Source organism: Anoxybacillus sp. ST70, assembly GCF_019553625.1.
GTDB lineage: Bacteria > Bacillota > Bacilli > Bacillales > Anoxybacillaceae > Anoxybacillus > Anoxybacillus gonensis.
The window spans coordinates 1-57671 of record NZ_JAHZOF010000004.1; the positions used below are offsets into that span (position 1 = coordinate 1).

Annotated in this window: 64 protein-coding genes and 1 pseudogene (1 of these 65 running past the window's edge); 20 read left to right on the plus strand and 45 right to left on the minus strand. The window is 39.7% G+C overall.

Annotation, left to right across the window (positions count from 1 at the left end; translation table 11 throughout):
• The 6 genes from K1I43_RS07005 to K1I43_RS07025 all read left to right on the plus strand — a co-directional run.
• On the plus strand, window positions 1-476 hold a 476-nt coding region (locus tag K1I43_RS07005; protein ID WP_220382627.1), incomplete at its 5' end, for an RNA-guided endonuclease TnpB family protein.
• Between the two features lie 104 nt (window positions 477-580).
• The gene (locus K1I43_RS15655) at window positions 581-799 is read left to right on the plus strand and encodes a hypothetical protein (RefSeq protein WP_238148451.1); all 219 of its coding nucleotides are present in this window, start codon (window positions 581-583) and stop codon (window positions 797-799) included.
• Complete coding sequence (locus tag K1I43_RS15660; RefSeq protein WP_238148408.1) at window positions 720-1043, plus strand: EamA family transporter; 324 nt, start codon at window positions 720-722, stop codon at window positions 1041-1043. The genes K1I43_RS15655 and K1I43_RS15660 overlap by 80 nt, the downstream gene beginning before the upstream one ends.
• A gap of 123 nt (window positions 1044-1166) precedes the next feature.
• Window positions 1167-2024, plus strand: a complete 858-nt coding sequence (locus tag K1I43_RS07015; protein ID WP_026011478.1) for an oxidoreductase — start codon at window positions 1167-1169, stop codon at window positions 2022-2024.
• 69 nt (window positions 2025-2093) lie between these two features.
• Entirely contained in the window at window positions 2094-2900 is an 807-nt protein-coding gene (locus tag K1I43_RS07020; protein WP_019416609.1) for an ABC transporter ATP-binding protein, read from the plus strand.
• 226 nt (window positions 2901-3126) lie between these two features.
• Complete coding sequence (locus K1I43_RS07025; protein WP_019416610.1) at window positions 3127-4002, plus strand: GNAT family N-acetyltransferase; 876 nt, start codon at window positions 3127-3129, stop codon at window positions 4000-4002.
• 46 nt (window positions 4003-4048) lie between these two features.
• Here K1I43_RS07025 and K1I43_RS07030 read toward each other — a convergent pair whose 3' ends face one another.
• Window positions 4049-4426, minus strand: a complete 378-nt coding sequence (locus K1I43_RS07030; RefSeq protein WP_019416611.1) for a VOC family protein — start codon at window positions 4424-4426, stop codon at window positions 4049-4051.
• Window positions 4427-4589: 163 nt separating this feature from the next.
• On the opposite strand from K1I43_RS07030, the pseudogene merR reads away from it, so the two are divergent.
• Window positions 4590-4998, plus strand: a pseudogene (gene merR, locus K1I43_RS07035) (Hg(II)-responsive transcriptional regulator).
• Window positions 4995-6611, plus strand: a complete 1617-nt coding sequence (merA, locus tag K1I43_RS07040) for a mercury(II) reductase (RefSeq protein WP_019416612.1) — start codon at window positions 4995-4997, stop codon at window positions 6609-6611. The pseudogene merR and the gene merA overlap by 4 nt, the downstream one beginning before the upstream one ends.
• 23 nt (window positions 6612-6634) lie before the next feature.
• On the opposite strand, the gene K1I43_RS07045 is transcribed toward merA, so the two are convergent.
• Entirely contained in the window at window positions 6635-8719 is a 2085-nt protein-coding gene (locus K1I43_RS07045) for a DNA topoisomerase III (protein ID WP_019416613.1), read from the minus strand.
• Between the two features lie 177 nt (window positions 8720-8896).
• Between K1I43_RS07045 and chrA the strand changes: the two genes are divergently transcribed.
• From chrA to K1I43_RS07060, 3 genes are all read left to right on the plus strand, one after another.
• Window positions 8897-10066 carry a chromate efflux transporter gene (chrA, locus tag K1I43_RS07050; RefSeq protein ID WP_019416614.1) on the plus strand — a complete coding sequence of 390 codons (1170 nt, stop codon included), beginning with the start codon at window positions 8897-8899 and terminating at the stop codon, window positions 10064-10066.
• A 13-nt stretch (window positions 10067-10079) separates the two neighbouring features.
• Window positions 10080-11252 (plus strand): DNA polymerase IV, encoded by a 1173-nt coding sequence (locus K1I43_RS07055; protein WP_019416615.1) that lies wholly within the window; start codon window positions 10080-10082, stop codon window positions 11250-11252.
• 84 nt (window positions 11253-11336) lie between these two features.
• Complete coding sequence (locus tag K1I43_RS07060; protein WP_019416616.1) at window positions 11337-11759, plus strand: ferritin-like domain-containing protein; 423 nt, start codon at window positions 11337-11339, stop codon at window positions 11757-11759.
• A 221-nt stretch (window positions 11760-11980) separates the two neighbouring features.
• On the opposite strand, the gene K1I43_RS07065 is transcribed toward K1I43_RS07060, so the two are convergent.
• The 8 genes from K1I43_RS07065 to K1I43_RS07100 form a co-directional block, all read right to left on the minus strand.
• Window positions 11981-12175, minus strand: a complete 195-nt coding sequence (locus tag K1I43_RS07065; RefSeq protein WP_019416617.1) for a hypothetical protein — start codon at window positions 12173-12175, stop codon at window positions 11981-11983.
• Between the two features lie 194 nt (window positions 12176-12369).
• Window positions 12370-13803: an alanine/glycine:cation symporter family protein gene (locus K1I43_RS07070; protein ID WP_009361231.1), complete on the minus strand. Its 1434-nt coding sequence runs from the start codon at window positions 13801-13803 to the stop codon at window positions 12370-12372.
• A 300-nt stretch (window positions 13804-14103) separates the two neighbouring features.
• Window positions 14104-16008: a vWA domain-containing protein gene (locus K1I43_RS07075; protein ID WP_026011445.1), complete on the minus strand. Its 1905-nt coding sequence runs from the start codon at window positions 16006-16008 to the stop codon at window positions 14104-14106.
• 10 nt (window positions 16009-16018) lie between these two features.
• Window positions 16019-16840: an AAA family ATPase gene (locus K1I43_RS07080; protein WP_238148449.1), complete on the minus strand. Its 822-nt coding sequence runs from the start codon at window positions 16838-16840 to the stop codon at window positions 16019-16021.
• 194 nt (window positions 16841-17034) lie between these two features.
• Window positions 17035-17298 (minus strand): metal-sensitive transcriptional regulator, encoded by a 264-nt coding sequence (locus K1I43_RS07085; RefSeq protein ID WP_003397198.1) that lies wholly within the window; start codon window positions 17296-17298, stop codon window positions 17035-17037.
• 64 nt (window positions 17299-17362) lie between these two features.
• Window positions 17363-17737 (minus strand): replication termination protein, encoded by a 375-nt coding sequence (locus K1I43_RS07090; RefSeq protein WP_026011447.1) that lies wholly within the window; start codon window positions 17735-17737, stop codon window positions 17363-17365.
• A 160-nt stretch (window positions 17738-17897) separates the two neighbouring features.
• Window positions 17898-18797, minus strand: a complete 900-nt coding sequence (purU, locus tag K1I43_RS07095) for a formyltetrahydrofolate deformylase (protein ID WP_100215837.1) — start codon at window positions 18795-18797, stop codon at window positions 17898-17900.
• A gap of 94 nt (window positions 18798-18891) precedes the next feature.
• The gene (locus K1I43_RS07100; protein WP_136260192.1) at window positions 18892-19716 is read right to left on the minus strand and encodes a formate/nitrite transporter family protein; all 825 of its coding nucleotides are present in this window, start codon (window positions 19714-19716) and stop codon (window positions 18892-18894) included.
• A 244-nt stretch (window positions 19717-19960) separates the two neighbouring features.
• Between K1I43_RS07100 and speE the strand changes: the two genes are divergently transcribed.
• The gene (gene speE / locus K1I43_RS07105) at window positions 19961-20809 is read left to right on the plus strand and encodes a polyamine aminopropyltransferase (RefSeq protein WP_009361226.1); all 849 of its coding nucleotides are present in this window, start codon (window positions 19961-19963) and stop codon (window positions 20807-20809) included.
• A gap of 97 nt (window positions 20810-20906) precedes the next feature.
• Window positions 20907-21056, plus strand: a complete 150-nt coding sequence (gene rpmG, locus K1I43_RS07110) for a 50S ribosomal protein L33 (RefSeq protein ID WP_019416512.1) — start codon at window positions 20907-20909, stop codon at window positions 21054-21056.
• A gap of 26 nt (window positions 21057-21082) precedes the next feature.
• Here the strand turns inward: rpmG and treR are convergent, their stop codons facing one another.
• The 7 genes from treR to K1I43_RS07145 form a co-directional block, all read right to left on the minus strand.
• Window positions 21083-21805 carry a trehalose operon repressor gene (gene treR, locus K1I43_RS07115; RefSeq protein WP_009361225.1) on the minus strand — a complete coding sequence of 241 codons (723 nt, stop codon included), beginning with the start codon at window positions 21803-21805 and terminating at the stop codon, window positions 21083-21085.
• 27 nt (window positions 21806-21832) lie between these two features.
• The gene (treC, locus tag K1I43_RS07120; RefSeq protein WP_019416513.1) at window positions 21833-23497 is read right to left on the minus strand and encodes an alpha,alpha-phosphotrehalase; all 1665 of its coding nucleotides are present in this window, start codon (window positions 23495-23497) and stop codon (window positions 21833-21835) included.
• A gap of 1 nt (window position 23498) precedes the next feature.
• Window positions 23499-24902, minus strand: a complete 1404-nt coding sequence (treP, locus tag K1I43_RS07125; RefSeq protein WP_019416514.1) for a PTS system trehalose-specific EIIBC component — start codon at window positions 24900-24902, stop codon at window positions 23499-23501.
• A gap of 161 nt (window positions 24903-25063) precedes the next feature.
• Window positions 25064-25453 carry a PilZ domain-containing protein gene (locus K1I43_RS07130; protein ID WP_050982314.1) on the minus strand — a complete coding sequence of 130 codons (390 nt, stop codon included), beginning with the start codon at window positions 25451-25453 and terminating at the stop codon, window positions 25064-25066.
• 65 nt (window positions 25454-25518) lie between these two features.
• On the minus strand, window positions 25519-27915 hold the full coding sequence (gene parC / locus K1I43_RS07135; RefSeq protein WP_136260191.1) for a DNA topoisomerase IV subunit A: 2397 nt from the start codon (window positions 27913-27915) through the stop codon (window positions 25519-25521).
• A 4-nt stretch (window positions 27916-27919) separates the two neighbouring features.
• Complete coding sequence (parE, locus tag K1I43_RS07140; protein WP_019416516.1) at window positions 27920-29893, minus strand: DNA topoisomerase IV subunit B; 1974 nt, start codon at window positions 29891-29893, stop codon at window positions 27920-27922.
• A gap of 122 nt (window positions 29894-30015) precedes the next feature.
• Window positions 30016-30420, minus strand: a complete 405-nt coding sequence (locus K1I43_RS07145; protein ID WP_019416517.1) for a CoA-binding protein — start codon at window positions 30418-30420, stop codon at window positions 30016-30018.
• Between the two features lie 135 nt (window positions 30421-30555).
• Between K1I43_RS07145 and plsY the strand changes: the two genes are divergently transcribed.
• A complete protein-coding gene (gene plsY / locus K1I43_RS07150) occupies window positions 30556-31137 on the plus strand; it encodes a glycerol-3-phosphate 1-O-acyltransferase PlsY (protein WP_019416518.1) in 582 nt (193 codons plus the stop codon).
• A 1-nt stretch (window position 31138) separates the two neighbouring features.
• Window positions 31139-32503 (plus strand): RsmF rRNA methyltransferase first C-terminal domain-containing protein, encoded by a 1365-nt coding sequence (locus K1I43_RS07155; RefSeq protein WP_019416519.1) that lies wholly within the window; start codon window positions 31139-31141, stop codon window positions 32501-32503.
• Between the two features lie 25 nt (window positions 32504-32528).
• Here K1I43_RS07155 and K1I43_RS07160 read toward each other — a convergent pair whose 3' ends face one another.
• From K1I43_RS07160 to K1I43_RS07260, 21 genes are all read right to left on the minus strand, one after another.
• Window positions 32529-33089, minus strand: a complete 561-nt coding sequence (locus K1I43_RS07160) for a YpmS family protein (RefSeq protein ID WP_019416520.1) — start codon at window positions 33087-33089, stop codon at window positions 32529-32531.
• Between the two features lie 3 nt (window positions 33090-33092).
• Entirely contained in the window at window positions 33093-33830 is a 738-nt protein-coding gene (locus tag K1I43_RS07165; RefSeq protein ID WP_009361215.1) for an SGNH/GDSL hydrolase family protein, read from the minus strand.
• Between the two features lie 65 nt (window positions 33831-33895).
• Complete coding sequence (locus tag K1I43_RS07170) at window positions 33896-34468, minus strand: SCO family protein (protein ID WP_019416521.1); 573 nt, start codon at window positions 34466-34468, stop codon at window positions 33896-33898.
• Between the two features lie 13 nt (window positions 34469-34481).
• Window positions 34482-35324, minus strand: a complete 843-nt coding sequence (locus K1I43_RS07175; RefSeq protein ID WP_009361213.1) for a DegV family protein — start codon at window positions 35322-35324, stop codon at window positions 34482-34484.
• Between the two features lie 140 nt (window positions 35325-35464).
• Window positions 35465-35716 carry a YpmP family protein gene (locus K1I43_RS07180; protein ID WP_009361212.1) on the minus strand — a complete coding sequence of 84 codons (252 nt, stop codon included), beginning with the start codon at window positions 35714-35716 and terminating at the stop codon, window positions 35465-35467.
• A 97-nt stretch (window positions 35717-35813) separates the two neighbouring features.
• On the minus strand, window positions 35814-37082 hold the full coding sequence (gene ilvA / locus K1I43_RS07185) for a threonine ammonia-lyase IlvA (protein ID WP_019416522.1): 1269 nt from the start codon (window positions 37080-37082) through the stop codon (window positions 35814-35816).
• A 123-nt stretch (window positions 37083-37205) separates the two neighbouring features.
• Window positions 37206-37697 carry a dihydrofolate reductase gene (locus tag K1I43_RS07190; RefSeq protein ID WP_019416523.1) on the minus strand — a complete coding sequence of 164 codons (492 nt, stop codon included), beginning with the start codon at window positions 37695-37697 and terminating at the stop codon, window positions 37206-37208.
• 14 nt (window positions 37698-37711) lie between these two features.
• The gene (gene thyA / locus K1I43_RS07195) at window positions 37712-38506 is read right to left on the minus strand and encodes a thymidylate synthase (RefSeq protein ID WP_019416524.1); all 795 of its coding nucleotides are present in this window, start codon (window positions 38504-38506) and stop codon (window positions 37712-37714) included.
• A gap of 90 nt (window positions 38507-38596) precedes the next feature.
• Entirely contained in the window at window positions 38597-39589 is a 993-nt protein-coding gene (hypE, locus tag K1I43_RS07200; protein WP_009361208.1) for a hydrogenase expression/formation protein HypE, read from the minus strand.
• 3 nt (window positions 39590-39592) lie between these two features.
• Entirely contained in the window at window positions 39593-40702 is a 1110-nt protein-coding gene (gene hypD, locus K1I43_RS07205) for a hydrogenase formation protein HypD (RefSeq protein WP_019416525.1), read from the minus strand.
• Entirely contained in the window at window positions 40683-40910 is a 228-nt protein-coding gene (locus tag K1I43_RS07210; protein WP_009361206.1) for a HypC/HybG/HupF family hydrogenase formation chaperone, read from the minus strand. The genes hypD and K1I43_RS07210 overlap by 20 nt, the downstream gene beginning before the upstream one ends.
• Complete coding sequence (gene hypF, locus K1I43_RS07215) at window positions 40901-43180, minus strand: carbamoyltransferase HypF (protein WP_019416526.1); 2280 nt, start codon at window positions 43178-43180, stop codon at window positions 40901-40903. Before hypF ends, K1I43_RS07210 begins: the two co-directional genes overlap by 10 nt.
• Window positions 43153-43824, minus strand: coding sequence for a hydrogenase nickel incorporation protein HypB (gene hypB, locus K1I43_RS07220; protein ID WP_009361204.1), 672 nt, complete (start codon window positions 43822-43824; stop codon window positions 43153-43155). Before hypB ends, hypF begins: the two co-directional genes overlap by 28 nt.
• Window positions 43802-44179 (minus strand): hydrogenase maturation nickel metallochaperone HypA/HybF, encoded by a 378-nt coding sequence (locus tag K1I43_RS07225; RefSeq protein WP_009361203.1) that lies wholly within the window; start codon window positions 44177-44179, stop codon window positions 43802-43804. Before K1I43_RS07225 ends, hypB begins: the two co-directional genes overlap by 23 nt.
• Window positions 44172-44591, minus strand: coding sequence for a hypothetical protein (locus K1I43_RS07230; protein ID WP_019416527.1), 420 nt, complete (start codon window positions 44589-44591; stop codon window positions 44172-44174). The genes K1I43_RS07225 and K1I43_RS07230 overlap by 8 nt, the downstream gene beginning before the upstream one ends.
• Entirely contained in the window at window positions 44588-45064 is a 477-nt protein-coding gene (locus tag K1I43_RS07235; protein ID WP_019416528.1) for a HyaD/HybD family hydrogenase maturation endopeptidase, read from the minus strand. The genes K1I43_RS07230 and K1I43_RS07235 overlap by 4 nt, the downstream gene beginning before the upstream one ends.
• On the minus strand, window positions 45054-45830 hold the full coding sequence (cybH, locus tag K1I43_RS07240) for a Ni/Fe-hydrogenase, b-type cytochrome subunit (protein ID WP_019416529.1): 777 nt from the start codon (window positions 45828-45830) through the stop codon (window positions 45054-45056). Before cybH ends, K1I43_RS07235 begins: the two co-directional genes overlap by 11 nt.
• An 11-nt stretch (window positions 45831-45841) precedes the next feature.
• Window positions 45842-47563: a nickel-dependent hydrogenase large subunit gene (locus K1I43_RS07245; protein ID WP_019416530.1), complete on the minus strand. Its 1722-nt coding sequence runs from the start codon at window positions 47561-47563 to the stop codon at window positions 45842-45844.
• Between the two features lie 11 nt (window positions 47564-47574).
• The gene (locus K1I43_RS07250) at window positions 47575-48636 is read right to left on the minus strand and encodes a hydrogenase small subunit (RefSeq protein ID WP_009361198.1); all 1062 of its coding nucleotides are present in this window, start codon (window positions 48634-48636) and stop codon (window positions 47575-47577) included.
• A 161-nt stretch (window positions 48637-48797) separates the two neighbouring features.
• The gene (gene tatC / locus K1I43_RS07255) at window positions 48798-49517 is read right to left on the minus strand and encodes a twin-arginine translocase subunit TatC (protein ID WP_192813507.1); all 720 of its coding nucleotides are present in this window, start codon (window positions 49515-49517) and stop codon (window positions 48798-48800) included.
• Window positions 49518-49605: 88 nt separating this feature from the next.
• Window positions 49606-49800: a twin-arginine translocase TatA/TatE family subunit gene (locus K1I43_RS07260; protein WP_009361196.1), complete on the minus strand. Its 195-nt coding sequence runs from the start codon at window positions 49798-49800 to the stop codon at window positions 49606-49608.
• A 91-nt stretch (window positions 49801-49891) separates the two neighbouring features.
• On the opposite strand from K1I43_RS07260, the gene K1I43_RS07265 reads away from it, so the two are divergent.
• Window positions 49892-50257 carry a GIY-YIG nuclease family protein gene (locus tag K1I43_RS07265; protein WP_009361195.1) on the plus strand — a complete coding sequence of 122 codons (366 nt, stop codon included), beginning with the start codon at window positions 49892-49894 and terminating at the stop codon, window positions 50255-50257.
• Here K1I43_RS07265 and K1I43_RS07270 read toward each other — a convergent pair.
• The 4 genes from K1I43_RS07270 to K1I43_RS07285 all read right to left on the minus strand — a co-directional run bounded on the left by K1I43_RS07270 (window position 50245) and on the right by K1I43_RS07285 (window position 53125).
• Window positions 50245-51510 carry a dicarboxylate/amino acid:cation symporter gene (locus tag K1I43_RS07270; protein ID WP_220382628.1) on the minus strand — a complete coding sequence of 422 codons (1266 nt, stop codon included), beginning with the start codon at window positions 51508-51510 and terminating at the stop codon, window positions 50245-50247. The genes K1I43_RS07265 and K1I43_RS07270 overlap by 13 nt on opposite strands.
• A gap of 197 nt (window positions 51511-51707) precedes the next feature.
• On the minus strand, window positions 51708-51839 hold the full coding sequence (locus K1I43_RS07275) for a YuzL family protein (protein ID WP_081957740.1): 132 nt from the start codon (window positions 51837-51839) through the stop codon (window positions 51708-51710).
• Window positions 51840-51873: 34 nt separating this feature from the next.
• Window positions 51874-52650 (minus strand): class I SAM-dependent methyltransferase, encoded by a 777-nt coding sequence (locus K1I43_RS07280; protein WP_019416533.1) that lies wholly within the window; start codon window positions 52648-52650, stop codon window positions 51874-51876.
• Between the two features lie 40 nt (window positions 52651-52690).
• The gene (locus K1I43_RS07285) at window positions 52691-53125 is read right to left on the minus strand and encodes a BrxA/BrxB family bacilliredoxin (RefSeq protein ID WP_026011451.1); all 435 of its coding nucleotides are present in this window, start codon (window positions 53123-53125) and stop codon (window positions 52691-52693) included.
• Window positions 53126-53269: 144 nt separating this feature from the next.
• Here K1I43_RS07285 and metA point away from each other — a divergent pair, with 144 nt between their 5' ends.
• The 3 genes from metA to K1I43_RS07300 all read left to right on the plus strand — a co-directional run bounded on the left by metA (window position 53270) and on the right by K1I43_RS07300 (window position 56330).
• Complete coding sequence (gene metA, locus K1I43_RS07290; protein WP_026011452.1) at window positions 53270-54178, plus strand: homoserine O-acetyltransferase MetA; 909 nt, start codon at window positions 53270-53272, stop codon at window positions 54176-54178.
• 93 nt (window positions 54179-54271) lie between these two features.
• Window positions 54272-55777 (plus strand): MDR family MFS transporter, encoded by a 1506-nt coding sequence (locus tag K1I43_RS07295; RefSeq protein ID WP_026011453.1) that lies wholly within the window; start codon window positions 54272-54274, stop codon window positions 55775-55777.
• A 1-nt stretch (window position 55778) separates the two neighbouring features.
• A complete protein-coding gene (locus K1I43_RS07300) occupies window positions 55779-56330 on the plus strand; it encodes a PadR family transcriptional regulator (RefSeq protein ID WP_009361188.1) in 552 nt (183 codons plus the stop codon).
• A 5-nt stretch (window positions 56331-56335) separates the two neighbouring features.
• Here K1I43_RS07300 and K1I43_RS07305 read toward each other — a convergent pair whose 3' ends face one another.
• Entirely contained in the window at window positions 56336-57010 is a 675-nt protein-coding gene (locus K1I43_RS07305; RefSeq protein ID WP_009361187.1) for a class I SAM-dependent methyltransferase, read from the minus strand.
• Between the two features lie 64 nt (window positions 57011-57074).
• Between K1I43_RS07305 and K1I43_RS15665 the strand changes: the two genes are divergently transcribed.
• Window positions 57075-57206 (plus strand): hypothetical protein, encoded by a 132-nt coding sequence (locus K1I43_RS15665; RefSeq protein WP_019416538.1) that lies wholly within the window; start codon window positions 57075-57077, stop codon window positions 57204-57206.
• Window positions 57207-57233: 27 nt separating this feature from the next.
• Here K1I43_RS15665 and K1I43_RS07310 read toward each other — a convergent pair whose 3' ends face one another.
• Together K1I43_RS07310 and rraA are read right to left on the minus strand one after the other, a co-directional pair.
• Window positions 57234-57386 (minus strand): hypothetical protein, encoded by a 153-nt coding sequence (locus tag K1I43_RS07310; protein WP_019416539.1) that lies wholly within the window; start codon window positions 57384-57386, stop codon window positions 57234-57236.
• 40 nt (window positions 57387-57426) lie between these two features.
• Window positions 57427-57671, minus strand: the 3' portion of a protein-coding gene (rraA, locus tag K1I43_RS07315; RefSeq protein WP_009361184.1) for a ribonuclease E activity regulator RraA. 232 nt of this gene lie beyond the right edge of the window; the window shows 245 of its 477 coding nt (coding positions 233-477); the start codon falls outside the window, past its right edge; its stop codon occupies window positions 57427-57429.

Genomic DNA, 57671 nt, shown 5'->3' on the forward strand with positions numbered 1-57671 from the left:
AAATAGGAAGTTCGAATTGGCATAAACAACGAATCAAGGTCGCACGCCTACACGAGAAAATGACAAATTCCCGAAATGACTACTTGCATAAACTCTCGACCGAGATTGTCAAAAACCACGACATCATTGGAGTCGAAGATTTGCAAGTGGCAAACATGATGAAAAATCATAACCTAGCCAAAGCCATTGCCGACGTATCATGGTCAACATTTACAAACATGCTCATGTATAAAGCGACATGGTACGGCAAACAAGTGGTGGTAGTGGCGAAAAATTTTCCATCTAGCCAATTGTGTTCTCATTGTGGATACAAAAACAAAGACGTGAAGCATCTTCACCTTCGTGAATGGGAATGCCCTTCATGTGGCACACATCACGATCGAGATGTGAACGCAAGTATGAATTTAAAAAACGAAGCCATTCGGCTTCTAACCGCAGGAACTGCGGGGCTAGCCTGCTCATTCTCCCTTCGTTAGAAGGGACAGCGCAGGAATCTCGTGGCTTCAGCCATGAGAGGTTCAATAATCAAGAAAAGCTAACAAAGCACATCATCATCGCGATTCTCATTTCTTTTTTAGGTATGTTGCTTGTATTAGGGGCACCAGAAGGAAAAATTCAGCCGCTCGATATTGCGTTAGCCGTTGGAGCAGCGATTGTTTACTCAATCTACATTATCGTTGGAAATCAAGTGACCGCACACGTTCCACCTATTACAGCGAGTGCCTACATCGCACTCTTTGACGCTTTGTCTTTTTTTTGTTTTTGGAATTGGTTCGGGAACATTACATTTTCAATTTGACGCAAAAGGATGGCTTCCAATTATCGGAACATCGTTCATTTCAAGCGTTTTGGCAATGCTGACGTTTTTTGCGGGAATGAATATCATCGGTCCGACAAAAGCAGCGATTTTAAGTATGATCGAACCGATCGTGACGTTTCTTCTATCGATGGTATTTTTACATGAAAGCATATCGTCTATCCAAATGATCGGGGGACTGATTGTGTTGAGTGGAGCTATGCTTGTTCACAACAAAAGAACTTAAACCAAAGAAAAAATCGACCTCCATCAGTGCGTGATGGGGGTTGATTTTTTAAAATGGCAGGAATATTACCTATCGTTATCTAATTTCAATACATATGTCTTTATCGTAGCGAGGAGGAGTGTTGTGAATCAAAATGTAAACTCCCCGTCGGTGGCGCTAGTGACAGGAGCCTCGAGCGGGTTTGGGCTACTCGTAAGCGTTGCACTTGCGCGCGAAGGATATCGAGTCATTGCTTCGATGCGAAACATGCAAAATAAAGAAATGCTTGCGACAGTGGCGCGCGAAGCTGGCGTGTACGATCGGATAGAAGTCATATCTCTCGATGTCACCGATTTCGCCGCGGTGGAATCGGTCGTGAACGATGTAATCAATCGCTATGGGCGGATCGATGTATTAGTTAACAACGCAGGGTTTGCCGTTGGCGGTTTTGTCGAGGAACTTACACTTGAAGAGTGGGAGCGCCAGTTTGCGACGAACTTTTTTGGGTTAGTTGCCGTCACAAAAGCTGTTTTGCCAATTATGCGAACGCAACGGAGCGGTAAGATTATTAACATTAGCAGCATTAGCGGGCGAGTCGGTTTTCCGGCGATGGGTCCATATGTCGCCTCGAAATTCGCTGTCGAAGGATTTAGCGAATCGCTTCGTTTAGAGATGTTGCCATACGGAGTATATGTCGTCTTAATTGAGCCTGGATCATTCAAAACAAACATTTGGTCGAAAGGACTGCAAGGAGTGTCCGTCCGTTCAGGTTCGCCATATGAAAAAGAAATGAAAATCATTATGCAATACGTGAATCGAGTAGCCAAAACAGCACCACCTCCTGATGAAGTCATTAGGCAAATAATCAAAGTCGTCCAATCGCCGACTCCTCGTTTGCGTTACCCTGTAGGGAGAGGGGTCACATTGACGTTAAGGCTGAAAAACTGGTTGCCGTGGAAGTGGTGGGAATGGATTGTCATGAAATCGTTTAAACAAAAATAAGTACCACTTTATTAAAATCTTTATCATTAGGCATTTAACCGCGAGTTTTGTAAAGAAGGGGGAAGAGGAATGATTGTTGAGATGAAAAACGTTTCTTTGATTAGAGAAGGCCGCGTCATTTTAGATCGTCTGCATTGGAAAGTGCAAGAAAGCGAACAATGGGTCATTCTCGGGTTAAATGGTTCAGGAAAAACGTCGCTACTTAATATTTTATTAGGCTATGAATACCCATCAAAAGGAGAAGTTTCCGTACTAGGGCACCGATTTGGAAAAACAAATTTACCAGAACTTCGCAAACATATCGGGTTTGTAAGCAGCGCGTTTGAGCGATTTCAACCTACATTAGAATCGGAAACGGTGGAAGAGGTAATTGTTAGCGGAAAATTTGCTTCGATTGGGCTGTATGAGCCTGTCACAGTCGAAGACTTGCACCAAGCCGAACAATGGATGAATGTGTTTCGAATCGGTTACTTAAAAGGAAAAACGTATCGCACCTTATCGCAAGGAGAAAAAAGAAAAGTACTGATTGCTCGAGCACTAATGGCAAAGCCAAAGTTACTCATATTGGATGAACCAACCGTAGGACTAGATATGTTAACACGCGAAGAACTTTTAGCACTCATTAAAGACGTTATCGTGAAAAAAGTATGCCACGTGTTATATGTCACACATTATATTGAAGAAATCATCGAAGAAATGACTCATGTATTATTGTTAAAAGATAGAAAAATCATAGCATCCGGACAAAAAGAAAAAATACTCACCGACGATTATTTGTCAGAAACGTTTCAAATAGATGTGCACGTCCGTTGGGAACATAATCGCCCGTGGGTATCGATTAAAAACAGCCCTACACTTCAACGAATAGGAAAATAAAGGATGAAGAAAGGCATAAAATGAATGAGAAAAGGAGGAAAACTTCACTTCTATAAAAACTTATTTTCTTCTATTTTTGACGACGATTTAGGGAGGGGCATTTGTGGCAGAAAAAATTGCGACAGTGAGCTTGCATCCGATTTCCGTGGCGTTTTTTCGCTTTTTTGCGTAAGTCCAAAAAAAGAAGCGATGTCTAAAAAAAACATTAGGGCATGACGGAGGGAATATGTTACAAATAAAACGACTATCAGAATGTACGTTAGAAGAAGCGGTGCGTGCTTGGAATGCTGGATTTGAAGGGTATTATTTTCCGATTCAGCTGACGATAGAAAGCTTTTTGCATCGATTAGTAGGAGAAGGGCTTTCTCCTACGTTGTCCATTATTGCTTTTTACCATAATGAGCCAGTTGGGATTGTGCTAAACGGCGTTCGTGAATGTAAAGGAACTTCAATGGCTTGGAACGGCGGTACAGGAGTAGCGCCTGCGTTTCGAAAAACGGGGATTGGAAAGGCGCTAATGGAAGCGACGCTTAACATTTACCAAGAAGCAGGCGTTGAACTTGCAACATTGGAAGCGATTAGCGAAAATGAGCGAGCCATTGCACTATACCAAAAATTCGGCTATGAAATCGTGGATGAACTGGAGTATTTACAATCTCAAGAAGCGGTGCCACACTTCCTAGATGACGCAACCTTTCAAGTAGAAACGACCGTCCCACAACAAATAAGCCTCCTTCCGTTTTATAAGGGGCGACACCCGTGGCAAACGCAATGGCAAAGTGCCAAAGATGGAGAGGCACTTCTTGTAAAAGATGAACGTGGATGCAACATCGGCTATGCATATTATCGACGTGTTTTTGACGCAACAGGCAAACATGAAAAAACGGTTTTATATCAATGCGAAGCGGATCCAGAAAGAAACGATACAGAACATATCCTTCGGGTTTTACTTACAAAAATTTCCAGCGCTCATCCAGACAAGGTCGTAAAAGTAGTACCGAACGTTCCGATTGCCCATTCGTCAGCCACTTATTCCCTTTTAAAAGAAATCGGCTTTCAACCAATTATCAAACAAGTATGGATGCAAAAGCGGATGAGATAAAAATAAGCTGTTGAGCTTGTGCCAACAGCTTATTTTCGTCTAGCTACTAATTTCCGAGAGACAGTTGCCATGATACACCGTATCGGTCTTCCACCCATGCAAATTTTTTGCTAAATGGATAGGCGCCTAGCGGCATGAGCACTTTTCCGGATTGGGATAGTTGTTCAAAAGCACGGTCAATTTCTTCTTCCGTATCACACGTGACACATAGCGACATCGCAGGAGTAAACTCGTGCTGTTCGACGTGATTATCAATCGCCATCAACCGTTGCCCTTTTAATCGAAACGTCGAATGAAGCACCATGCCGTTTTCTTGATGCACGATCTGTTCGATTTCCGCTGGAGAAAAAACGGACGTATAAAAACGAATCGCTTCTTCTGCCTGCCCTGAAAACATAAGGCATGTCACAACTTTTTGATCCATAAATTCATCACAACCCCTCTATAATGATAAAACAACATATACGAATATATGTTCTTATGTTTAATTATCGTCAATTCACAATTCGTTGTCAATAGTAGAATTTTTTTACTAGCTTGACTATGTACCTTAGTACAAGGTTTATACTTGAATTGGAGGTGATTCAATGTATCGGATTAGTGAGCTAGCAAAACGATGTGGCGTGAATAAGGAAACGATCTGCTATTATGAAAAGCGGCAGCTACTCCCACTACCTACAAGAACAGAAGCGGGGTATCGTTTATATTCCGATGCAGACGCAAAGCGCATCCAATTTATTAAACGTCTGCAACAACTCGGGTTTTCGCTAACGGAAATTCACCAGTTGCTCGGCATTGTCGATCAAGATAAGGAACGACGCGCAAATATGTATGAATTTGTATCAAAAAAAAGTGGAAGAAGTGCAAAAGCAAATCAAAGACTTACAGCGAGTCGTATGTATGCTCCAAGACTTAAAAAAGCGGTGTCCAGATGAAAAAGCGTTATACGAGTGCCCGATGATTGAAACGTTAATTGAGGAGGAATTTTCAACATGAAAAGATATATGATGCGCATTGAAGGAATGACTTGCCCAAGCTGTGAAAAACATATTACCTCGATTCTTGAACAACTCGACGCAACATCTATTGATGTTAGTTTTCACCGTGGAGAAGCGGTATTTGAACTTCCTCATGCCAACGTTGAAATGGCAAAACAAGCCATAACGGCGGCTGGTTATGAGCCGACAGAAGCGGAGGAAATCGAAGCAACAAGAGAAGCATATGACTACATCATCATCGGCTCTGGTGCTGCCGCTTTTGCGTCGGCAATTGAAGCAAGAAAATACGGGGCGAAAATCGCCATGATTGAACGGGGAACGATAGGAGGAACATGCGTGAATATCGGCTGTGTACCTTCGAAAACATTGCTCCTGGCAGGAGAAATAAACTACTTAGCAAAAAATCATCCGTTTCTTGGGCTGCATACATCTGCCGGAACGGTCGATTTATCTGCACTAATCGAGCAAAAAAATGAATTAGTACAAAACCTACGCCAAGCGAAATATATCGATCTCATCGACGAATATGGATTTACGCTTATTCAAGGAGAAGCGGTATTTTTAGACGAAACGACAGTAGAAGTCAACGGGAAAAAATTATCAGCCAACCGCTTCCTCATTGCCACAGGCGCTGCTCCGGCAATTCCTAATATTCCTGGGCTTGCGGATGTTGAGTACGTCACAAGTACGACGCTACTCGAACGAAAGGAAGTACCTAAACGATTAGCGGTCATCGGTTCTGGTTATATTGGCATCGAACTCGGGCAACTGTTTCATCATCTCGGTTCTGACGTCACATTGATGCAACGAAGCCCTCGGCTATTAAAAACATACGACCAAGAAATTTCAGAAGCGATAACAAAAGCGCTCACCACTCAAGGCGTCCGCCTCCTCACAGGAGTAGCCTTTGAACGCATTGAACAAGACGGAAACGTGAAAGAAATATATGTAGAAATCGATGGAAAAAAACAGGTGATTGAAGCGGAGGAGTTGCTCATTGCTACTGGGAGAACACCGAATACGGCAGCGTTGCGTTTAGAAGCGGCTGGGGTAACAACAAGTTCGCGTGGTGAAATTATTGTTAATGACTATTTACAAACAACGAATCCGCGCATTTATGCGGCAGGCGATGTCACCCTTGGTCCACAATTTGTCTATGTCGCCGCATACGAAGGAGCGATCGCTGCAGCGAATGCCGTTGGCGGACAACAGAAAAAAATTCAGCTTGAAACAATCCCAGCGGTTACGTTTAGTTCTCCCGCAGTCGCAACCGTTGGACTAACAGAACAGCAAGCAAAAGAAAAAGGATACGAAGTAAAAACATCTGTTTTGCCTTTAGAAGCTGTCCCGAGAGCCATTGTCAATCACGAGACAGTCGGTGTCTTTAAATTAGTCGCCGATGCAAAAACAGGGAAATTACTTGGATCTCATGTTGTCGCAGAACATGCGGGGGAAATCATTTATGCAGCGACGCTCGCCATAAAATTTGGCTTAACGATAAACGACCTCCGTGAAACGCTCGCTCCGTATTTAACGATGGCAGAAGGACTAAAGCTCGCAGCATTAACGTTTGACCAAGATGTCGGAAAGTTATCTTGTTGTGCGGGATGAGCCACTTCCATGTGGAAGCGGCTCTAGTTTTCTTTCTTATTTAACGCTTGCTTTAACAAATCACCTAAACTTGTGCCAAATGAGTCGTTTTCGGCACTATATTTTTTCAATAACGCCCGTTCTTTTTGGCCAAGTTTTGCTTTTTTCTGCTCATTGGCTTTTTCAATGACATTGCAAGGGCGACATTGAAAGTAGACACCAGCTTGTCCTTCGTGAATTTCCATTCGTTTTTTGCACTGTGGACAGCGCCGGTTTGAAAGCTTTGGATCTTTTCTCTTCCGGAAGCGACATGTCATATTCGAGCATACGAGCATGCGACCTTCTTTTGTCGCTCGTTCTTTTAAAAACGATCCGCACTCTGGACACATCGAGCCAGTTAAATTATGAGCACGATACGTTCGATCGCTTTGTTTTATTTCCGCCACTAACCGCTCCGTTTGCTGGCGGATGTGTTGAAGGAACGTTTTTGGATCACCGTTTCCACGAGCAATTGCTTCTAATTCTTTTTCCCAACGCGCAGTCAGCTGCGGCGATTTTAATTCCTCATTGACAAGTTCAATCAATTGTTTCCCTTTTGGTGTCGGATAAAACCGTCCGTTTTTTCGCTCGACCGTTTCCGTTTCAACGAGGCGTTCAATAATTTCCGCGCGCGTCGCTGGCGTACCTAGTCCGTATTTTTCCATTTGTGACAAAAGGTCGGCTTCAGAATAGCGAAAAGGGGGCTCTGTTAGCGCTTCTTTTTTCTCTAATATGACAGAAACCAGTTGTCCTTTCATAAAAGTAGGGAAAGTTCCTTTCTCTTCTTGCTTTTCTAGAACGCGCCGAAACCCTGCGTTTACTACTCGCGTTTCGCGCGCGACAAACGCTTCGCCGTCGATATCAAAAACAACATGAATGGTTTCGTAGTCGCATGCTGGATAGAAGAGTGCTAAAAAGCGACGCGCAATTAAGTCATATAGTTTTCGTTCATCAGCGGAAAGTTTGCCGATGTCCAACCGTTCTTCTGTCGGGATAATCGCATGATGATCCGTTACCTTTTCGTTATGAAATACCCGCCTAGCCACTACCTTCCCTTTATTTTTCAAAAGCGGAGCAACTTCGTCTACGTATCCGGATTTCATTCCCTCTAGACGTTCAAGCATCGTACGTTCCATATCGGTCGTTAAATAGCGCGAATCGGTGCGCGGATACGTGACGAGCTTATAGTGCTCATATAACCGTTGTAATACGCTTAACGTTTTTTTGGCCGAAAAGCCAAACCGTTTATTTGCTTCTCGTTGTAATTCGGTTAAATCGTAAGGAAGCGGCTGTGGCTCTTTTTTTGTTGTTCGTTCGACAGAAATAACCGTCGCTTGTTTGTTTTTTAGTTTTTCATATAGCTGTTCCGCCAGTTCTTTCGAAAACATTCGTTTTTCTCCGTTACGCTCCCAAAAAGCAACAACAGACCCGACGTTGGCACGAATCGTCCAATATGGTGCTAGTTTAAATGACTGAATTTCTTTTTCTCGCTCAATCATCATCGCAAGCGTCGGTGTTTGAACACGGCCTGCGGAAAGAGGTTCGTTATATTTGGTCGTTAACGCTCTCGTCACATTTAACCCAATCAACCAATCTGCTTCTGCCCGGCACACAGCAGATTCATATAAACGTTCAAACTGTTTTCCTGGTTTTAAATGTTGAAACCCTTCGCGAATGGCTTGATCGGTTTGAGACGAGATCCACAGGCGCAACAGCGGTTTTTTCCAACGGATTTTTTGCAAAATCCATCGTGCGACAAGTTCGCCTTCTCGTCCAGCGTCGGTGGCGATGATGCAGTTTTTAATATCTGGACGTTTTGCTAAGGTTTCGATTGCCCGAAACTGATGGCTCGTTTGCCGAATGACGTTCAGTCCCATTTTTTCTGGGATAATCGGCAAATCTTCTAACCGCCACGTTTTATATGTTGGATCATAATGCTCGGGCATTTTTAATTCGATTAAATGCCCAAGCGCCCATGTGACAATATATTTCGATCCTTCAAAGTAATGTTTATGTTGCTCCCGACAACCAAGCACGCGGGCAATTTCCCGAGCCACGCTCGGCTTTTCGGCCAGAACAAGTGATTTCATCATATTTTCCTCCTGATCACAAGACTACTTGTTCAGTATAGCGGAAGAAGGGGAGGTTTGCATACTTGACACTTCAAAAGAAAAAAAGGGCTGTGGTAAAGTAAAATGGGGGAAACGGGATGAATTGAACAATTGACAACAAATTAACTAAATATAAAACTCAAGGGGGCAGTCATTTTGCATTCAGAAAACCGTACAAAGTACGTGCAAAAACTTTGGGAAGTGTGGAAAACAGCAGCTCGGTTAGGATTGGTTTCGTTTGGGGGACCTGTCGCTCACTTAGGGTATTTCCGCGAAGAATATGTGAAACGGAAACAGTGGATTGATGAGAAAACGTATGCTGATTTAGTTGCGTTGTGTCAGCTGCTTCCTGGACCGGCAAGCAGTCAAGTCGGAATTGGCATTGGATTTTTGCGAGCAGGGATGCTTGGGGCCATTGCTGCATGGTTGGGATTTACGTTGCCATCGGCCTTGATCCTTTTGCTGTTGGCTTATTTTTCAGCAGAGGTTCCTATCGATTGGTTGCATGGGTTACTTGTAGTAGCGGTAGCGGTGGTTGCTCATGCCGTATGGGGAATGGCGAAGGTGTTTACCCCCGATCGTTCGCGTGCGACAATTGCTGTTGCTTCGGCTATTTTGTCTTTTTGGATACCAAACGCTGGAGGACAAGTTGCTATCATTATTGTCGCCGGGATGATAGGAAGTTTTTTATACCGCCATCATTCGCGGACAGCCGTTCTGTCTGTTCCAACTTTTCCACGAAAAACAGCGGGCGTTTTGTTTATATTTTTTATGTTGCTCGGGCTGCTTCCGATTGTGGCTCGGTTGACAAGTTCTCCGTTTATCGCCCTTTTTGACAGTTTTTATCGAGCTGGAGCGCTTGTTTTTGGGGGAGGGCATGTAGTACTTCCTTTGTTACAGTCGGAAGTAGTACCTAAAGGTTGGGTAACAGACAACCAATTTTTAGCGGGATATGGAATGGCGCAGGCAGTGCCTGGACCATTGTTTACGTTCGCTACGTATGTAGGGATGGCGAGTTTTGGATGGAAGGGGGCAATAGTCGCAACGATTGCTATTTTTCTTCCGCCTTTTCTATTAGTCATCGGTACGCTTCCTTTCTGGGAATGGATTCGTCAACATTCACGTTTTCAAGCAGCTTTTCATGGCATTCACGCAGCCGTAGTCGGCCTTTTGCTTGCGGCGCTGTATCATCCAGTATGGACAAAAGCAATCCAAACCCCTGCTGATTTTTGTCTTGCATTAGCGGCGTTTTGTTTATTAGCCATTTTGAAATGCCCGCCTTTGGTTGTCGTTATTATTTCCGCTATGATTGGAGCGTTTAGTTAGAAGGGGGATAGACATGAGACGCATTATTTTTCATATCGACTGCAATTCGTTTTTTGCTAGTTGCGAAATGGCACGCGATCCGTCGCTAAAAGAGAAACCTGTCGTCGTTGCAGGCGACCCGAAAGAGCGAAGGGGGATTGTGCTAGCAGCGAATTACCTCGCGAAGCAACTTGGTATTTATACGACGATGCCGCTATGGGAAGCAAAAAAAAGATGCCCATCGCTTGTTGTGCGGAAACCGAATTTTTCTCTTTACCGTGCAATAAGCCAACAAATGTTTGAGCGTTTACAGTGCGTTTCTCCGATACTTGAGCGAGCTTCTATCGATGAAGGCTATTTAGATGTTACGGAAATGGCGCTATCTGTACATCCACTTATATTAGCTGAAAACATTCAACGTGATTTACTTGAAACAGCTCAAATCCCTGTCAGTATCGGTATTGCACCGAACAAATTTTTAGCGAAAATGGCAAGCGAAATGAAAAAGCCGCTCGGCATAACTATTTTGCGCAAACGTGATGTTCCGAATGTACTGTGGCCGTTAGCGGTAGAAAATATGCATGGAGTGGGCAAAAAAACCGCCAAAAAGTTGAATGCGCTGGGGGTCGTAACGATTGGTGATTTAGCAAAAGCCGACGAAACAACGCTGCAACAAACTCTCGGAATTTATGGCTCTCGTTTAAAAGAATGGGCAAATGGTATAGATCATCGCCCTGTCGACCCAGAAGAAGGGGAGAAGCGTAAATCAATTGGCAACTCAACCACCCTTCCGTACGATGTAGCAGGGAAGAAGGTTCTTTTGGATGTCCTTCACCAATTAGCTGATTCTGTCAGCAAACGAATGAAACAGAATAAAGTTGTATCGACGACCGTTCAGTTGACGATTCGCTACCACAACTTCCAAACAATCACCCGTAGCAAAACGTGGGACAATCCTTTTCAAGAAGCGGAGGATATATTTCGCTATGCGGCGTATTTATTGCAAAAACATTGGAACGGAGAGCCTATCCGTTTACTCGGCATTACCGCTCTAGACGTCTTCGATCGCAAAAAAGCCGTCAAACAGCTCGATTTGTTCCATTATGAAGAAGAGGCGAAAAACGAAGCGCTATGGAAAACAATCGAACAACTTCAAAAAAAATTCGGCACTTCTGTTATTCAACGAGGCGCCGAATGTGAGAAATAGAGCATTAAAAAAATATTTAATGGCTATGCACCTATCCGTTAATGGCTCATAAGATAAAATGAGAAAAATAGGGGGACTTTCATCATGAATGGTTATGTATACAGCGATACAAGGTTTATGAAAGACCTTGAAAAAGCCATTAACGGAGAGTATAGCGCAATTCATTGTTATGCCCAATTAGCTCACTTGGCAGAAAAAGAAAACATGCGAAAACAAATTCTTGAAATTCGACAAGATGAAATCAAACATTTTCAACAATTTGAGCATATTTATTTTAGTCTGACTGGGAAGCGGCCTCAACCGAAAATGAGCGAAAAATGTCCGGATGATTTCAAGCGTGGGCTAGAAATTGCTTTGCAAGACGAGCAACAAACGGTCGATTTTTATTTAGAAATTGCGGACTATATAACGATCCCGTTCATAAAAGAAACATTTCGCCGGGCGGCGGCTGATGAACAAAACCACGCCATCTGGTTTTTATACTATTTTTTGAAAGAAAAATCATGAGAGGGCAGAACAAAAACTGCCTCTTTTTTCACGTTTGTTTTTAGTTTACATAACATAAATTATAGGAAGTTGTATAAAATTAATCTCAAATAAAAAGTAAACTTTTATTTTTGAGACAGAAAAGAAAAATAAAAACGTAGCCGCTTTAGTAAACAAAATATGCTATAGCAGCTACGTTTTACAATAAAATGCATACACCTCATAATCCGTCCTTTCTTATTTTAAGCAATATCCTCATTGCAATAGCGAACACCTTTGTATTGAATACGGATTGGGATTTGTTTTTCTCGTTCATACTCGCGACATAGCTTTTTCGCTTTGATACACGCATCCATCATTCCGCGAGCAGTAATTGCTTCTTCCCATACAACTGGTTGTTGATGATGTGTACTAAAATTGAAAATATACTGTTTCATATAAATCCTCCCTTCTTTTTTCTTTGTATATCTTGAAACATTCATTCCGATTATTATTATAATGCAAACCTGTATTACAAAAAAGATTGAAACTGTTACAACATTGTAAACTTTTACAATAGATTGTGTAAATAAAAACAAGCCTAAGGAAACACCCTTAGACTTGTCCATTTTCATTTCGTTTGAACTCAAACTTATTTACCTACAGCTTTTTTCACATGCTCTTCTTTGCGCGTTGGCCAACATTCAACACCTTTTAGCCCTTCAATATCATCAGCATAAAATACAGGATCTTCTCCGCGTTTACGTTTCGCCATATAATCATCAAGTGCTTTGAACGCAATACGACCAAGTAAACCGATTGCTACTAAGTTTGTTAATGCCATAAGCGCCATTGCTAAGTCAGCTAAATCCCAAACAATTTGTAAACTAGCAAGCGCTCCGAAAATAACCATTCCGATTGCTAGGACACGATAAACGAATAAAGCTGTTTTTCCTTTACTAATAAATTCAATGTTTGCTTCCCCGTAGTAATAGCTTCCGATGATCGAGCTGAAAGCGAACATGAAAATAGCTGCTGATAAGAAAATACCTGCCCAAGAACCGAAGTGCTCAGAAAGCGCTGCTTGTGTTAATTCAATACCAACAAGCTCGCCTGTTTTATACGTATCTGATAATAAAATGATAAATGCTGTAGCACTACATACAAGTAATGTGTCGAAAAATACCCCTAGTGCTTGAATAAAACCTTGTTTCGCTGGATGCGAAACTGTTGCTGTTGCTGCAGCGTTTGGTGCACTACCCATACCAGCTTCATTGGAGAACAATCCGCGTTTTACCCCCATCATAATTGCAGCACCCATGCCACCGCCTACAACTTGTTCTAAACCAAAAGCACTTTTGAAAATTAAAGCAATAACTGCTGGAATTTCAGTAATGTTTGTTACCATTACATACAATGCTAATCCAATGTAGAAAAACGCCATAATCGGAACAATAATTTCAGAGAAACGAGCAATGCGTGTAACTCCACCAAAAATAATGACTGCTGTTAATGCCGCTAAAAGGAAAGCGGTTACATAAGGGTTCATGCTAAATGAATTTTTAAACGCTGTTGCAATGGTATTACTTTGTACGGCGTTAAACGTTAATCCAAAACTTGCGATAATTGTGAAAGCAAAAATTGTGCTCATCCAACGTGCGCCCAATTGTTTTTCCATATAATATCCTGGGCCGCCTTTAAAGCCAACATCGCTTTTTACTTTAAAGATTTGCGCCAATGTACTTTCAACAAATGCGCTCGCTCCACCTAAAATCGCAACGAGCCACATCCAAAACACCGCTCCTGGACCTCCAATGGCTAGTGCCATCGCAACCCCAGCAACGTTACCCGTTCCGATACGTGTCGCAGCACCAATGAAGAACGCTTGAAGTGAAGAAATTTCTTGTTTTCCTTTTCCTTCAGGAGATTTTTCTTTTAAGACCCGGAACATTTCTCCGATTAAACGAATTTGCGCAAATTTCGTCCCGATCGTGAAATACAAACCGAGACCGAGCAATAAGCCGATAATGACATAAGACCAGAGAATGTTGTTTAAAAATCCGACTACTTGATTAATGAGCTCCATACACTTCCTCCTTAAAATAAATAATTAAGATAATTAGTAAGATTATTAATCTTGTAATAGTATTATCTGAAAATTAAAATTATGCGTCAATAGTAAAAATTAGAAAAACATATACAATTTACAGCGTTAAAGGAACAAAATTGAAAATAAATTATTCTTGTATACTATTTTAAAACAATCTTAATAACAATTTTTTTATTTTCTCGCATACTATTCAAACACAATCTTTTTTCAAAAAAATTTTTGTTAACGAAAAAATTTTTTGAATTAACATAAAAACACCCAAGATGATGGGTGTTTTTACAATTTGTATAACAATAATTTTTTTAGTAAAGGGGCTAAAAATGTCGGTAACTGCTCTACATTTGGGACAATGACATGATACTGTCCATATATATTTTCAATCGTTTTTTGTTGGCTTTCGGTAATCATTCCGTTTGCTAAAAACACATTGACTACTTCAATTCCTAATTTTCTCGCTTCTACAACCGCTTCGTGTGTATCTACAATACCGTTTTGATCGTATCCAAACGCTGCTGGTTCCCCATCCGAAAAGACGAGTAAAAATTTTTGTTTTTCGTTTCTTTTTTGCAATTCTTCTGTCATTAACCGAATCGCTAAACCATCTCGATTATCTTCCTGAGGTTCTAGCTGCATAATTTCTGCTCCGCGTCCCTTTTTCAAAGACGCATCAAAATCAATAACTGTTTGAAAATAATTTGGTTGATAAGACGATGTCGCTTCGTTTGTATCCTCCCAAAACCCAACAATTTTATGTGGAACGTGAAGCGCTCGGAGAGATTCATGAAATAAAACAATCCCTCTTTTCGTTTCTTCCATTTTGTCATACATCGATGCAGAACAATCGACAAGGAGCACAAAAACAGCATCTAACAAAGGAGATGTTTCATGCTTTTTATAAAATAAACGTGGATGATCCTCGATAAAAAAGCGTAATAGCTTTTTATTTAAACGTCCGGCATGTAAATCTGTACGCGGATGTATTTTTTTATGCTCGAGTACTTTTTCAATGGTTTGCGTCAACTTTTTTTGATACGGCCCAATGACCTCTCGATCACGTTCATACTGTCTTATTTGTTGTACAGTTGGTGGCGAAGCATCCACAAATATTGGTTTCGCATAACGATTTTCTTTTCCGTATTCGTACTCCGAACGTCCAAAAAGACCTTGGTGATATTCTTGTTGTTCTAAATGCGTATAATCATTATGCGTCGTTTTTTGTGATGAACCATGCACAATCCCAAGCGCTTGATCTCCCGCTTCCCCTTGACGAACTCCTTCGCCAAGCAAATCTGTTTGCGATCCCTGCTCTAGATCAAATTGCAAAAAACTATTTGTCATATCGCTTGTTTCGCGATGCCATGTATGCATCACTTCTTGAAAAATCTCTTCGTCTTTCGATTTTTCATCGAGCACATCATGATTTTTCAACGGATCTTTGCGGCGAATATCTTCCCTATCTTCCTGTTGATCAATGTAAATGTACTCTGGGAGATGAAAATATGTGTTTAACATATCCGCATCTAACAATTCATCTAACACATCGACAACTGTAAGCACAATATGTGAAATATGAGCGGTCGATTTTGCATCATATACATTTCGAATTTCACGCTCAACAAACGGAAGAGCGGATCGCAGTGGTTCAGGAAGAGAAACGTCTTGCACCGGCTGTTCCGCCGTTAATAATAAATATAAAAAGTTAAACAGTGCATCTGTATGAATGCTTTTTACCATATTAACGTTCCATTGCGTTTGAAAATAATGACGATACACCTGTTTTCGAATGATAAACGATTTTTTCGTTCCAGGCCGGACATGTCGACATACATCTTCTAAACGAAGATCTTCAAGCAACATAAATAGTTGTTTAGCAAAATTCCGAATAGAATAGGATTTCACTTGATTAAGAAAGGAAATAATATGTTCATCGCTTGTATGATAAAAATTTCCGATCGTGCGCAAAAATACATCGCTTTTTAATCCATATACGTACTGCTCTTTTGGTCGGTTATCCCAAAAATGACTAACAACTACTTTTTTATGTTGTCGATCAAGGTACGACTGATAGCCAAATTCGAGCTCCATTTGCTCATCTTTTGTTAATGCTTTTACTAAATCCGATAATTCCATAAACAAAAAAGAATCGACTTTTTTATCATTAAACATAATAAAACGATTCATTCAGCCACCCTCATTCATCAAACAACGTTTCTGCTAAGTTACGCACCGCAGCTTTTTCACGATCATCTTCTAATTTTTCAACGATCGCCCTCTCAATCGCTCGTTGTGGCGGAATGTACACCGCTAAATCACAAGCATCGATTAATGCCCGAATGGAAGCCGCTTCTTCTGATACATATCCTTGCTTCACTTGAACAATTAAATCAGCTGACAATGTCACAAAACGATCTAATAACGTTTCATTTGTTAGCTTTGTTTGTTGTTTCAAAATACTTTTTAACGCCTCCCCTTGAACGTACGGTACATCAATGACAACGAAACGGTTTTTTAACGCTTCATTTAACGGAACTGTCCCAACATATCCTTCATTAATGGCTGCAATGACACCAAATGTCGGTTTTGCCTTTACGACTTCAGCAGTAAACGGATTTGTAATCGTTTTTCGATAATCGAGCACCCCGTTTAAAATAGGAAGCGTCTCTGGCTTAGCCATATTAATTTCATCAATATATAATAAATGCCCTTTTGTCATCGCTTGAATGACCGGTCCCGGTATAAATTCGATCGATGCTTGTCCGTTTATTTGTTGAATCGTTTTAAATCCGAGCATCGCCTCGGCATCTAAATCAATTGAACAGTTAATACTATGCATAGGCTGTCCAAAAAAAGCTGATAATGTTTCTGCTAATTTTGTCTTTCCCGAACCTGTTGGGCCTTTTAATAACACATTTTTCCCTAACGCTAAAGCGATAATTGCGTCGTATAAAATGGACTCATGAGCTGGTGTGTATGCAGTAGCCTCAATTCGTTCGGGGATGTCATGTTTAAACATCTCTCTTCTTTCTTCTATCATCGTCTGAATCGTTTCAGGAAGTGAAAATGATTGTGTATACATCATGATGTCAACCCTTTCTATGTTTTCATACGTACGTATTGTACAAAAAATGTACTCATTTGTACAAACGAACAAAATGTTTAACATAATTATATTATGTTAACAAACAATAAAAAAGGAGCCACTCGGCATTATCGACTTTTGACGAGTAGCTCAACCGCTTCTTGAATCAGTTTTTCACTTTCTAATGATCCTGTTTCGATATCTTTGCGAATGCAACGCTCCAAATTAGCACTCACAACCACTGCAATGGCACGATCGACGGCACTGCGAATAGCGGATAATTGAGCAACCACTTCTTTACAATCTTTTTGCTCATCCATCATTTTCAGCACACCGCGAACTTGTCCTTCAATGCGTTTTAATCGGTTTTTTACTTGGTTATCGTATGTCATGTTTATCAAGCTCCTTTTTCTTATATACCCTTATCAGTATATTAAATGAAATATGATCTTATTGTCAACTAAAATTATCTTTAATGGCTTTACGAATAAGCGCTTCACAACGATCTAATTCTGTTTTTAATTGCCGCTTATATAGCTGTGCTTTTTTATATCCTTCCTCAGTAAAACGGTAATAAACAACTTCTTGATATTTCATCCCTTCTTTTTTCTTTTTCACTTGTTCTAAAATCCCGTCCTCAATTAAATCGTGTAGTGCTTTGTACACTTCGGAATGATTTGGTCGGTATCCAAACGGATGAAATTCTTCACGAAGTACATCTAACAACTTAAGTCCGTACAATCGTTCTTGTTCGGTTAAAGTAATTAAATATAGCTTTAAAAATGCGCGTTGCTTTAATAAAAATCCGCTCGGTTTTCTTTTTTCGCTCATCTTTCCTCCTCCTCTCATATGACACATTCTTTAATTAAAAGAAAAATCCTTCTATATTTCCATTATAATTGAACATTTTTATTTTTATTCAGTTTTTATTTAGAACATAGTTTTATGATATCAATTTTTTACAAAAAAGAAGAAGAGAAGCTCCTCTTCTTTATTTGAATACAATTGTTTTATTTTCATGAACGATAACACGATCTTCTAAATGCCATTTTAATGCGCGAACGAGGACTGTTTTTTCGATCATGCGTCCAATTCGCTTCAAGTCTTCTACATGATGTTTATGATCAACTCGTTCCACATCTTGTTCAATAATTGGTCCTTCATCTAAATCATCTGTCACATAATGAGACGTGGCGCCGATGAGTTTTACTCCACGTCGATAAGCTTGCTCGTATGGTCGCGCACCGATAAACGCCGGTAAAAACGAATGGTGAATATTAATAATTTGCGTTGGAAACGTTTCGACAAAACGAGGTGATAAAATTTGCATGTAACGAGCAAGCACAATGACATCAATATCATGTTCCTTTAACAACTGTATTTGTTTTTCTTCTGCTTCTTGTTTTGTTTCTTTTGTCACTGGTATGTAATAGTAAGGGATACCGAATGACTCTACCGTTTCTCTCATTTGTTCATGGTTGCTGATGACGAGAGAGAAATCTGCAAGCAATTCACCGGCTTGCCATTCCCACAATAACTCTAATAAGCAATGTTCTTCTTTCGAAACAAATATCGCTACCTTTTTTATGTGTGTATGTAAACTCAATCGCCATTTCATTGAAAAACGTTGTGCAATCGTTGCGAACTCTCTCTCCATCTCCCCTTTTCTGTCTAATATATTCGGAGCATCAAACTCAATTCGTAAAAAAAATGTACCACCTTCAGGATCTGTCGAATATTGACTCGACTCAACGATATTGGCTCCTTGTTCATACAAAAAAGTGGTGACAGTTGCAACAATTCCAGGTTGGTCTGGGCACGAGATAAGCAAGCGGGCCCGATCTTTATATTTGTCCATAAACTTTTGTGCGTGTTTTTGTTGAAAATACATCATAACTCCCCCTATAAAACGAAAAATGAAATAAATAATAGCCAATATTATAACAAATAAACAAATAGTCGAGAACATATCTCGACTATTTTTCTTACTTATTCATTATTTTTCGTACGCCAAAAGCCCCTTTCCATGTGGGAGCAGATTGTTTAGCAGAAGAAGATGAAAGATACGTGTATAACGCCCCCATAAATAACGACCCACCGACAATATTGCCAAGCGTTACAGGTATGATGTTATGGACGATTCCTGCCACATGAATCGTATCAGGATGTTGAACAGCTAATGCAAGGGAGAAAATAACGAAATTTGCGATCGAGTGTTCATATCCAGAAGCAAAAAAGACGAAAACAATTAAAATCATAGCAAATATTTTTGCGATATCTTCTTTCATTTGCATCGGAATAAAAATAGCTAAACAAACGAGCCAGTTACATAAAACCCCTTTTATAAATAGTTGTAACGTTGTTGCATGCATTTTCTTCAATGCAATTGCAAATAGTAAATGATCCATCGGAAGATCATGAAAAATTCCTGACTGCGCAATTAAAAAAGCAAAGAAAACAGCACCGAGCAAATTCCCGCTATAACATGCGATCCAGTTACGAAGGGTGTCTCCAATCGTCGTTTCTCTTTGCAAGGTACTAACCGTAAAGTACATCGTATTTCCTGTAAACAATTCTGCCCCACCATACATAATCAGCACAAGGGCAATCCCGAAGAAAATGCCGCTTACTAAATAAGTGGCTGGTGAATGTGTTTCATAAAAGTATTGACCAACCCGTACACAAAGAACAAGAGCAAAACCGATATATACACCTGCTAAAGCAGCACGAATCATATATTGAAGCGGTGATGTTTGCAAAATGGATCGTTTTTTTAATGCGAGCTCTTTGCATGTTTGTAAAGCGTCCATCATTTCCTCACTTCTCTTTCTGTTTTTGTGATGTTTTTCACAATTTATCCTACTCCTCTTCCTTACGTTTTTCAACGAATTGATGTAAATGTTAAAAGAACTGTCAACACTTTATTTTTGTAAACGTTTGCGAAAAAAAAGACTATTGCAATTTTTGCACATGTTGTTCTCACCCTTTGCAAACTCATGCAGAAATATATTAATATAAAAAAGGTGTACAAATACATCGTTAGAGGAGGAAGTTATGAACTACATAAAAGAACAAAATGGTCAATTATGGTTAACAGAAGATGAACGTGAAAATTTAAAAATTAGTTATCGCATTAAAGAAATCATTTACTCAGAGCATTCACCATTTCAACATGTCATGATTTTAGACTCATACGACTTCGGAAGAATGCTCGTACTTGACGGAGTTGTACAAACCACTTCCATTGATGGTCATATTTATAACGAGATGATCGCACATGTTCCTCTTTCTCTTCATCCGTCGCCGAAAAAAGTTTTAATTATTGGCGGGGGCGATTGCGGCGCAGCTCGTGAAGTGGCGAAATATGAAGAGGTAGAAGAAATACATCTTGTCGAAATCGATGAACTTGTTGTTCAAGCATGTAAAGAACATTTACCTGAAGTATCTGGAAATCTTTCGGACCCACGTGTGCAATATATATATAAAGATGGGGTTCAATTTGTGAAAGACCGTGTGAATACGTACGATGTCATTATTATTGACTCGTCCGACCCGATTGGCCCTGCACAAGTATTATTTGAATACGATTTTTACAAAAGTGTGCATGAAGCGCTCAAAGAAGATGGAATGATGGTTTGTCAAAGCCAATCCCCTATTTTTCATATGGACGTATTGAAACAAACATATACAAATATTCGTCATTTATTCCCGCATGTACACGTATATACAGCTACTGTTCCAACATATCCTGGCGGGCTATGGAGCTTTACACTTGGTAGTAAACAACCTATTTCATTTGAACGACTCAATACATTCACAAAACAAACGAAATACGCAAATGCGGATGTATTAAACCAATGCTTCCGTCTCCCACAATTTATGAAAGAACATCTCCAATCGTAGTCGGAATCATTCCGGCTACGATTGTTGACAAACAAGCTTTTTTATATTACGATACAAAACGTAATGATTACTATTATCTTTTTGAGGAGGACGAAACATGCGTGTCAAAGTCGTTTTACAATGCACAGAAACTGGGGATCGTAACTACATAACAACGAAAAATAAGCGCAACAATCCAGAGCGGCTAGAATTAAAAAAATATTGTTCTCGCCTAAAGCGCCATACGTTACATCGTGAAACAAAATAATCCGTGGCATATGCCACGGATTATTTTTAATGCAAATGAATGCGCCGCGCAAAATCAACGAAGCGAAATTTATCAAGACGATGACGGGACTCTGTATATTGAAACAAACTCGCATCATCTAAATAAACATAATTCCGCACGACAACAACGTGCGTATATTGTTTAACATGTAAATACTTTCGATCTTCATCCGTACACTCTTCGACGAAAAATTCCTTTTTGGCAAAGCTAATTTTTAATTGCAATTCTTTTTCTAAATATTCATAAATGGAGCGCTCACATATATCTTTAGACAAAAACGGAACAAATTTTTTGTTAAAAAAATCTTTATCTAAAATAATGCGCTCGCCTTCAATTTCTCTCACGCGTACTACTTTCCAAATGTCATCTCTTGCCGTCACGTGGAGATGTTTTTTTAACATGTCATCGGGTTTCATCACTTCAAGTTGCTCAACAATCGTTCGCGAAGGTTTTCCTAACTTTTGTGCTAATTCTTTAAAACTAATCAAGCCCGAAATCGGGAAATCGAATTTACGAACGTCTAATACAATGGAACCTTTTCCTTTAATTTTTTGAATATACCCATGTTCCGAAAGTAAATTGAGCGCTTTGCGAATCGTTTCACGAGATGTCTCATATTGTTCAACGAGCTGATTTTCAGAAGGAATTTTCATTCCAGGTTTAAATATTCCCTTTTCAATTTTCGATAACAAGTCATTATAAATGGATAAATATTTATTTTCACTCATTGTTTATCACCGAAAAATATTTTACCATTATTTTTTCAAGTAATAAACAATGGATTCATACGGACGCAACATCATTTTTGTAAAATCACTTGGCGAGTCGTCATAGTTCGATAATAATATTTCGCTTTTATATTCTGTGATGTCTACATGTTCTGGCCATTCAAACAACGTTTCTTGTCCGTAAAAATTATTAATCACAACAAGTTTTTCATCGTTTCCGTTACGTATATATGCAAAAATCGAAGGATGGTCTTCTAAAATGAGTTCGTAATCCCCTGTCGTAATGATGTCGTATCGTTTACGCAACTGAATTAGTTTTTGATAATGATAAAAAATAGACGTTGGATCTTGTAACGCTCGTTGAACATTAATTTCTTCATAATTGCGCGCGACAGAAATCCAAGGTGTTCCAGTTGTAAATCCCGCGTGTCGCTCATCGCTCCATTGCATTGGTGTTCGAGAGTTGTCACGAGATTTTCGCTGTAAAATATGCAATACCTCTTGTTCACTTTTTCCTTGTCCTTTTAATATTCGGTACATATTTAATGATTCGACATCTCGATAATCATCGATTTGTTCAAATTTTGGATCGGTCATTCCGATCTCTTCACCTTGATAAATAAAAGGGGTGCCTTGCATCATATGAATCGTTGTCGCTAACATTTTTGCTGATTGTTTATGATAACGTCCATCATCCCCATAACGAGAAACGATGCGTGGCTGGTCATGATTGCACCAAAACAATGCGTTCCATCCACCGCCTTGATGCATGTTCACTTGCCATTCTGATAAAATCTTTTTTAACTGTAAAAAATCAAAATCAGCAACTGCCCACTTCTCTCCATTTGGATAGTCGACTTTTAAATGATGGAAATTAAATGTCATATTCAGTTCATGACGATCAGGATTTGTATATAAAATACAATGATCAATAGACGTTGATGACATTTCTCCTACTGTCATCATATCGTATTTTGAAAATACTTCTCGATTCATTTCTTGCAAAAATTCATGAATGCGTGGACCGTCTGTATAATATTTTCTTCCATCTCCAGGGGGAATAGATCCATCATCGTCTAAAAATCGTTGATCTTTCGAAATTAAATTAATGACATCTAAACGGAAGCCGTCTACTCCTTTTTGTAACCAAAAATGCATCATGTCATATACACGCTTACGCACTTCTTCGTTTTCCCAGTTCAAATCAGCTTGTGTAACATCGAACAAGTGTAAATAATATTGTCCTGTTTGTTCATCATACTCCCAAGCTGATCCCCCAAATTTCGATTGCCAATTGTTTGGTTTATCTCTCCAAATGTAAAAATGACGATACGGGTTATCTTTAGATGAGCGAGCTTGTTGGAACCATTCATGATCTGTTGACGTATGGTTCACAACGATATCCATCACAATTTTTATATTCCGCTTATGCGCTTCTTCAATAAGTTTTTCAAAGTCTTCCATCGTACCGTATGGTTCATAAATTCGATAATAGTCGCTTATATCATATCCATTGTCACGCTGTGGAGATTCGTAAATGGGGGTGAGCCAGATGGCATCAACCCCGAGAGTTTGTAAATAATCAAGCTTTTGTATAACTCCTTGCAAATCACCAATTCCATCGCCATTTGTATCTTTGAAACTTTTTGGATAAATTTGATACACGACTGCTGTTTTCCACCATGGATGCATTTTACTTACCGCCTTTCGTTTTTGCGAAAATGTACGTCAACGTAAATGGAACGATAAGGACGATGGCCATGCCGATGAAAAACGGTGCCCATTTTTCAGGAAAAATCGATAAAAATCCAGGTAATCCACCGACACCAATAGACGAAGCTTGCACTTTATTGATCGTAATAAAAATTCCCGCAATGGCAGAACCGATTAACGCTGAAATGAACGGATAACGGAATCGTAAGTTTACACCAAACATTGCTGGCTCCGTAATGCCCAAGTAAGCAGATACAGCCGATGTAAACGATAAACCTTTTAATTTTTCATCTTTTGTAGCGAACATCATCGCAAGTGCTGCGGAACCTTGAGCGATGTTCGATAACGCAAGCATCGGCCATAAAAATGTCCCACCTGTGCTACCAATCAATTGTAAGTCTACCGCTAAAAACGTATGGTGCATGCCTGTGACAACGAGAACGGCGTATAGCCCTCCATATACAAGCCCACCTAACGCTGCAAAACGATCAAATAAAGCAACAAGACCATCTGTTAAAGCGTTTGCAACACCAAACGTCACAGGACCGATTGCGATAAAAGAAACAAACCCTGTTACAAGCAATGCAATTGGAGCGACAAGCAACAATTGAAATGATTCCGGAATACGTTTTTTCAAAAATTGTTCTAATTTCGCTAACACATATGATGAAATTAAAATAGGTAATACTTGGCCTTGATAACCGATTTTTTGAATATCAAATCCAAATAAATTCCAATATGGCACTGTTCCTTCTTGCACAGCTGAAGCGTATGCCCATGCATTTAATAACGCTGGATGAACAAGCATAAGTCCGAGTACAATTCCGAGTAACTCGCTTCCACCAAATTTTTTAACAGCTGACCAACCAATTAATCCAGGTAAAAAGACGAACGCTGTATTGGCAATTAAGTTAATCATATCAGCAAAATCGCGCCATTGTTTATGAACATCAACAACTGATTTTCCTTCATAAAAAATTCCTGGGCCTGTTAAAATGTTATTTAATCCCATCAATAAACCAGCTGTGACGATAGCAGGTAAAAGCGGAATAAAGATGTCAGCTAACGTTTTAATGGCCCGTTGTAGCGGATTTAATTTTTTTTCCGCAGCGTCTTTAATGTCTTGTTTTGTCGCTCGACCGAGATCGGTCATTTCAATCATTTCGTTATATACTTTTTCCACTAATCCTTGACCAATCACTACTTGAAACTGGCCATTGACTGAAAATGACCCTTTCACAATATCAATGTTTTCTAATGCTTCTTTGTCAACTTTTCCTTCATCTTTTAACGCAAAGCGAAGACGTGTGACGCAATGTGTCGCAGCAATAATATTTTCTTTCCCACCGACCGCTTGGACAATTTTCTCAACAGATTGTCGCATCTTCTACTCCTCCTTCGTTGAAGCGTTTACACATCTTTTTATAAACTTGTATATACAAGTCGACTTGTTTGTTTTTATTTTAACTTGTATATACAAGTTAGTCAACCGCTTTCAAACATTTTTCAAATAAAAAAGATGCCCATATCATATGGACATCCTCTTTATTTGCTTTCTTTTTTCCGAACATACATCGCCGCATGTCTTTTAATTTCTCCGATTAACTGCATTTCTTCTTGTTTAGAAATCTCTAATGATATACCGTATTGAAATTCATTTGCATATGTTTTTTTCCAAATGACAACGCCGCGTACCGTTATCGGTTGATCAACAATTGTAAACTGTAACTCCACTTCCATTTCACCTTTGGCAGAGTCGATAGGTAAATGTAACTTCGTTTCCATGCGAATGCCACGCGGACTAATATCGTGAATTTCAGCCGCTCCTTTATCCGTTTCTACCTCCCGTTCTCCAATGCGTGTAATACGGAACGTGCACGGAATCGGTTGACCAAATTGATATCGGAAAGGTTCTTGTCGTTTAAATCTCATCATAAATCCCCCATATGAAAACTATTCCTTCTTCAATATAATTGAAAAAACGAAGGAATTCAAGGGAGTTATGACCATTTCACCCACGTCTCCGTAACATGACCAACTTCTTCACAATCAAGCACGTACGTTACATTGCCGTATCGATCACTTAATCGCAATTCGTCGACATAAACCTCTTCCATGATTCCTTTCTCCGTCTTTAAAATCACATATCCATGAGAAAGGAAATGACAGCTCACTAATCGATGTGGAGTCGTTTTTACTTCCTTAATGAGAAGTTGCCCACGTTTTGCGCGTGTAGATTGCTCGAGTTCTGTTCGTGCAATTTTTTTTACTGCTCCACGTTTTGTTACAAGAATAACGTTTTCTTCAGTTGCTTGCTGGCCAGAAACGACGCAATCTCCTTCTTTCAGATGAATTCCTTTCACTCCAGCTGCTCGAACGCCCACTTCTCCGATTTCTTCTTCTTGGAACAATAAACCGTACCCGTATTGCGTGACGAGGAATATACGGCCTGTGCCGTCTGTTTGATACACGTTTACAACTTCATCATCTTCCTTTAGTCGAATCGCTACAAGCGGTTTAGAGTATCGTTGCGCTTTATAATGAACGAGACTCGTTTTTTTCACAAACCCTTGTTTTGTAATAAATAAAACATATCCGTGAGAAAAATCTGTAACTGGAATAACACTAGTAATTTGTTCATCACGATCAAGCAAAATCATATTAGAAATATGTTGACCGATATCTTTCCAACGAATATCTGGAAGTTCATAAACAGGGCAATACAGATAATTACCTTTATTTGTAAACAACAACAACGTATGTGTCGTATTCATTTCAAACATACCGAGCAATCTGTCGCCCTCTTTCATGCCGATATCTTGTCCGTTAGAAGCGCTATAAGACCGAATACTTGTTCGTTTAATATACCCATCTTTTGTGACGGTAACAATGACATCTTCCTCAGGAACAACGACATTCATTTCAATTTTAATTTCTTTTATTTCTTCTTCAATCGTCGTTCTTCGTTCATCTGCATACGTTTTTTTCATTTTTCTTAAATCGGCTTTAATCACAGATAATAGCTTTTTCTCACTTTCTAAAATGGTCGTTAATTCTTCGATTTTATGATTCAATGCGTTTGCTTCTTCACGCAAATCATAAATATCTGTATTCGTTAAACGATACAGCTGTAATGTGACGATCGCTTCCGCCTGAGGCTCTGTAAATTCATAGCGATTCATCAAATTTGCTTTTGCATCTTTTTTATCTTTGGAAGCACGAATCGTTGCGATTACTTCATCTAAAATCGATATCGCTTTCATTAGCCCTTCAACAATATGAGCCCGTTCTTTTGCTTTTCGTAATTCATAACGGGAACGATTCGCGACCACTTCTTTTTGATGTTCAATATACGCATCCAATAATTGCGGCAAGCTTAATAACTTCGGACGACGCTCATGGATGGCAACCATGTTGAAATTGTACGTAATTTGCAAATCAGTATTTTTATACAAATAGTTTAAAATACCTTCTGCATTGCCGTCTTTTTTCACTTCGATAACGATGCGTAAACCTGTGCGATCTGTTTCATCACGCACATCAACAATTCCGTCCAACTTTTTTTCAAGACGCAATTCATCAATTTTTTTAACTAAATTCGCTTTATTGACTTCGTAAGGGATTTCCGTAATCACAATTGCTTGTTTGCCGCCTTTCCCTTGTTCGATCGTTGCTTTAGCGCGAATAATAATTTTCCCTTTTCCTGTTTCGTAGGCCGTTTTAATGCCTTCTTTTCCTTGGATGATGCCACCCGTCGGGAAATCCGGACCTTTTAATACGGTCATTAAATCATCAACTGTACAAGTCGGATGATCAATGCGCATAATCACTGCATCAATTACTTCTCCTAGATGATGTGGTGGAATTTCTGTCGCATAACCTGCTGAAATGCCTGTTGAACCATTGACAAGTAAATTGGGAAACATCGCTGGCAATACAACAGGTTCTTTGCTCGTATCATCAAAGTTTGGTACAAATTCTACCGTTTCTTTATCGATGTCGCGCAACAATTCAGATGCGATTGCAGATAGTCTGGCTTCTGTATAACGCATCGCTGCGGGTGGGTCTCCATCAATACTTCCATTATTCCCGTGCATTTCAATCAGTACATTTCTCACTTTCCATTCTTGGCTCATGCGCACCATCGCTTCATATACAGAAGAATCACCATGTGGATGAAAATTACCGATAACATTTCCGACAGTCTTCGCTGATTTGCGAAACGGTTTATCGGCCGTATTTCCGTCCACATACATTGCATATAAAATGCGACGCTGCACTGGCTTCAATCCATCGCGTGCATCAGGTAGGGCGCGTTCTTGAATAATATATTTACTATACCGACCAAATCGGTCCCCTAACACATCTTCAAACGGTAAATCTAATACACGTTCCATGCTCTTATTCCTCCTCAGTTGTCATCACATGATCGTTCTCTAAAATATTCATATCGTCCTCTAAACCGAATTGCACATTAGACTCAATCCATTTTCTCCTCGGTTCTACTTTATCGCCCATCAATGTTGTTACACGACGTTCTGCACGTGCTGCATCATCAATACGAACACGAATAAGCGTCCGCGTTTCTGGATTCATCGTCGTTTCCCATAATTGATCAGCATTCATTTCACCAAGCCCTTTGTAACGTTGAATCGTATATCCTTTACCGATCCTTTTTAAAATAGATTGCAGTTGTTCATCGGTCCATGCGTATTCAATCACTTCTCTTTTACCAACTTTTTTACTTACTTTATAAAGTGGTGGAAGGGCAATAAACACTTTACCAGCTTCGATGAGTGGTCGCATGTAACGGTAAAAGAAAGTCAACAACAACACTTGAATATGTGCCCCATCTGTATCTGCGTCAGTCATAATGATGACTTTATCATAGTGAATATCATCGAGCGAAAAATCAGCCCCCACACCGCCGCCAATAGCATGAATAATTGTGTTAATTTCTTCATTTTTAAAAATATCAGCTAGTTTCGCCTTTTCTGTGTTAATGACTTTCCCGCGAAGAGGCAATACAGCTTGAAAACGACGATCACGTCCTTGTTTAGCTGAGCCACCCGCCGAGTCTCCCTCGACTAAATACAATTCATTTTTTTGTGGATTTCGTGTTTGAGCAGGTGTTAACTTTCCGCTTAATACATGTTCTTTTCCTTTTCTCTTTTTTCCAGAACGTGCTTCTTCCCGAGCTTTTCGTGCTGCTTCACGCGCTTGAAACGCCCGAATTGCTTTTTTAATTAACAATGTGGCGATATCTGGATTTTCATTTAAAAAGTACGTTAGCTTCTCGCTAACGACCGCTTCAACCGCCGAACGCGCCTCAGGTGTTCCTAGTTTCCCTTTCGTTTGTCCTTCAAATTGCAACAGTGCTTCTGGAATGCGGACAGATATGATCGCGGATAATCCTTCACGAATATCTGTGCCTTCTAAGTTTTTATCTCGTTCTTTCAATAAACCTACTTTTCGTGCATATTCATTAAACACGCGAGTCATTGCCGTTTTAGCTCCGATTTCATGTGTTCCTCCATCTTTCGTTCGCACGTGGTTCACAAACGAAAGCATATGTTCTGCATATCCATCATGAAACTGAAAGGCAAACTCTACTTCAATCTCGCTTTGCTCGCCGCTAAAAAATACAACCGGATGCAATACATCTTTTTCCTCGTTTAAATATTGTACAAACGCTTCAATTCCATTTTCGTAATAAAATGTATCACTTAATCCCGACCGTTCATCGTGTAATTCAATTTTCAATCCTTTTAATAAAAATGCAGATTCTCTCAAACGTTCGCTAATCGTTTCATAATGAAACGTTGTTGTACTAAAAATCGTTGGATCTGGTTTAAAGCGAATTTTTGTTCCTGTTCGCTTTGTTTCTCCAATTTTTTCAAGTGTACTAACAGGCTTCCCACCATGTTCAAACCGTTGGTAATATATGAAACCGTCACGTTGAATCGTCACTTCTAACCATTCTGATAAAGCATTAACAACAGAGGCACCAACCCCATGCAAACCACCGCTCGTTTTATATCCACCTTGACCAAATTTCCCGCCTGCATGTAATACAGTTAAAATAACCTCTGGCGTTGGCTTTCCTAGCTTATGCATACCTGTAGGCATCCCACGTCCTTCATCTTGAACGCTAATGCTTTGATCATTATGTATCGTCACAACAATGCGCTTTCCATATCCAGCAAGCGCCTCGTCAACGGCATTATCTACAATTTCATATACAAGATGATGCAAACCACGACTATCTGTACTTCCTATATACATCCCTGGCCGCTTACGAACAGCCTCTAATCCTTCTAATACTTGAATGGTATCTTCGTTATATGTAAGAAGTTGTTTATCTGTCACAATCATTCCCCTTTCACAACAAGAACATTTGTTTCTATTTTTTCGACTTTCTCTATTTTAACATACATTCGGAAAACGTCCAACGTCATGAAGAAAAAGAACGACCATTACAAAAAGAATGGTCGTTTTTAACGTGTGAGCGCATGTTCTACTTTGATGCAGCGATCCATCACCACAGTATAACCTTTTTCAGTTAAATCACGGTACACCTCTTCATCATATACACCTAATTGCGCCCAAAACACGTCCGCATCTATTTGTACAAATTGCTCAGCAATTTCACGTAAATGTTCAGAGCGACGAAACACATTCACAATATCGACATGTCCTTCAATATCCGTTAACGTAGCAACAGCCGGAATACCTTCCCATTCTTTAATAAGCGGGTTAACTGGAATGATTTCATATCCTGCTTCTTTCATCGCTTTTGCGATCATGTACGATGTACGTTCCGGACGATCTGACAATCCTACGACAGCAATTCGTTTTGCCTTATTTAAAATTTGTTTGATTTGTTCACGATTTAAACTCATCTCATTCCCTCCTTGTAATAACCTAGTATTTCTTCATGCAAAAAAATAATCCTGCCTTCATTTTTTAAAAAAGCATGTTACAATAAAAACATGACCTTTATAAAGGAAATACGAATGAAGTAGAGGGGGCTTATAATGTCCATTTTGCTTATGATCATCGGTTATTTACTTGGTTCGATTCCGTTCGCGCTACTTGTTGGGAAAATCGGATACGGAATTGACATACGTGAACATGGGAGCGGTAATTTAGGCGGAACAAATACATTTCGCGTGCTCGGTGTAAAAGCGGGATTAATTGTGACAATTGCCGACATTTTAAAAGGAACGTTAGCTGCAAGCTTACCTGTATTGTTTCATGTAGATGTTCATCCGCTTCTTACAGGGATGTTTGCTGTGTTTGGTCATACATATCCGGTGTTTGCACAATTTCGCGGTGGAAAAGCGGTTGCGACCTCTGGTGGAGTGTTGCTATTTTATTCACCCGTCCTTTTTATGACGATGTTAGCTGTCTTTTTTCTCATCTTGTATGTATCAAAATACGTTTCGCTTTCATCTATGTTAACGGGCGTGTATGCCACCACTTATGCATTCATATGGACAGACGATATTCCATTACGCATTGTCGTCACGTTATTGACACTTTTTGTGTTTTATCGCCACCGAGCAAACATAAAACGCATTTTAAACAAAACAGAACCGAAAGTGAAGTGGTTATAGCATGACTATGTGTCATTTACCAGAACAATTTATAACAAAAATGAATGCTTTGCTTCAAGATGAAGCGGAGCGTTTTTTTGCGACGTACAATGAAGAAAAAGTTCATGGTTTGCGGGTGAATACACTAAAAGTTTCACCGTCGACATTTTTAAACATCAGTCCATGGGAACTTGAGCCAATTCCTTTTTGTTCTACAGGATTTTATTATCGCGATGCCCAACCTGGCAAACATCCGTATCATGCTGCCGGATTGTATTACATTCAAGAACCAAGCGCAATGTTTGTCGCTGAGGTGCTTGCCCCATCTTCAGGGGAGCGAGTGCTTGACTTATGTGCAGCACCCGGCGGGAAAACAACACAACTAGCAGCCATGATGAACAATGAAGGATTTTTATTGGCAAACGAAATTCATCCAAAGCGTGTCAAAGCTTTATCTGAAAATATTGAGCGACTTGGAATTACAAATGCTGTTATTACAAATGAAACACCTGAAAAACTATCGGAAACATTTGAAGGATTTTTCGATAAAATTTTAGTTGATGCCCCATGTTCCGGAGAAGGAATGTTTCGAAAAGACGAAGAAGCGATTCAATTTTGGAGTTTAGATCATGTCCAAAAATGTGCACAAACACAAAAACATATTTTATCTTGTGCTTATAAAATGTTAAACGAAGGGGGCACACTCGTTTATTCGACGTGCACATTCTCCCCTGAAGAAAATGAGCAAATCATCGACTGGTTTTTAGCGACTTACAACGACATGGAACTCGTTCCAATCGAAAAAGAACACGGGATTCAACCAGGTGTTGTCCGTTGGACGAACACATATAACGAACAAATCGCACATACGGCAAGGCTTTGGCCTCATCATCTCCACGGAGAAGGACATTTCGTTGCCAAAATGCGCAAACGAGGAGAAGCAAAACGATGGAATGGAAAAGTAGCCACTTCTAACGTATCTAAAGCAATGCGGCGCGATTATGAAACGTTTATAAACCATATAATCCAAACGACAATAGATGGGACGCTTTACGCATTTGGGACGCATATATTTGCTCTCCCTTATTTATGCCCACGTTTAGACGGCTTAAAAGTCGTTCGACCTGGTCTCCATATAGGAGAATGGAAAAAAAATCGCTTTGAACCAAACCACGCTTTAGCTATGGCACTAACAAAACAACAAGTACAAGCACACCTTCCGCTCACGCTTGAAGAAAGTATCCGATATATGAAAGGAGAAACATTACAAACAAATGGCGATCGAGGATGGATATTAATTACTATTGACGGTTATCCACTCGGTTGGGGAAAAGAAGTAAAAGGAGTGGTAAAAAACTTTTACCCGAAAGGATTGCGGATAAAATAGGATGTCCCTCGATATATGGGACATCCTATTTTGTAATTGTAACTGTAAAAGTCATATCATCTTTACTTAAATCAAACGTTTTCGCTTTAAGCATATATCCTTTTTTTATACGAATATCGCTGACAACAATATAAATGCGCTCTTTTTTCGCATCCACTTTCACCCAATTCGGTAAAGATGCATGCTTTTCTATATACGCCAATACATATGGAACAGGCAAACGAAGCTGTCCGAATGTCATTGTTGGATGAGCCAGTATAATGTTCCCGCTTTCATCAACATTTGGATCAAATGCCATCGTTAAATCGACTTGTTTTCCGAATATCGGAATCGCACTTGTAATATAGAGGCGATCAGCTAATTGGACATCATAAGACAATTCCCCTTCTTTTTTATGCTTCTGGATATAATCACGAATTAACGTATTCATATGTTGTTTAGATGTTTGCACAGTAAATGTTGGTCCTTCCCCTTTGATGTTTGAGACATTTGGGGAAGAAGATGGCTGAAACATATAAAAAAGTAGTAACACGATCATTAGAGCGTTTATCCCTAACAAGCTAAAAAATAAAATTTTCCACTTCACAATTCATTCTCCTATCCATTCCTGATGTCTTTGTAAGTATTCGTATATGCGCTTTGCCATTTGTTCATAGCCTATTTTGTTCGGATGAAATTGATCATCATACAACACATCATCCCGTCCTTCAAACAGATCCGCAATAGGTACAAATAGTGTACGATCATAGCGAGAAATTACTTCCTTACTTCCTTCGTTCCACATGTGTATAATCTCATCCATTTCAGGTATATTTGGAAAAGCTGAAGAAAACGGATTGTATAATCCAATAAGCACAATATAAGCGTCTTGATTCATATGACGAAGAAGTTGGAGTTGCTCATCAAGCCGGGATGCAAATGCCTGTTGCTCCTCTACAAACAAATCATATGTTAAAGATAAAAAATGTGAACGAACAACTTTCATCATATCATTTCCACCAATAGTGATAAAAATAAGATCTGCTTGCTGAATCACCGATTCGTTATTTATCATGACATCTGCCAGTTGTGTACTACGTAATCCTCGTTTGCCAAAGTTGTGCACAAACACTTTATTTACATCTTCACGACTTTCTAAATATTGCTTGATAAATGTGACATATCCACCTTGCTCATCGCCCACTCCTTCTGTTAATGAGTCGCCTAACGCCACAATTTGTAAATCACGTGGTTTCATTTGCACTTGTTCTTTCTCTTTCATCATTGTCGGTGTAGAAGAACATCCGACTAAACACATGCAAAGGAATAGAAGAAGAAATTTGTTCACAGAAAATCCCCTCTCTATAAAAGAAAAGACAAAAATGACTGAACCATCATTTTTGTCTGTATATCCTATTCTTGTAACATGTCAATATGTTTTAAAATTTCTTCGTAAGGCACATCGTTTAAGCCACTATAATACTTCACAATTTTCCCATTTTGATCAACAAGATAAAAATCTGTACCGTGAATGACTTGATCGCCTTCTTGCGGTTTTTTTACGACAGCTTTAAAGTTTTTTTGGGCAAAACGTTCAATTTCTTGTTGTGTGTATCCAGTAAGCAGGTGCCAACGGCTCATATCCCCCTGAAACTTTTCAACATATGCCTTTAATGCATCCGGTGTATCGTTTTCAGGATCGACACTAAACGAAACAAAATGAACGTCTAACCCTTTTTCCTTCACCATTTTTTGTAATTTCGCCATATTTGCCGTCATTGGAGGACAAACATCAGCGCATCGCGTAAAAATAAAATCAGCCACCCATACTTTTCCTTTTAAATCAGCTAAACCAAACTGTTGACCATTTTGATCAATAAATGTGAAATCTTCAATTGGCCAATTTTTTGCATCTGGAATTGATTGTTGGCAAGCAACAAGCAAGGACAGAAATAAAGCAAATAACCATAAACGTATACGCTTCATTTTTTCGTTCCCCCTACTCCGTATAATACATAAATCCGATGGCCCCTGGACCTGTGTGCGTAGAAATAATCGGGGTTGTATACACAATATCTGTTTGTGTCCATCCTGTTGCTTCCGCAAGCGACTGTTTTAATCGTTCGCTTAAATCAAGCGCATCTGCATGAGCAATCCCTACTGCTCGAATCATCTTTCCTTTCGTATGTTCAACAAATTGGTTTGTTAAAAATTTAACGATTTGAGACTGACTACGAACTTTTGTCACAGGTGTATATACACCATCTTGTAACGAAGCGATCGGTTTAATATTTAGTAGCGAACCAATCATTGCTTTCCCTCGGCCAATGCGCCCACCTTTAACGAGATTTTCAAGTGTATCAACAACAACAAATAAATGTGTATTCGCTCGGATCGTATCAAGACGTGAAACAATTTCTTCTACTGTTTTTCCCTCTGCCGCCATTTTTGCCGCTTCTAATACTTGAAAGCCGAGCGCAAGAGAAATAAAACGAGAATCGATGACGGTAACGTTTGCTTTTGTCATCGTTGCAGCACTCTCGGCAGAGCGCACCGTTCCACTCATGCCTCCTGTCATATGAATGGAAATGACATCATACCCTGCTTCTCCGAGTTCATCATATACTTGTAAAAACTGCCCTGCAGAAGGTTGAGAACTTTTTGGGAGTTCATCTGCTTGTTTCATTCTTTCAATAAATTGTTGTGGAGTTAAATCAATGCCGTCTACATATGTTTGCCCGTCAATAGAGATCGATAATGGCACGACGCGAATGTCCCACGCCTCAATCACTTCTTTCGTTAAATCAACCGTAGAATCTGTCACAATCTTTACTTTGCTCATTTTTTCACTTCCTGCATTTCATTCTAAAATTTTTGTACGGTGAAATTATATAATAAAATGCTCCTATATGTCGCTGTTTTCATAAAATTTTTTGTAAAAAAAGAGCTGGTTTGCACATTGGCAAAACAGCTCGCTATCATTTATGCATTGTTTTTTAAAATTTCAGATTTAAATATTTGTTCATACACCGGCCACTTCAACACACGTTTTAAATATTCTTTAAATGAATACACCTTCTTTGGACTTTTTTTAGCATACACTTGTGCAATAAACGTTTGTAACCTTACTTTTACCATAAATTGATAAGGGTTATCGTCCTCCAATACCGGAATTTCGATAATTTTTACTTTTTGCCCATCTACGTTTTTAAACTCTAGGCTTTTGAATAACAAAATATCAATCCTCTTTTTTGACCGATTTACTTATATTATACACGATTTTTATGTTGAAGTATGTCACATTTCGTCACCGATTTATAAAAAATTTTTGTCAAATGAGCAAATGGAACAAACTGCTATCTTTATTCACTTCCATAAACGGAAAACCTTTTTTCTTCATTCGTTCGACGAGCGGACCGTAATCTTCACGACATTTTAATTCAATGCCAACGAGAGCCGGGCCACTGTCTTTATTATTTTTTTTCGTATATTCAAAAAGTGTAATGTCGTCTGTTGGTCCTAATACTTCATCAAGAAATTCGCGCAACGCTCCAGCACGTTGTGGAAAATTGACAATAAAATAATGTTGAAGTCCTTCATAAATCATCGAGCGCTCTTTAATTTCTTGCATGCGTCCAATATCGTTGTTTCCTCCGCTAATAATACAAACAACGGTCTTGCCCCGAATCTGTTCTTTATATAAATCAAGCGCAGCAACCGGCAACGCTCCAGCAGGCTCGACTACAATCGCATTTTCATTATAAAGTTGCAAAATCGTTGTGCATGCTTTTCCTTCAGGAACAACGACAATATCATCGACCATCTCTTTTGCTAATGCAAATGTTTTTTCCCCCACACGTTTCACTGCCGCGCCATCTACAAACGGATCAATTTCACTTAAAGTGACAACTTCTTTTGCTTCAAACGATTTTTTCATAGAAGGAGCTCCTTCAGGTTCGACGCCAACTAATTTCGTTGTTGGTGAAATGCTTTTAATATACGTGCCGACACCAGAAATAAGCCCTCCGCCGCCAATACTTGCAAACACATAATCAATCGGTTCTTCACAATCATTTAAAATTTCAACGCCCACTGTTCCTTGCCCTGCAATTACAGCTTCATCATCAAACGGATGGATAAATGTTCGCTGCTCTTGTTTTGCACAAATTCGTGCTTGCTCATAAGAATCATCAAATGTATCGCCAACTAAAATAATGTCGACAAACTCTCGACCAAAAAACTGTACTTGTGATACTTTTTGTCTTGGAGTTGTAGATGGCATATAAATTTTCCCATGCACACCGAGCGCTCGACATGAATAAGCTACGCCTTGGGCATGATTGCCTGCACTTGCGCAAACAATCCCATTTTTCTTTTCTTCTTCACTTAAGCTTTTCATTCGATAATATGCCCCACGAATTTTAAACGAGCGAACGACTTGTAAATCTTCCCGCTTAAAATATACGTGACAATCATAACGTTCTGAAAGCAATTCATTTTTTTGCAAAGGGGTATGATACACGACATCTTTTAGCGTTTGATAAGCAATTAAAATATCTTCTACATATACGCCATGTTTTCGTTTTACTTGTTGTTCCATTTTCTCGTTTCCTTTCTATTTATAATTTCGTTGTCAAAATTATGTTATTCTAAAATATATCATATTTTCGAATAAAGAAAAGTAAATTTTCTAAAAATTATTCAAAAAGATGAAGCTCGCCAATTAGCGAGCTGTTCGTTCATATATACAAAATGTGTGTGGATAACGATTTTTTTCATCTTGCACACCTTGGCGAACGGTACGAAGCACCCATTGCTTTTCATCAATTGGTGGAAAGAATGTATCTCCTGTAAACGTTTCGTCAATGTGTGTAACGTACAATTGATCCGCAAACGGCATCGCTTGTTCAAACACTTGCGCTCCCCCAATAACAAACACATGACCATATTGCTGTTCTACTTGTTCAATATCATCAATTGAATGAATCACTTGAACATTCGAATTCGCTGAAAACGTGTTGTCCCGTGTAAGTACGATGTTTATTCTTCCAGGAAGCGGACGGCCGATCGATTCAAATGTTTTTCGCCCCATGACAATCGGATGCCCCATAGTTACATGTTTAAAATAAGCTAAATCCGCCGGTAAGTGCCAAGGTAATGTATTGTTCCGACCAATAACTCGATTTCGATCCATCGCAACAATGATAGAAATCACTTCACTCACTTCCCTTACACAGACACGTCCGCTTTAATATGCGGATGCGGATGGTAATCAACAATTTCAAAATCTTCAAAGCGATACTCAAAGATAGAAGCTGGTTTTCGTTTAATGACTAATTTCGGAAGTGGGCGCGGTTCTCTCGTTAATTGCAACTTTGCTTGTTCGATATGATTCATATATAAATGAACGTCACCGCCAGTAAAAATAAGTTCTTTCGGTTGTAGATCGCATTGTTGAGCAACCATATGCGTAAGTAGTGCATAGCTTGCGATATTGAACGGAAGACCTAAAAACGTATCAACCGAACGCTGTTGCCACATGCACGATAACGTTCCATTTTCCACGTAAAACTGAAAAGCATAATGGCAAGGAGGCAACTTCATATTGTCTAATTCCGCAACATTCCATGCGCTTACTAAAAGACGGCGCGAATTTGGATTGTGCTTTATTTGTTCAATCACTTCGCTAATTTGATCAATCGTTCGACCGTCCGCTCCCCTCCATGAACGCCATTGAGCTCCATATACCGGTCCTAAATCTCCATTTTCATCTGCCCATTCATCCCAAATTGTTACACCATTTTCTTTTAAATAACGAATATTCGTATCCCCACTTAAAAACCAGAGCAACTCATGAATAATGGAACGAATATGTAACTTTTTTGTTGTAAGTAAAGGAAATCCTTCGCGTAAATCAAAGCGTAATTGACGTCCAAAGACAGAAATCGTCCCTGTTCTCGTACGGTCATCTTTATACACACCGTTTTGTAAAATATCTTCAAGTAATTGTAAATATTGTTTCATGACACCCTCACCCTTTTTTATGTACTGTCATTTATTATGACATAAACCATAAAAGTAGGAAAGACAAAAACCGCAGGATTCCCCTACGGTTTAACAAATACGCGGCAACATTAATCCAGTTAATCGATATAATCGTCGTGTTGTGCCAAGCGGTGTTCGCAACAATAATTGACCTTTGTTTGTTGCTCGAACAGTTCCGATCACAGCTGCATCTTTTCCTTCAGGTTGAGAACGAAGGGCATCAAGAACAGCCTGTTCATCTTCTTTCGGAACGATCATGACCACTTTTCCTTCGTTAGCCAAATAGAGCGGATCAAACCCGAGCAATTCACATGCTCCTTCCACTTCTTGTTTTACTGGGATACGTTCTTCCTCCAATTCAATCGTTACACCAAAATCTTCACAAATTTCTACAAGGGCAGTCGCTAATCCCCCGCGGGTTGGGTCGCGCATTAGGCGAATGCGTTGACTTGCCTGTAACGCTTTGGCAATGAGCGGATACAATGTTGTACAGTCGCTCTCAATCGTTGATACAAGCCCTAATTCCCCTCGGGCAACTAATATAGCTACTCCATGATCACCAACTGAACCGCTGACAATGACCGAGTCCCCTTCACAAATTTTCGGCTCAAGCGAATGTGAAATGACTCCGATCCCTGTTGTATTAATATATAATCCATCCGCACTACCACGTTCAACGACTTTTGTATCGCCCGCAACAATCTCCACATTGACTTTTTTCGCTTCTTCAGCCATCGACTGCACGATCGTTTTTAAATCACAAATTGGAAATCCTTCTTCGATAATAAAACTACACGTCATTACTTTCGGGATCGCTCCAACGACCGCTAAATCATTTATTGTTCCAGCTACCGCCAGTTTTCCAATATTTCCACCCGGAAAGAAAAGCGGTTTAACGACAAAACTATCTGTTGTCATGGCTAGCTCGTGGGGATCTAACGTAAACGTAGCTGCGTCGAATTTTGCATGACGATCGTTACGAAACATAGAAACAAAAACGTCTGCAATGAGCTGATGGGCTAACTGTCCTCCGTCCCCATGAGCGAGCGTGATTCGCTCCATTCGTTACTCCTCCCTCATATATTGATAATACGCGGCACAACTACCTTCTGATGACACCATACAAGGTCCAATCGGCTGAAGCGGTGTACATGCTTTTCCAAACAATGCACATTGCGGTGGATCAATAAGTCCTCGAATGACTTCTCCACAACGACACTTTGTTCGACGTGGTTCACGCGTTAAAACGGAAAACTTCACTTTCGCGTTAAATCGATCATACTCTTTCTTAAAATCCATTCCGCTTTGAGAAATCACACCGATGCCACGCCATGCCTCGTCACATAATGTAAAATAATGGTTCATCCAATATTTCGCTTGTACACTTCCTTGTTCAGTCACTACACTTTTATAATCGTTTAATACAATAGCATGCTGTTTGAGTGCTAACATTAATAAATGACGAATTGCACTTAACATATGTAATGCTTCAAATCCACTAATTACTGCAGGCATATTGTATTCCGTTGCTAAAAATTCAAAATGAGCTCTCCCCATCACCATGGATACGTGCCCAGGTAGTAAAAAACCGTCTAGTGACACTTCTCTCTCGTGAAGCAATTGCCGCAAAATTGGCTCCACTAGCTTTGTCGACATCCACATGGAAAAATTGTGCACTTGCTTTTCTTCTGCTTCTTTTATTGCTGCAGCTAAAATCGGGATGGTTGTCTCAAACCCTATCCCTAAAAAAATAACTTCTTGATGTGGATGCTGTTCAGCAATACGAACCGCATCAACCGGAGAATAGACGACACGCACATCTTTTCCTTCTGTCTTCGCTTGCATCAACGTTCCATAAGATCCAGGCACCCGCATCATGTCGCCAAATGTACAAATGATTCGGTCCGAACCATCTGTCAGAGAAATCATTGCATCAATCGTTACTTGATCAGTGACGCAAACAGGACAACCGGGACCAGAAATGAGACGAACGTATCCTTCGAGCGCTTTTTTAACTCCCGTACGAGCAAGTGCCATCGTATGTGAGCCGCACACTTCCATAAACGAAGGCATTCGTCCAAACGTTTGTTGAAACTGGTTCGCCAACATCTGTACTTCTTGTAACAACGTTTGACTGAGCGTTGAACGAGTTGGGCTATCCATCACGTCTAGCATCGACTAACTTCCTCCATTCTTCCAAACTCTCTTTTGCATACTGTTCATCAATAATTGACATCGCCTGTCCAGCATGCACAATGACATAGTCACCTATTTTGACTTCAGGAACAAAAATAATTCCAACATCCATTTGTGATCCCATGACATCTACTCTTGCGGAAAAACCGTCAATATGTAACACTTTCGCCGGTACTCCTACACACATACACGATCCCTCCTATGCGCTGCGATGATTAACTGTCCAAGAGCTAGTCCTCCATCATTACATGGTACTTTTTGATGGGTGTAAACACATAATCCAAGCTTACTGAGTTCTTGACGAAGACGTTTAACGATATAACGATTATGCATACTTCCCCCTGATAATACAATGTTTCGTTCGTATGTTGGATATTGTTGTAAAGCTAAACGAACTAATTCAACAGACGCTTGAACAACTGTTTCATGGAAGCGACCAGCAATGATATTCACTTGTTCATGAGCTTCAACATCTTCCCATATCGCTTGCCACATCTCTGCCAAATCAATTTCCCATTCATCCTGTTTTTTTATTTGAAATGGATAAGTTTTATATATTTTTGTATCATCAATGAATTCAGAAAGTCGAACAGCCGCCTCCCCATCGTACGTACTATGTGTACAAACGTACAAAAAAGCACTAACGGCATCAAATAGTCTCCCACACGTACCTGCCAAAGGCGAGTGTAACCCTTTTTCAATCATTTGTTTTAATACGCGTATCTCTTGTGCTCGTTCGGTAAATCGCTTCTCTGCTAGAGCATATCCTTGCTCGCCGAAATAATGCCCAAGCATGCCGACCGCTGTACGCCACGGTTCTTTTATACAACGCTCTCCCCCTGGAAGTGGAGTATACGTTAAATGACCGAGCCGCTTATATTGCGAAGCATTTCCGTACAGTAGCTCAAACCCCCATATATGTCCGTCCTCCCCGTATCCTGTTCCATCTAAAATAAGGCCAAAACAAGAAGAGTGTATATGATTTTCCTCCATGCACGAAACCATGTGTGCATGATGATGTTGGACAGCTACAATGTCGGCATTCCATTGTTTTGCGATATTCCACGTTTCATAATTTGGATGCAAATCAACAGCAATTGTTTTTGGGGTCACTCCCATCCATGTGCGTAAATGTTCGTATTCCCTTTGGAAATGTTCCACGACTTCTACATGCTCTAAGTCACCGATATGAGGCCCTAAAAAAATTTGATGATGTCTTCCAAATGCGAATACATTTTTTTGTTGACCACCAAGTGCAACAATTTCATGAACGTCATACTTCGTCTCCAACGGATCCGGAACAAAACCACGCGCTCGCCGAATAAAATGAATCTTTCCATTTTCTACTTGAACAACAGAATCATCAATAGGGTGAACAATCGGACGATTATGTACAAGAAAATAATCGGCAATGCCTTGTAAATCACGTAAAGCTTGGTCGTCTTCGTATATCATTGGCACCCCTGAACGATTCGCACTTGTCATCACGACAACAGGCAATCGATCATCAAGCAATAAATGGTGAAGTGGCGTGTACGGTAACATCACTCCAACTGTTTGCAACCCCGGAGCAACCGATGGAGCAATCATTGTGTTTTTTCTTTTTTTAACAACAACGATGGGAGCTTCCGGCGAAATGAACAACTGTTTTTCTTCCGCGGTGACATGACATAATTGTTCTACAATATCAAGGGAAGCCGCCATGATCGCTAGCGGACGATGGGGCCGTCGCTTTCGCATTCGTAATTGTTGAACAGCCTGTTCATTTGTCGCATCACAAGCTAAGTGATACCCACCTAATCCTTTCACCGCAACAATCGCCCCAGCACGAATATATTGCTTCGCTTGTTGAATGGCATCACCTTGCACCGTTTGTCCATCTTGCTTCAATAATGCAACAGATGGACCGCATGTTGGACAAGCAATAGGCTGAGCGTGATGACGGCGGTTCATAGGATCTTCGTACTCTTTTGCACATCGCCCACACATTTGGAACGAACGCATCGATGTAAACGGACGATCGTACGGCAACTGTTCAATAATCGTATAACGTGGGCCACATTGTGTACAATTAATAAACGGATAGCGATACCGACGATCATCTGGATCATACATTTCTCGTAAACAATCTTCACAAACAGCAGTATCAATTGGAATCACGAGCGAAGAACTTCCCGTTCGTTCGCTCGGAATGATAGAAAAATGTTCAAACGCTTGCCATTGTGCTAAAGTGACAATGATCTCATCAATACGAGATAGCCGCGGTGCTTCCATCGGTAAAGAGTGAATAAACTGATCGACTGCATATGCATCGCCTTCTATATGAATAAAAACCCCGTCCATGTTGTTTTGGACTGTTCCTTTTACTTGATATCGCTGAGCAAGTGCGAAAATAAAAGGACGGAAGCCAACTCCTTGCACTCGTCCTTTCACTGTGATATTGACTGCTTTTTGCATCGGGCAACCCCTTCTCGAATCCAATGTAACCATTCATCCATGCCTTCACCTGTTTTTGCTGATAACGGCAACAACTTAGACTGTGGATGAATACATGATAAATCTTCTTTCGCTTGTTCGACATCAAAATCAAGATACGGCAGTAAATCTATTTTATTTAGTAAAACAAGCTCTGTTCTCATAAACATTGTTGGATATTTTGGGATTTTGTCATTTCCTTCTGGTACGCTTAACACAGCTACTTTATGCTGCTGTCCTAAATCATAACCAGATGGACAAACAAGATTTCCTACATTTTCAATAAACAAAATATCAAGCTGTTGAAAATCAAATTGTGGTAAAACAGCCGCAATCATGCGGGCATCTAAATGGCATCCTCCATGCGTGTTAATTTGTACGGCTTGCGCACCAAGGGCACGAATGCGATCTGCATCTTTTTCTGTTGCTAAATCCCCTTCAATGACACCAATACGAAACTCATTTGCTAACGCCTCTATCGTCTTTTCTAAAATGGTTGTCTTCCCTGCGCCTGGTGAACTCATGATATTAATAACAAGCGTATTCGTTTCCTCAAACAATTGCCGGTTAAACGAAGCTGCACGGTTATTGTTTGTTAACACATCAACTTCCAATGTAATTTTCATCCGTCGAACTCCCTTCATATGCCAATATACGAAATGTTTCTCCTGCTACAATGTTTCCGCTCGGAAGTAAACATGCCGGACATTGAGCAATTTTTGTCACAGGTTCATATTGGCTTCCACAAATGGCGCAAACGGCTTTTGCTTTCTCTATATGAATAATCAATTCAGCATCTGTTGTTAAACAGTTATTTGTTTGCATTTTATACACATCGAATGCAAATTGTAATGCGTCTGGAAGTACATTGCTCAACGTCCCAACAAGCAATTCTACCTTTTTTACATATTTCACCTGTTTTAATTGAGCATCTTGCTCAATTAACTGGACGATTTCCCCCATTAATGCCATTTCATGCATACGAATCCCTTTCTATTTGCACATACCATTCGTTTCCTTCTTGTTTTGTAGGAAGAAGTGGCATATGCAAAGTTCCGTTTTGTGAAAATACATACCATTCCCGATCACAATACAAACAAATAAAGCGACGATCTTGCACAATATAATGCGGCATGACTTGACAATGTGAACAAATGGCTTTTCTTACATATAACGTTCCTTCCTGTTTGTAAACAATGAGCGGGATGCGATCAACAGTTTTGATTTCAACATCACATATATCATCGCACGAGCCAATAGCGCGCCACGTGCGATGATCGGAAAATAGTTTCTTCATTTTTTCCACCTCGTCTTCTAATAATGGGGCGGAAGCTTCTTTCATTGTTTCAATTAAACTATTACGCATCATTTTTAAAAATTGCAGGCGATTCATGGCGTGCAACACCACTTCTCCACTTGGTGAACAACTCGCTCAACAACGTGTGGAAGCTGCGCTTGGACAATTGGTGATAACTCTAATCCGAGAGATAAAGATGCAGGTTGAACTCCAAATAAAACCATTTGCTTTGGACATGTTTGACGTATTTTTGCAGCTGACAACACTTCCTGAAAACCGAGTTGATGAATAGACATTTTAATTCCAAAATATGATGGAATTTCATCATCGATTAACGTAACGATTGTTCCTGCTTCTTTTCCTGCATTGACAGCATCGATAATTACCAAATACTCCGTTTCTTCAATTGTCCCAAGTAAACGCATCCCATCCGTTGAACCTTCAATCACTTCTACCTCGTCATATTTCGCCAATTTTTCTTCTAATAAAGGCAAAATATGAATGCCTACTCCTTCATCGGAATATAGTAAATTTCCAATTCCGAGAACCGTTATTTTTTTATTTTTCATCCTGTTCACCTAATGCTTCTTTTTTTCGTTCGAGTTTATAGCCAGTAAAAATAGATGACATCGTTCCATTTCGTTGTAAATAGTCTTCACGAAATGCCATATATACGTGTACAACAGTAAAAATGATAAACCCCCATGCTACAAGATGATGCCACGAACGAACAGAATAGCTATCGCCACCAAATAAATGAGCAGCCCACATAAACATTTTTCCATAAATTGATTCTGGTTGTGATTCAAATAATAAATAGTAACCTGTAAGCATCATGATGATCGAACCAAGACCAATAAAAATCCAATAACTTAATTGAGCGAGCGGATTATGTCCAATATAATGTTTTTTATTGTTTTTCATAAATAAGTAATATTTTATTGTTTCAAACGCTTCCTTCCAAAAAGAAAGACGAAACGGATTCGATGTTGCATGCTCATTTCCTTTGTACACCCAATACCAACGAACAGCTAAATTAATAGTAAAAAGAAAAGCAACAAAAAAGTGAATGTAGCGCGCCCAACCCATCAAAAAGGAATAATATGCCTCTTCTTGAATAGATGCGGACACGAACGGGCGGCCAATGAACACGCCCGTAATCATTAACACTAGAATAGAAAAAGCATTAATCCAGTGAAAAATACGAACAGGCAACTCCCATACGTACACTTTCACCATGTGATCGTTTAATTCAATATGTTTTGCTTTTCGCGACCGTTTCCAAATGACTTCCGTCCGTTTTTGTTCAATTTTTGGATTTGTCGGGATCGACATACACTCCCCTCCTACCCAATACGAATATGAGTCGTTTGTTTCGATTCAAGATCTGTTAAATGAACCGCACATGCTAAGCATGGATCGAACGAATGGACGATGCGCAAAATCTCTAACGGCTTTTCTTTATCAAGCAATGGCGTTCCTTTTAAAGATGCTTCATACGCACCAATTTGTCCTTTATGGTCACGCGGTGAAGCATTCCACGTCGTCGGAACAACCGCTTGATAGTTTTTCGTTTTTCCATCTTCAATTTCAATCCAATGACCTAGCGCTCCACGCGGCGCTTCCATCCATCCGACTCCTTTTGCTTTTTTCGGCCACGTACTTGGCTCCCATTTTGTTCGGTCAAATGTAATTTGATTTCCATTGCGAATATTCGCCAATAATGCGTCCATATCGTCACGCATCCATTTTGCAACAAGAATGGATTCAAGTCCGCGCGCTACTGTACGACCAAGTGCTGAACGCATCGCTTCAAGCGGCCAATTCAATTTTTTTAACGTGTCATCTATTAATCCGACAAACTCATCTTTCTTTAAAGCATAGCCAATGAGCATGCGTGCAAGTGGCCCCGTTTCCATTGGATGTTCTTTCCATCTTGGGGATTTTAACCAGCTATATTTTTCATCTGTATTTAATGTTTTAAACGGTGGCTTTGGTCCTGTATAACGAAGCGATGTTTCACCCTCCCACGGATGCTTACCGACACCACCTTCTTTTCCGTCATACGTATACCATGAGTGATCGATAAACTCTTTTACTTGTTCTGGATCTTTCGGATCGACATCGAGCACTTCATTAAGATTTCCATTTAAAATGACACCACGCGGGAAACGATATAAGTGAACGTCTCGAATATCCCCTGTTGAAAAATCTCCATAACATAAATAGTTGTTTAAACCGCCACCATATGTCCAATCTTTATAAAATGAGCCAATCGCCAATAAGTCTGGAATGTAAACATTGTTGACAAACTCTACTGCCTGATCAATAATTTGCGAAACGTGCATTAAACGTTCGGCATGAATAGCATTATCGCTATTCACATCAATTGGCGTAGCCATTCCACCGACAACATAGTGAGGATGAGGGTTTTTTCCACCAAAAATCGTATGAATTTTCACAATTTCTTTTTGCCAATCGAGCGCTTCTAAATAATGAGCAACAGCAAGCAAATTCACTTCAGGTGGTAACTTATATGCTTTATGCCCCCAATAGCCGTTTGCAAAAATGCCGAGTTGTCCACTATCCACAACTTTTTGTACTTTCATTTGAATGTCTTTAAAATAACCTGGGGACGATTTTGGCCAACTAGAAAGTGATTGAGCAATACGGCTTGTTTCGTTTGGATCTGCTTTAAGCGCACTTAATACATCAACCCAATCAAATGCATGTAAATGATAAAAGTGAACGACATGGTCATGTAAAAAAACAGCCGCGTTCATAATGTCACGAATCAAATGTGCATTTCTTGGAATTTTAATATCAAGCGCATCTTCAACGGAACGGATAGAAGCTAAAGCGTGTGTTGTTGTACAAACACCACAAATGCGTTGCACATATGCCCAAACATCGCGTGGATCGCGATCTCGGACAATTAACTCAATGCCACGAACCGCTGTACCCGAACTAAATGCTTCTTGAATCACACCGCTGTCATCAACATCTACTTCAATGCGTAAATGCCCTTCAATTCGCGTTACTGGATCGACAACAATACGTTCTGTCATCTTTATTCACCTCAATCATGATGTTCATCTTTTTTCTTCATTGCCGTTACTGCAGCATGGGCAGCAACACCTGCAGCGGTCACACCAACCGCAATCGCTCCAACGGTTTCTGGATTAATCGTCGTTTGAGATGCAGGAATTTTAGCGCGACGAACGAAGAAAGGACCGTTATCCCAAAAGCCTTTTTCAGAACAACCGATACATGGATTTCCGGATTGAATTGGATAGCTAACCCCACCGTTCCAGCGCATTTCTGCACAAGAGTTATATGTTGTTGGCCCCTTACAGCCTACTTTATATAAGCAATATCCTTGTCTTGCTCCTTCATCGTCAAACGATTCCGCAAATAATCCCGCATCAAAATATGCGCGACGATTACATTTATCATGAATACGATGACGATAAAATGCTTTCGGTCTGCCAAGATGATCAAGCTCTGGAAGTTTCCCGAACGTAATAATATGCGCAATGACACCCGTCATGACTTCTGCAATTGGTGGACATCCTGGCACTAATATGACAGGTTTATCTTTCACAAAATGCGTAATCGGTTTGGCTTTTGTTGGATTTGGATATGCAGCAGGAATCCCTCCCCACGATGAACAGCTTCCGTATGCAATAATCGCTTTTGCTCCTTTAGCTGCGCGAAGAAACGTTTCTTTTGCCGATACGCCCCCAACGGTTAAAAATGCATCATCTGTCGGCAAGCTTCCTTCTACTGCAAGTATGTATTCTCCCGGATAATGTTCAAGCACATGTTCGAGGGCAGCTTCAATTTGATGACCTGAAGCAGCGGAAAGCGCTTCTGAATACTCGAGAGAAATCATGTTTAACAGCACACTTTCCACTTTCGGATGCGTAGAACGAATAAATGATTCAGAACAACCTGTACAGTCTTGAAACTGTAACCAAATAACGGGAACGCGTTGGTTCTTTTCCATCGCTGCAACAACTTGATCGGTTTGTGAAAAATCAAGTCCCATTGTCGCAGCAAGTGCTGTACACATCTTTAAAAAATCGCGTCTTGTGAAACCGCGATCAAGCACTTCTTCTAAAATTGTTTTTCTTTTCACATAGCTCCTCCCCTTTACTTGATAACGTTTACAATTGATTATATATCATTATTTACCTTTATGTTATTTTTGTGGCATAATTGTAACAAAATGTTCTTAAATATATTAACAACGTGAAAATAGTTTTTATTATAATAAGTGGGTAAATAAAAAAGCGCCTTCTATTCGGAAGACGCTTCTTGCTCCAACTGTTTTTCTTTTCGTTTATACACAAATTTTGAGATTGATATACTTACTTCATATAACAAAAGCAATGGGATCGTTACTAAAAAGTCGGAAATAAAATCTGGCGGTGTAATCGTGACCGCGATAATTACTAATACAAAATACGCGTATTTTCTCACTTTTTGCAACGCATACGGATTAATGATTCCAATACTTGTTAAAAACATAACGATAATTGGCAATTCAAACAAGATCGCAAATGGAATCGTCATGTTCAAAATAAAACGAAAATACTTTTCTGTTGTAAACATCGTTGCGAACAAATCTTCACCGAGGCTCATTAAAAAGTGAAACACCATAGGCAATACAACAAAGTAACCAAAACATAAACCGAGTACAAATAGCAAAAATGTCGCTGGAATATATGACAGCGTTACTTTTCGCTCTCGTGGTGTAAGAGCAGGTTTCACGAACATCCATACTTGCCAAACGAATACAGGAATCGTCATTGTAATGGCAAACACGCCAGCTAACATCACATATACCCATAAAATATCGGTCGGACCTAAAATCGTTAGCTTCACATCCAAATCAGCGATTAACCAACGATATAAATCTTGGACAAAAATGAATCCTACAATAAAAAATAAAATAAGTGCTCCAACAACAATAAACACGCGTTTGCGTAATTCTTCTAAATGCTCGACTAGCGTCATCTCTTTGTCTTCATATCGTTTCTTTTCTTCCACGAGCGTAAACACCAACCTTTTTCCATGTTAAAAACGGCAACACATCGTTGCCGCCTTATGATTTACGCGCTTCTTTCTTTTCATCAAGCTCCTCTAATACTTCATCACGCAATCCTTTTGTTGACTTTTTAAACTCACGCAATGTTTCACCAAAAGCCCGTCCGATTTCAGGTAATTTTTTCGGTCCGAAAATGACAAGAGCGATGACAAGAATTAAAATTAAGCCAGGTACTCCGATATTTGAAAGCATAACGTCATCTCCTTTTTTTATACATACGCTTCTTTTATTGTATTGCTAAGATCTTCATTTTTCAATGACAAATTTTTAAGAGGTGTGAGAAATGTTTGACAATCAACATACAGTGTACGCTATTTTCTTTACCATAACTAGCGATGTCACTATAAAAGTCGGTCAATTAGGCAATTTTTTATTCCCAAGCGGAAACTATATTTATGTAGGAAGCGCGAAACGAAACATTCAATCACGTATTCAACGTCATATGCAAATGGAAAAACGAAAACGTTGGCACATTGATTACATTCGTCCGTATGGTACAATTACACATGTGCAAACGTATTCCTCCGAACTGAGTGAATGCGAACGTGCCCAACAGTTGTTTCAACAATATAAAGGTCGATGGATTGTAAAAAAATTCGGCTCATCGGACTGTCGCTGTTTTTCCCATCTTATTTATTATAAAGAATAAACGAGGGACGTATTCCCTCGTTTAACTTGCTTTCTCATATTTTTTTCGTATTTTTCTTCCGATTTTGCAATAATAACTGCACATGCCGCATCGCCTGTAATATTCACGACTGTTCTCGTCATATCGAGTAAGCGGTCAACACCTAAAATGAGCGCAATTCCTTCAACAGGTAGACCGACGGATGTTAACACCATGGAAAGCATAATTAAACCAACACCTGGAACGCCTGCTGTACCAATGCTCGCAAGTGTTGCTGTTAAAATGACGGTCAAAAGATCGCTAAATGTTAAGTCCACACCATACACTTGCGCGATAAACATCGTTGCCACACCTTGCATAATGGCTGTTCCATCCATATTAATTGTGGCCCCAAGAGGTTGAACAAAACCGCTAATGCTTTTCGGAACGTTTAAATTTTTTTGTGCTGTTTCCATCGACACTGGCAACGTAGCATTGCTGCTCGATGTACTAAACGCAACCGCCATCGCTGGAGAAAATCCTTTAATAAACGCGATAGGGCTCATTTTCCCAAGTGTCCATACCGCCATACCATACACGACGAAGAAATGAATAAATAACGCTAACAATACAGCAAACATATATTTCCCCATCGCTGCAATCGCATCAAATCCTTGTCCGCCAATTGCAATGGCAATTAATGCGAACGCACCATATGGCGCAAACTTCATCACCCATTCTACTAAATACATGAGAAGATCATTTGCTTGTTCTACAATGACTCGCACTTGTTTTACTCGATCACCGAGGCGAGCAATGGCCATTCCAACCAACACCGCAAATACAATGACTTGTAACATATTTCCTTCAACCATAGCTTGGAATGGGTTTGTTGGAATAATATTCAATAATGTATCTACAACTGGCGGAGCTTCTTTCTTTTCAAACGATGCCCCTTCTAAATTAAAATTCCCTTCTCCTGGACGAATCACAGATCCTAATGTTAAAGCAATAACAAGCGCAAGAGAAGTAGTAATTAAAAAGAATGCGATTGTTTTGATACCAATACGACCAAGTTTTTTCGGATCACCAACACCAGCTGCTCCTAAAATGAGCGATACAAGAACAATTGGAACAACAAGCAATTTAATCAAGTTAATGAATATTGTTCCAAGCGGATTGAGTACGTATGTTTTTGCGAGGTCAAACCATTCTGTTGGAAGAGCTAAGTTGAAAATGAGTCCAACGATAATTCCTGCAAACATTCCTAGTAAAATTTTTTTCGTCATTGACATATCCACACCTCCATCAATTTCTGCGTCTTTTGCTGTAAAACGTATTCAACTTCGTATGGGAAAAGGGTTAAGGGAGAGGACCTATTCAATTGTAAATGTTTTTTTTAAAATTGTAAAGAAAAAATGAATATAATTGTTAGAAAAGTGGTTGAATTTCTTTTTTTACAAAAAAATAACTACCACAATGATGTGGTAGTTTACGAACGCTTTGTTTTTTTGCGACTCGAATCCGCTTCGATGTTTCCTGTTTCATGCTCAGTCGTACCTTGCCCTTGAATCTCTGGTGAACTTAATCCTGTTTTCGAAGCATCTTTTTTTCGTTTCCCCACTTCATTCACCTCCTACTATCTTATTTTGCTTCATTTATGAAAGTTCAATCGTTCCAAAATGAAATTTTGCTGTTTTTCTTCGATAAACGAAAAAATGAAATTGATCAAAACGTGAACTTTGCCAATGGTCTTTTAGCACAACTCGTTGTCGAGCTACTCGTTTCGCTTGTTCGATATCTTCTGCTGTAACATCCGTATATAGCGCTGCCTGTTTTAATCCCCTTAGTCCATCCGCTTCCTCAATGCTTACTTCAAACATCGGATCCAGATAAACGACATCATATGACTGATCATCACATTGCGCTAAAAAAGAGCGAAAATCGGCATAATGCACATGAATGCGTCGCATCGCTTCATTCAGTTGAACAACATCACTTTCCCAATGACGTAACCCTTGTTTTGTTAAGTAAGCGATATATGCACTTCCTTCGATCCCTACCACTTTTCCTTCTTCACCAACAACTAAGCTAGCGACTATGCTATCAGCTGCTAATCCAAGCGTACAATCTAAAAACGTCATTCCTTTTTGTAATTTCGTCGCTTGTAAAAAAGGTTCACTTTCCCCTTTTAAAATACGCTTCGCACGAAAAGAGGCAGAATTTGGATGAAAAAATAACGGTTCATCTCCGTTAATCAAATGGATTTCTAATCTTTCTTTCCCTACAACCAAAACAGGTTCAGCTATCTGTTGCTGAATGGCTGGAATGGAACGTTTCTGACGCGGAATGTACGGAATTTGTAATTCTTCGGCAATTTGTTTCGCTTTTTCAATCATTTGTTCGTTTGTTCGGCCAGCAGTTGTCACAATCATACGTTCACCCCAAAAGAAAAAGGATGTCAATCGGACACCCTTAACAATGTTTTTCAAAAGCTTGCATAATATTTTGCATAATATTTTCAAGCGAATTTGCTTCGATATCGTGGCGCGGAATAAAATGAACAACTTCTTTTCCTTTTAATAAGGCCATCGATGGCGAAGAAGGTTCTATACCAACGAAATACTCACGCATTTTAGCCGTTGCTTCACGATCTTGTCCAGCAAACACTGTCACAAGATGGTCTGGTTTTTTCTCACTCATTTGTACCGCCTGAATAGCCGCCGGACGTGCAAGCCCTGCTGCACAACCACAAACGGAATTAATGACAACAAATGTCGTTCCTTCTACTTGTTCTATAAATTGTTCTACTTCTTCGCTCGTACGTAATTCTTTAAATCCACCGCTGACTAATTCATCACGCATCGGTTGTACTACTTGGCGCATATATTCTTCATATGACATAAACATACGTGCATCCCTCCAAATCATTCTTGCTTTTACAAGGATACAACAATGCAAATAGAAAAATCAATAAAATAAAAAACATTGAACAATTTTCTAAAAATTTTTATAATGAATATATTTATATGATGTAAATGGAGGTTGAGAACATTGCCAATTAATATTCCTCGTGATCTTCCAGCTAAAGAAATACTAGAACAAGAAAATATTTTCGTCATGGATGAAGATCGCGCCTATTCTCAAGACATTCGACCGTTAAACATTATCATTTTAAACTTAATGCCGCAAAAAGAAAAAGCAGAAACACAGCTATTGCGTTTACTTGGAAATTCACCGCTACAAGTACATGTCACTTTTTTACGTCCTGAAACACATGAAGCGAAAACAACATCAAAACATCATCTTGATCAATTTTATACAACATTTCAACATGTTCAGCATAGAAAATATGATGGCATGATTATTACCGGTGCACCCGTTGAACATTTGCCGTTTGAACAAGTCGATTACTGGGATGAGTTAACTCAAATTATGGAATGGACAAAGACGAATGTCACATCTACGTTACATATTTGTTGGGGTGCACAAGCAGGGATGTACTATCATTACGGTATTCCAAAATACGATTTACCCCAAAAATGTTTCGGGGTATTCGATCATGTGTTAGAACAAAAGCACGTGAAACTGATTCGTGGATTTGACGATATTCATAAAATCCCACACTCTCGCCATACAGACGTGAAACGTGAACATATCGAAGCGGTTTCAGAGTTAACGATTTTATCTTCATCCGAAGAAGCTGGCGTCTGTCTCGTCATTTCAAATGATGGAAAACAAGTGTTTTTAACAGGGCACCCAGAGTATGATGCCACAACGCTAAAAGAAGAATATGAACGAGATGTGGCTAAAGGGTTGGATATTCAAATTCCAAAATATTATTTTCCGCATGACGATCCGAATAAGCAACCATATAACAAGTGGCGTTCTCATGCGAATTTACTGTTTGTTAACTGGCTCAACTACTATGTGTATCAAGAAACGCCTTACATTTGGGAGTAAGCTTTCGCTTTTTGCGAGAGCTTTTTTATTGATATATATTCAAATTTGAATATAATAATTTGTATATCATTCATACGAAGGAGCGTAATAAAAATGGAAAATGAACAACGACATTTATCGTTTATTGTAGCTGGATTGTTATTAGCAATCCTAATGGCAGCGATGGATAACACAATTGTTGCAACGGCAATCGGGACGATCGTTGCTGATTTAGGTGGCGTAGATCAATTTGTTTGGGTCACATCTGCTTATATGGTTGCCGTCATGGCTGGTATGCCGATATTCGGGAAATTGTCAGATATGTATGGTCGAAAACGTTTCTTTTTATTCGGATTAATCGTCTTTTTAATCGGTTCTGCGCTCTGTGGTTTAGCACAAAGCATTGTACAACTTAGCATTTTCCGCGCGATTCAAGGAATTGGTGGCGGGGCATTAATGCCGATTGCATTTACCATCGTATTTGACGTGTTCCCACCAGAAAAACGGGGAAAAATGACAGGATTGCTCGGGGCGGTCTTTGGGATATCAAGCGTGCTTGGTCCGCTCCTCGGTGCCTATATTACCGATTACTTAAGTTGGCATTGGGTATTTTACGTCAATGTCCCAATCGGTTTATTGTCCATTTTTTTCATTGTTCGTTATTACAAAGAAACGACACCACACACGAAACAAACTATCGATTGGTTCGGTGCACTTACTCTCATTGTTACAGTCGTTAGCTTAATGTTCGCCCTTGAATTAGGTGGAAAAAAATATGATTGGGATTCATTCACCATCATATCGTTATTTATGATTAGTGCGATTTTCTTACTCGCATTTTTGTATGTAGAAACAAAAGCAAAGGAACCAATTATCTCATTTTCACTATTTAAACGACGAACATTTGCTGTAGCGCAGTTGCTTGCTTTTTTATACGGTGCGACATTTGTCATTTTAACTGTTTTTATCCCGGTATTTGTACAAGCGGTTTATGGCGGTACAGCAAAAAATGCTGGATTAATCTTAATGCCAATGATGCTTGGATCTGTTGCAGGCAGTTCGTTTGCTGGTATTTCACAAACGAAAACATCGTATCGAAACATTATGTTTATTTCTGTGATCGCCTACTTTACAGGCATGCTTCTACTTAGTTTCATGACACCGGAAACATCGCGTATATGGTTAACTGTGTATATGGCAATTGCGGGATTTGGCGTTGGGTTCTCATTTTCTTTGTTACCGACTGCATCAATGCACAATTTAGAACCACGTTTTCGTGGAACAGCGAATTCAACCAATTCGTTCTTTCGCTCGCTCGGCATGACGCTCGGCATTACCATTTTCGGAACGATTCAAACAAATACATTAACTAACAATTTAAAAGAAACTTTCGGTTCGATGCCATCAGCACATTCGTTCGATCCACGTGCACTATTTGAAGCAGGAGCACGCGCACAAATTCCAGCACCTATTTTACAAAAAATTGTCGATGCGTTGGCATCATCCATTACGTATGCATTTACGCTCGCATTAATCCCAATTGCTCTTTCATTCCTATTGATTTTCTTCATGGGAAATGAAAAACTAGAAATACAAAAAAGGGCAAAAGTAGGGGAATAAAATGAGCGTGAAACTTGTTATTCTCGGCTTGTTGATGGAAGGTGAAAAACATCCATATGAAATTCAACAAATTGTCAATGAACGCCATATGAAACATTATATTAAACTTGCAGCCGGATCGCTCTATTATGCCTTTGATCAGCTTGAAAGACAAGGATATGTAGAAGTGGTCGATGTCGTACGCGATACAAATCGTCCAGATAAAACGATTTACCGCATTACCGAAAAAGGAAAGCAACACTTTGAACAGCTCTTGCTAGAAGAATTACAAAAACATGAACATATTCACCGTTCTATTTATGCGGGACTATCTTTTGCTGCATATGCCGATGCAGCAAAAGTAAGTGCGGTATTAGAGCGACGTTTGCAAGAAACAAAACAACAACTCGAAAAATTGAAATGGATATTTGAACAAAAGCGACCAAATGAATATGTCGCAAAATTGTACGTGTTAAAAGGAGTCATCATGCATTTAGAAACCGAAATAGAATGGCTCCAACAATTAATCCAAGTTGCTAACAATAAAAAACTACATGAAAAAGGAGGGAGCTAGCTCCCTCACTTTTTTTGCAACATAAATAACCACATAAACGAAACAGCCTGTTTTAATTCTGTTGGTAGCTGTTGAATGGAATGCTCATCGACGCCACGCTTATACACTCCCTCTTGAGAAACAGTGATGAAGCCATTTTCCTTTGCTAACTGTTCAAACTCCCATGGCATCATCGTATTACAAATGACTGCTTCATCATATAAACGACGATAGCTATTCACTCGAGGAGCGGCCGTTGGGCCAAGAATGCCGACGCATACATATGCATTTGTTTTTAACACCCGACGAACTTCTTCAAGTGCAGCAAGTGGGCGTTCAGTCCATTCCAAGCAGTTAATAATCATCGCACCGGAAAACGTTTCATCTGGAAAAGGCAAGTTCATAATGTCTGCTTGTTGAAAATGAAGATGTTCATGATACCTTTGTTTTTTCGCTAATTCAATCATTTCACTTGATAAATCTAATCCGATGACACGATATCCTTGTTGACATAGTTTATATGACCCGTATCCATCCCCACATCCAATATCTGCAATATATCCTTCTTTCGGCATATATGTCGTGACAAACGGAATAATTGTCTTTCGACTTCCTCTCTCCCACATGTCTTCACTACTTTGATGCCACCACTCTGCCCGCTCATCCCATTGTTTTTCCGCCTCTTTATGCCATGCGCGCATAACTCCACCCCTTTTTGAAAAAATAAACATGTTACGTTTATTGTAGCAGAAAGGAGGCCGAAACATGACAAAAAAAGTGAACGAAGGAAGTCGAAATCAAAACGCACCGACACAACATGGACAACTATATGAAGGTGCAGGAGATAACAGTAAAGGCCGTAAGCAAAACAAAAGCCAAAGCGATAAAACAGAGTAATGAAAAAAGTCGGGCTGATCGCCCGACTCATTCTTCTCGCTTGCTAACACGAATAGCTGGTGTGTTGTTCCCCACATAAAACGGAACGCCTTCTTCATGTGGATAGCCATAAAAATAACGGTTGATCTCTTGTTCAGCAAACGCTACTTCATCTTCTCGCATTGTTCGTTTTTTCTCCATCGCCTATCCCCCCTAGACGATAGAATAACCGAACAAATCGTTATTCATGCAAAGGCTCGTCTGAAACAATCACCCCATCTTCATCAACATACACGTATGTACCCGGCCTCCACTCTATATCCCCGAAATAAACAACTGTATCTCGTGCCCCTTTTCCTTCTTTTTTACTTTTGCGCGGACATGTTCCGAGGGCAACGACACCAATTGGCATCGTGCTGATTTCTTTCGAATCACGAATACATCCGTGTACAATAATACCTGCCAATTGGCGATCATATGCGATTT

Coding starts and splice junctions, on each gene's coding strand:
- K1I43_RS15655 (WP_238148451.1), top strand. CDS start 581: ATGTTGCTTGTATTAGGGGCACCAGAAGGAAAAATTCAGCCGCTCGAT.
- K1I43_RS07020 (WP_019416609.1), top strand. CDS start 2,094: ATGATTGTTGAGATGAAAAACGTTTCTTTGATTAGAGAAGGCCGCGTC.
- K1I43_RS07025 (WP_019416610.1), top strand. CDS start 3,127: ATGTTACAAATAAAACGACTATCAGAATGTACGTTAGAAGAAGCGGTG.
- K1I43_RS07030 (WP_019416611.1), bottom strand. CDS start 4,426: ATGGATCAAAAAGTTGTGACATGCCTTATGTTTTCAGGGCAGGCAGAA.
- merA (WP_019416612.1), top strand. CDS start 4,995: ATGAAAAGATATATGATGCGCATTGAAGGAATGACTTGCCCAAGCTGT.
- K1I43_RS07045 (WP_019416613.1), bottom strand. CDS start 8,719: ATGAAATCACTTGTTCTGGCCGAAAAGCCGAGCGTGGCTCGGGAAATT.
- K1I43_RS07055 (WP_019416615.1), top strand. CDS start 10,080: ATGAGACGCATTATTTTTCATATCGACTGCAATTCGTTTTTTGCTAGT.
- K1I43_RS07060 (WP_019416616.1), top strand. CDS start 11,337: ATGAATGGTTATGTATACAGCGATACAAGGTTTATGAAAGACCTTGAA.
- K1I43_RS07065 (WP_019416617.1), bottom strand. CDS start 12,175: ATGAAACAGTATATTTTCAATTTTAGTACACATCATCAACAACCAGTT.
- K1I43_RS07070 (WP_009361231.1), bottom strand. CDS start 13,803: ATGGAGCTCATTAATCAAGTAGTCGGATTTTTAAACAACATTCTCTGG.
- K1I43_RS07075 (WP_026011445.1), bottom strand. CDS start 16,008: ATGAATCGTTTTATTATGTTTAATGATAAAAAAGTCGATTCTTTTTTG.
- K1I43_RS07080 (WP_238148449.1), bottom strand. CDS start 16,840: ATGTTTAAACATGACATCCCCGAACGAATTGAGGCTACTGCATACACA.
- K1I43_RS07085 (WP_003397198.1), bottom strand. CDS start 17,298: ATGACATACGATAACCAAGTAAAAAACCGATTAAAACGCATTGAAGGA.
- K1I43_RS07090 (WP_026011447.1), bottom strand. CDS start 17,737: ATGAGCGAAAAAAGAAAACCGAGCGGATTTTTATTAAAGCAACGCGCA.
- purU (WP_100215837.1), bottom strand. CDS start 18,797: ATGTATTTTCAACAAAAACACGCACAAAAGTTTATGGACAAATATAAA.
- K1I43_RS07100 (WP_136260192.1), bottom strand. CDS start 19,716: ATGGACGCTTTACAAACATGCAAAGAGCTCGCATTAAAAAAACGATCC.
- speE (WP_009361226.1), top strand. CDS start 19,961: ATGAACTACATAAAAGAACAAAATGGTCAATTATGGTTAACAGAAGAT.
- rpmG (WP_019416512.1), top strand. CDS start 20,907: ATGCGTGTCAAAGTCGTTTTACAATGCACAGAAACTGGGGATCGTAAC.
- treR (WP_009361225.1), bottom strand. CDS start 21,805: ATGAGTGAAAATAAATATTTATCCATTTATAATGACTTGTTATCGAAA.
- treC (WP_019416513.1), bottom strand. CDS start 23,497: ATGCATCCATGGTGGAAAACAGCAGTCGTGTATCAAATTTATCCAAAA.
- treP (WP_019416514.1), bottom strand. CDS start 24,902: ATGCGACAATCTGTTGAGAAAATTGTCCAAGCGGTCGGTGGGAAAGAA.
- K1I43_RS07130 (WP_050982314.1), bottom strand. CDS start 25,453: ATGATGAGATTTAAACGACAAGAACCTTTCCGATATCAATTTGGTCAA.
- parC (WP_136260191.1), bottom strand. CDS start 27,915: ATGGAACGTGTATTAGATTTACCGTTTGAAGATGTGTTAGGGGACCGA.
- parE (WP_019416516.1), bottom strand. CDS start 29,893: ATGATTGTGACAGATAAACAACTTCTTACATATAACGAAGATACCATT.
- K1I43_RS07145 (WP_019416517.1), bottom strand. CDS start 30,420: ATGAGTTTAAATCGTGAACAAATCAAACAAATTTTAAATAAGGCAAAA.
- plsY (WP_019416518.1), top strand. CDS start 30,556: ATGTCCATTTTGCTTATGATCATCGGTTATTTACTTGGTTCGATTCCG.
- K1I43_RS07155 (WP_019416519.1), top strand. CDS start 31,139: ATGACTATGTGTCATTTACCAGAACAATTTATAACAAAAATGAATGCT.
- K1I43_RS07170 (WP_019416521.1), bottom strand. CDS start 34,468: ATGAAGCGTATACGTTTATGGTTATTTGCTTTATTTCTGTCCTTGCTT.
- K1I43_RS07175 (WP_009361213.1), bottom strand. CDS start 35,324: ATGAGCAAAGTAAAGATTGTGACAGATTCTACGGTTGATTTAACGAAA.
- ilvA (WP_019416522.1), bottom strand. CDS start 37,082: ATGGAACAACAAGTAAAACGAAAACATGGCGTATATGTAGAAGATATT.
- thyA (WP_019416524.1), bottom strand. CDS start 38,506: ATGAAACAATATTTACAATTACTTGAAGATATTTTACAAAACGGTGTG.
- hypE (WP_009361208.1), bottom strand. CDS start 39,589: ATGGAGCGAATCACGCTCGCTCATGGGGACGGAGGACAGTTAGCCCAT.
- hypD (WP_019416525.1), bottom strand. CDS start 40,702: ATGCTAGACGTGATGGATAGCCCAACTCGTTCAACGCTCAGTCAAACG.
- K1I43_RS07210 (WP_009361206.1), bottom strand. CDS start 40,910: ATGTGTGTAGGAGTACCGGCGAAAGTGTTACATATTGACGGTTTTTCC.
- hypF (WP_019416526.1), bottom strand. CDS start 43,180: ATGCAAAAAGCAGTCAATATCACAGTGAAAGGACGAGTGCAAGGAGTT.
- hypB (WP_009361204.1), bottom strand. CDS start 43,824: ATGAAAATTACATTGGAAGTTGATGTGTTAACAAACAATAACCGTGCA.
- K1I43_RS07225 (WP_009361203.1), bottom strand. CDS start 44,179: ATGCATGAAATGGCATTAATGGGGGAAATCGTCCAGTTAATTGAGCAA.
- K1I43_RS07230 (WP_019416527.1), bottom strand. CDS start 44,591: ATGAATCGCCTGCAATTTTTAAAAATGATGCGTAATAGTTTAATTGAA.
- K1I43_RS07235 (WP_019416528.1), bottom strand. CDS start 45,064: ATGAAAAATAAAAAAATAACGGTTCTCGGAATTGGAAATTTACTATAT.
- cybH (WP_019416529.1), bottom strand. CDS start 45,830: ATGTCGATCCCGACAAATCCAAAAATTGAACAAAAACGGACGGAAGTC.
- K1I43_RS07245 (WP_019416530.1), bottom strand. CDS start 47,563: ATGACAGAACGTATTGTTGTCGATCCAGTAACGCGAATTGAAGGGCAT.
- tatC (WP_192813507.1), bottom strand. CDS start 49,517: ATGACGCTAGTCGAGCATTTAGAAGAATTACGCAAACGCGTGTTTATT.
- K1I43_RS07260 (WP_009361196.1), bottom strand. CDS start 49,800: ATGCTTTCAAATATCGGAGTACCTGGCTTAATTTTAATTCTTGTCATC.
- K1I43_RS07265 (WP_009361195.1), top strand. CDS start 49,892: ATGTTTGACAATCAACATACAGTGTACGCTATTTTCTTTACCATAACT.
- K1I43_RS07270 (WP_220382628.1), bottom strand. CDS start 51,510: ATGTCAATGACGAAAAAAATTTTACTAGGAATGTTTGCAGGAATTATC.
- K1I43_RS07280 (WP_019416533.1), bottom strand. CDS start 52,650: ATGATTGTGACAACTGCTGGCCGAACAAACGAACAAATGATTGAAAAA.
- K1I43_RS07285 (WP_026011451.1), bottom strand. CDS start 53,125: ATGTTTATGTCATATGAAGAATATATGCGCCAAGTAGTACAACCGATG.
- K1I43_RS07295 (WP_026011453.1), top strand. CDS start 54,272: ATGGAAAATGAACAACGACATTTATCGTTTATTGTAGCTGGATTGTTA.
- K1I43_RS07300 (WP_009361188.1), top strand. CDS start 55,779: ATGAGCGTGAAACTTGTTATTCTCGGCTTGTTGATGGAAGGTGAAAAA.
- K1I43_RS07305 (WP_009361187.1), bottom strand. CDS start 57,010: ATGCGCGCATGGCATAAAGAGGCGGAAAAACAATGGGATGAGCGGGCA.
- K1I43_RS15665 (WP_019416538.1), top strand. CDS start 57,075: ATGACAAAAAAAGTGAACGAAGGAAGTCGAAATCAAAACGCACCGACA.
- K1I43_RS07310 (WP_019416539.1), bottom strand. CDS start 57,386: ATGGAGAAAAAACGAACAATGCGAGAAGATGAAGTAGCGTTTGCTGAA.